The 57,671-nt window shown below is 39.1% G+C and carries 49 protein-coding genes, 1 rRNA gene and 2 pseudogenes (2 of these 52 only partly in view); 8 read left to right on the plus strand and 44 right to left on the minus strand.

Annotated features, from left to right (window positions below):
* The 6 genes from IGL70_RS08560 to IGL70_RS08585 all read right to left on the minus strand — a co-directional run.
* Positions 1-1,076 (minus strand): 16S ribosomal RNA (locus IGL70_RS08560); it reaches 485 nt to the left of the window's first position.
* Between the two features lie 686 nt (positions 1,077-1,762).
* The gene (locus IGL70_RS08565; protein ID WP_002298265.1) at positions 1,763-3,268 is read right to left on the minus strand and encodes a HAMP domain-containing sensor histidine kinase; all 1,506 of its coding nucleotides are present in this window, start codon (positions 3,266-3,268) and stop codon (positions 1,763-1,765) included.
* Positions 3,265-3,951, minus strand: coding sequence for a response regulator transcription factor (locus IGL70_RS08570; RefSeq protein ID WP_002290973.1), 687 nt, complete (start codon positions 3,949-3,951; stop codon positions 3,265-3,267). The genes IGL70_RS08565 and IGL70_RS08570 overlap by 4 nt, the downstream gene beginning before the upstream one ends.
* A 192-nt stretch (positions 3,952-4,143) precedes the next feature.
* Positions 4,144-5,565, minus strand: coding sequence for an NADP-dependent phosphogluconate dehydrogenase (gene gndA, locus IGL70_RS08575; protein WP_002295350.1), 1,422 nt, complete (start codon positions 5,563-5,565; stop codon positions 4,144-4,146).
* Positions 5,566-5,734: 169 nt separating this feature from the next.
* On the minus strand, positions 5,735-5,914 hold the full coding sequence (gene rpmF / locus IGL70_RS08580; RefSeq protein ID WP_002290970.1) for a 50S ribosomal protein L32: 180 nt from the start codon (positions 5,912-5,914) through the stop codon (positions 5,735-5,737).
* Positions 5,915-5,971: 57 nt separating this feature from the next.
* Positions 5,972-6,541 carry a YceD family protein gene (locus IGL70_RS08585; RefSeq protein ID WP_002295352.1) on the minus strand — a complete coding sequence of 190 codons (570 nt, stop codon included), beginning with the start codon at positions 6,539-6,541 and terminating at the stop codon, positions 5,972-5,974.
* Positions 6,542-6,726: 185 nt separating this feature from the next.
* Here IGL70_RS08585 and IGL70_RS08590 point away from each other — a divergent pair, with 185 nt between their 5' ends.
* Complete coding sequence (locus IGL70_RS08590) at positions 6,727-7,629, plus strand: LysR substrate-binding domain-containing protein (RefSeq protein WP_002295354.1); 903 nt, start codon at positions 6,727-6,729, stop codon at positions 7,627-7,629.
* Between the two features lie 34 nt (positions 7,630-7,663).
* Here IGL70_RS08590 and pyk read toward each other — a convergent pair whose 3' ends face one another.
* From pyk to dnaE, 3 genes are all read right to left on the minus strand, one after another.
* The gene (gene pyk / locus IGL70_RS08595; RefSeq protein ID WP_002295355.1) at positions 7,664-9,448 is read right to left on the minus strand and encodes a pyruvate kinase; all 1,785 of its coding nucleotides are present in this window, start codon (positions 9,446-9,448) and stop codon (positions 7,664-7,666) included.
* A 73-nt stretch (positions 9,449-9,521) separates the two neighbouring features.
* Positions 9,522-10,484, minus strand: a complete 963-nt coding sequence (gene pfkA, locus IGL70_RS08600) for a 6-phosphofructokinase (RefSeq protein ID WP_002304759.1) — start codon at positions 10,482-10,484, stop codon at positions 9,522-9,524.
* Between the two features lie 167 nt (positions 10,485-10,651).
* The gene (gene dnaE, locus IGL70_RS08605; RefSeq protein WP_002325491.1) at positions 10,652-13,966 is read right to left on the minus strand and encodes a DNA polymerase III subunit alpha; all 3,315 of its coding nucleotides are present in this window, start codon (positions 13,964-13,966) and stop codon (positions 10,652-10,654) included.
* Between the two features lie 230 nt (positions 13,967-14,196).
* Here dnaE and IGL70_RS08610 point away from each other — a divergent pair, with 230 nt between their 5' ends.
* Positions 14,197-14,382, plus strand: a complete 186-nt coding sequence (locus IGL70_RS08610) for a YjzD family protein (protein ID WP_002295359.1) — start codon at positions 14,197-14,199, stop codon at positions 14,380-14,382.
* 61 nt (positions 14,383-14,443) lie between these two features.
* On the opposite strand, the gene IGL70_RS08615 is transcribed toward IGL70_RS08610, so the two are convergent.
* Together IGL70_RS08615 and IGL70_RS08620 are read right to left on the minus strand one after the other, a co-directional pair.
* A complete protein-coding gene (locus IGL70_RS08615; protein ID WP_104873931.1) occupies positions 14,444-15,640 on the minus strand; it encodes a multidrug efflux MFS transporter in 1,197 nt (398 codons plus the stop codon).
* 169 nt (positions 15,641-15,809) lie between these two features.
* The gene (locus IGL70_RS08620; RefSeq protein WP_002295362.1) at positions 15,810-17,246 is read right to left on the minus strand and encodes an NCS2 family permease; all 1,437 of its coding nucleotides are present in this window, start codon (positions 17,244-17,246) and stop codon (positions 15,810-15,812) included.
* 292 nt (positions 17,247-17,538) lie between these two features.
* Between IGL70_RS08620 and IGL70_RS08625 the strand changes: the two genes are divergently transcribed.
* Positions 17,539-18,348, plus strand: a complete 810-nt coding sequence (locus IGL70_RS08625; protein ID WP_002296740.1) for a Cof-type HAD-IIB family hydrolase — start codon at positions 17,539-17,541, stop codon at positions 18,346-18,348.
* A 185-nt stretch (positions 18,349-18,533) separates the two neighbouring features.
* On the opposite strand, the gene IGL70_RS08630 is transcribed toward IGL70_RS08625, so the two are convergent.
* Together IGL70_RS08630 and IGL70_RS08635 are read right to left on the minus strand one after the other, a co-directional pair.
* The gene (locus tag IGL70_RS08630) at positions 18,534-20,687 is read right to left on the minus strand and encodes a peptidoglycan D,D-transpeptidase FtsI family protein (protein WP_002287654.1); all 2,154 of its coding nucleotides are present in this window, start codon (positions 20,685-20,687) and stop codon (positions 18,534-18,536) included.
* A gap of 293 nt (positions 20,688-20,980) precedes the next feature.
* On the minus strand, positions 20,981-21,829 hold the full coding sequence (locus IGL70_RS08635) for a MurR/RpiR family transcriptional regulator (RefSeq protein WP_002287653.1): 849 nt from the start codon (positions 21,827-21,829) through the stop codon (positions 20,981-20,983).
* 263 nt (positions 21,830-22,092) lie between these two features.
* On the opposite strand from IGL70_RS08635, the gene IGL70_RS08640 reads away from it, so the two are divergent.
* Positions 22,093-23,409, plus strand: coding sequence for an ISL3 family transposase (locus IGL70_RS08640; RefSeq protein WP_104770650.1), 1,317 nt, complete (start codon positions 22,093-22,095; stop codon positions 23,407-23,409).
* Between the two features lie 168 nt (positions 23,410-23,577).
* Here the strand turns inward: IGL70_RS08640 and thrS are convergent, their stop codons facing one another.
* From thrS to IGL70_RS08655, 3 genes are all read right to left on the minus strand, one after another.
* A complete protein-coding gene (thrS, locus tag IGL70_RS08645; protein ID WP_002287651.1) occupies positions 23,578-25,518 on the minus strand; it encodes a threonine--tRNA ligase in 1,941 nt (646 codons plus the stop codon).
* Between the two features lie 336 nt (positions 25,519-25,854).
* The gene (locus IGL70_RS08650) at positions 25,855-26,034 is read right to left on the minus strand and encodes a 2-hydroxymuconate tautomerase (protein WP_002287649.1); all 180 of its coding nucleotides are present in this window, start codon (positions 26,032-26,034) and stop codon (positions 25,855-25,857) included.
* 46 nt (positions 26,035-26,080) lie between these two features.
* On the minus strand, positions 26,081-27,904 hold the full coding sequence (locus IGL70_RS08655; RefSeq protein ID WP_104873930.1) for a heavy metal translocating P-type ATPase: 1,824 nt from the start codon (positions 27,902-27,904) through the stop codon (positions 26,081-26,083).
* 277 nt (positions 27,905-28,181) lie between these two features.
* Between IGL70_RS08655 and helD the strand changes: the two genes are divergently transcribed.
* On the plus strand, positions 28,182-30,461 hold the full coding sequence (gene helD / locus IGL70_RS08660; RefSeq protein ID WP_104873929.1) for an RNA polymerase recycling motor HelD: 2,280 nt from the start codon (positions 28,182-28,184) through the stop codon (positions 30,459-30,461).
* 92 nt (positions 30,462-30,553) lie between these two features.
* Here helD and IGL70_RS08665 read toward each other — a convergent pair whose 3' ends face one another.
* From IGL70_RS08665 to fabT, 21 genes are all read right to left on the minus strand, one after another.
* The gene (locus IGL70_RS08665; RefSeq protein ID WP_002319388.1) at positions 30,554-31,201 is read right to left on the minus strand and encodes a hypothetical protein; all 648 of its coding nucleotides are present in this window, start codon (positions 31,199-31,201) and stop codon (positions 30,554-30,556) included.
* A 178-nt stretch (positions 31,202-31,379) separates the two neighbouring features.
* The gene (locus tag IGL70_RS08670) at positions 31,380-32,099 is read right to left on the minus strand and encodes a YebC/PmpR family DNA-binding transcriptional regulator (protein ID WP_002287641.1); all 720 of its coding nucleotides are present in this window, start codon (positions 32,097-32,099) and stop codon (positions 31,380-31,382) included.
* A gap of 130 nt (positions 32,100-32,229) precedes the next feature.
* Positions 32,230-33,381 (minus strand): nucleotidyltransferase, encoded by a 1,152-nt coding sequence (locus tag IGL70_RS08675; RefSeq protein ID WP_002319387.1) that lies wholly within the window; start codon positions 33,379-33,381, stop codon positions 32,230-32,232.
* Positions 33,382-33,597: 216 nt separating this feature from the next.
* Positions 33,598-34,338: a class I SAM-dependent DNA methyltransferase gene (locus IGL70_RS08680; RefSeq protein WP_002287639.1), complete on the minus strand. Its 741-nt coding sequence runs from the start codon at positions 34,336-34,338 to the stop codon at positions 33,598-33,600.
* A gap of 3 nt (positions 34,339-34,341) precedes the next feature.
* Positions 34,342-34,701, minus strand: a complete 360-nt coding sequence (gene rsfS, locus IGL70_RS08685) for a ribosome silencing factor (protein WP_077940756.1) — start codon at positions 34,699-34,701, stop codon at positions 34,342-34,344.
* 20 nt (positions 34,702-34,721) lie between these two features.
* On the minus strand, positions 34,722-35,315 hold the full coding sequence (gene yqeK / locus IGL70_RS08690; protein ID WP_002287635.1) for a bis(5'-nucleosyl)-tetraphosphatase (symmetrical) YqeK: 594 nt from the start codon (positions 35,313-35,315) through the stop codon (positions 34,722-34,724).
* Entirely contained in the window at positions 35,299-35,949 is a 651-nt protein-coding gene (locus tag IGL70_RS08695; protein ID WP_002295375.1) for a nicotinate-nucleotide adenylyltransferase, read from the minus strand. Before IGL70_RS08695 ends, yqeK begins: the two co-directional genes overlap by 17 nt.
* A 9-nt stretch (positions 35,950-35,958) precedes the next feature.
* Complete coding sequence (gene yhbY, locus IGL70_RS08700) at positions 35,959-36,270, minus strand: ribosome assembly RNA-binding protein YhbY (RefSeq protein ID WP_002287630.1); 312 nt, start codon at positions 36,268-36,270, stop codon at positions 35,959-35,961.
* Positions 36,271-36,285: 15 nt separating this feature from the next.
* The gene (gene yqeH / locus IGL70_RS08705) at positions 36,286-37,395 is read right to left on the minus strand and encodes a ribosome biogenesis GTPase YqeH (protein ID WP_002295377.1); all 1,110 of its coding nucleotides are present in this window, start codon (positions 37,393-37,395) and stop codon (positions 36,286-36,288) included.
* Entirely contained in the window at positions 37,392-37,919 is a 528-nt protein-coding gene (locus tag IGL70_RS08710) for a YqeG family HAD IIIA-type phosphatase (RefSeq protein WP_002287626.1), read from the minus strand. Before IGL70_RS08710 ends, yqeH begins: the two co-directional genes overlap by 4 nt.
* Positions 37,920-38,146: 227 nt before the next feature.
* Positions 38,147-38,932, minus strand: coding sequence for an acetyl-CoA carboxylase carboxyl transferase subunit alpha (locus IGL70_RS08715; protein ID WP_002290847.1), 786 nt, complete (start codon positions 38,930-38,932; stop codon positions 38,147-38,149).
* A complete protein-coding gene (gene accD / locus IGL70_RS08720; protein WP_002287623.1) occupies positions 38,925-39,794 on the minus strand; it encodes an acetyl-CoA carboxylase, carboxyltransferase subunit beta in 870 nt (289 codons plus the stop codon). Before accD ends, IGL70_RS08715 begins: the two co-directional genes overlap by 8 nt.
* On the minus strand, positions 39,795-41,174 hold the full coding sequence (locus tag IGL70_RS08725) for an acetyl-CoA carboxylase biotin carboxylase subunit (protein ID WP_002287622.1): 1,380 nt from the start codon (positions 41,172-41,174) through the stop codon (positions 39,795-39,797).
* Between the two features lie 7 nt (positions 41,175-41,181).
* Positions 41,182-41,601 carry a 3-hydroxyacyl-ACP dehydratase FabZ gene (fabZ, locus tag IGL70_RS08730; RefSeq protein WP_002287621.1) on the minus strand — a complete coding sequence of 140 codons (420 nt, stop codon included), beginning with the start codon at positions 41,599-41,601 and terminating at the stop codon, positions 41,182-41,184.
* Between the two features lie 24 nt (positions 41,602-41,625).
* A complete protein-coding gene (accB, locus tag IGL70_RS08735) occupies positions 41,626-42,102 on the minus strand; it encodes an acetyl-CoA carboxylase biotin carboxyl carrier protein (protein ID WP_086300172.1) in 477 nt (158 codons plus the stop codon).
* Between the two features lie 2 nt (positions 42,103-42,104).
* The gene (gene fabF, locus IGL70_RS08740) at positions 42,105-43,340 is read right to left on the minus strand and encodes a beta-ketoacyl-ACP synthase II (protein WP_002287619.1); all 1,236 of its coding nucleotides are present in this window, start codon (positions 43,338-43,340) and stop codon (positions 42,105-42,107) included.
* An 18-nt stretch (positions 43,341-43,358) separates the two neighbouring features.
* Positions 43,359-44,096: a 3-oxoacyl-[acyl-carrier-protein] reductase gene (gene fabG, locus IGL70_RS08745; protein ID WP_002287617.1), complete on the minus strand. Its 738-nt coding sequence runs from the start codon at positions 44,094-44,096 to the stop codon at positions 43,359-43,361.
* A gap of 11 nt (positions 44,097-44,107) precedes the next feature.
* Positions 44,108-45,025, minus strand: a complete 918-nt coding sequence (gene fabD, locus IGL70_RS08750) for an ACP S-malonyltransferase (protein WP_002287616.1) — start codon at positions 45,023-45,025, stop codon at positions 44,108-44,110.
* A gap of 106 nt (positions 45,026-45,131) precedes the next feature.
* Positions 45,132-45,356: an acyl carrier protein gene (locus IGL70_RS08755; protein ID WP_002287614.1), complete on the minus strand. Its 225-nt coding sequence runs from the start codon at positions 45,354-45,356 to the stop codon at positions 45,132-45,134.
* 52 nt (positions 45,357-45,408) lie between these two features.
* Complete coding sequence (locus IGL70_RS08760) at positions 45,409-46,371, minus strand: beta-ketoacyl-ACP synthase III (protein WP_002287612.1); 963 nt, start codon at positions 46,369-46,371, stop codon at positions 45,409-45,411.
* 9 nt (positions 46,372-46,380) lie between these two features.
* Positions 46,381-46,821, minus strand: a complete 441-nt coding sequence (fabT, locus tag IGL70_RS08765; protein ID WP_002287610.1) for a fatty acid biosynthesis transcriptional regulator FabT — start codon at positions 46,819-46,821, stop codon at positions 46,381-46,383.
* A 305-nt stretch (positions 46,822-47,126) separates the two neighbouring features.
* Between fabT and IGL70_RS08770 the strand changes: the two genes are divergently transcribed.
* Positions 47,127-48,092 (plus strand): GIY-YIG nuclease family protein, encoded by a 966-nt coding sequence (locus IGL70_RS08770; RefSeq protein WP_104857818.1) that lies wholly within the window; start codon positions 47,127-47,129, stop codon positions 48,090-48,092.
* Between the two features lie 56 nt (positions 48,093-48,148).
* On the opposite strand, the gene IGL70_RS08775 is transcribed toward IGL70_RS08770, so the two are convergent.
* Positions 48,149-48,379, minus strand: a complete 231-nt coding sequence (locus tag IGL70_RS08775) for a YkuJ family protein (protein ID WP_002287607.1) — start codon at positions 48,377-48,379, stop codon at positions 48,149-48,151.
* A gap of 85 nt (positions 48,380-48,464) precedes the next feature.
* Positions 48,465-49,115: pseudogene (locus tag IGL70_RS08780) on the minus strand (NAD(P)-dependent oxidoreductase); the annotation flags it as partial.
* Positions 49,116-49,219: 104 nt separating this feature from the next.
* Here IGL70_RS08780 and IGL70_RS08785 point away from each other — a divergent pair.
* Positions 49,220-50,587 (plus strand): ISL3 family transposase, encoded by a 1,368-nt coding sequence (locus tag IGL70_RS08785; RefSeq protein ID WP_043921381.1) that lies wholly within the window; start codon positions 49,220-49,222, stop codon positions 50,585-50,587.
* Between the two features lie 39 nt (positions 50,588-50,626).
* Here IGL70_RS08785 and IGL70_RS08790 read toward each other — a convergent pair.
* The 5 genes and pseudogenes from IGL70_RS08790 to IGL70_RS08810 all read right to left on the minus strand — a co-directional run.
* Positions 50,627-50,869 (minus strand): annotated as a pseudogene (locus tag IGL70_RS08790) (NAD(P)-binding domain-containing protein); the annotation flags it as partial.
* An 88-nt stretch (positions 50,870-50,957) separates the two neighbouring features.
* Positions 50,958-52,181, minus strand: a complete 1,224-nt coding sequence (locus IGL70_RS08795; RefSeq protein ID WP_002287605.1) for a glycosyltransferase family 4 protein — start codon at positions 52,179-52,181, stop codon at positions 50,958-50,960.
* Between the two features lie 16 nt (positions 52,182-52,197).
* Positions 52,198-53,244: a glycosyltransferase family 4 protein gene (locus tag IGL70_RS08800; RefSeq protein WP_002323526.1), complete on the minus strand. Its 1,047-nt coding sequence runs from the start codon at positions 53,242-53,244 to the stop codon at positions 52,198-52,200.
* A gap of 163 nt (positions 53,245-53,407) precedes the next feature.
* Positions 53,408-55,135, minus strand: a complete 1,728-nt coding sequence (gene ptsP / locus IGL70_RS08805) for a phosphoenolpyruvate--protein phosphotransferase (protein WP_002295388.1) — start codon at positions 55,133-55,135, stop codon at positions 53,408-53,410.
* Positions 55,135-55,401 carry a phosphocarrier protein HPr gene (locus IGL70_RS08810; RefSeq protein WP_002287602.1) on the minus strand — a complete coding sequence of 89 codons (267 nt, stop codon included), beginning with the start codon at positions 55,399-55,401 and terminating at the stop codon, positions 55,135-55,137. The genes ptsP and IGL70_RS08810 overlap by 1 nt, the downstream gene beginning before the upstream one ends.
* A gap of 478 nt (positions 55,402-55,879) precedes the next feature.
* On the opposite strand from IGL70_RS08810, the gene IGL70_RS08815 reads away from it, so the two are divergent.
* Positions 55,880-57,671, plus strand: partial view of an ATP-dependent Clp protease ATP-binding subunit gene (locus tag IGL70_RS08815; RefSeq protein ID WP_104857815.1) — the 5' portion only. Its footprint extends 443 nt past the window's final position; 1,792 of the gene's 2,235 nt are visible here — the first part of the coding sequence; its start codon is at positions 55,880-55,882; its stop codon lies beyond the right edge, outside the window.

Below are 57,671 nucleotides of genomic sequence, written 5' to 3' on the forward strand. Positions count from 1 at the left end.
CATGCACCACCTGTCACTTTGCCCCCGAAGGGGAAGCTCTATCTCTAGAGTGGTCAAAGGATGTCAAGACCTGGTAAGGTTCTTCGCGTTGCTTCGAATTAAACCACATGCTCCACCGCTTGTGCGGGCCCCCGTCAATTCCTTTGAGTTTCAACCTTGCGGTCGTACTCCCCAGGCGGAGTGCTTAATGCGTTAGCTGCAGCACTGAAGGGCGGAAACCCTCCAACACTTAGCACTCATCGTTTACGGCGTGGACTACCAGGGTATCTAATCCTGTTTGCTCCCCACGCTTTCGAGCCTCAGCGTCAGTTACAGACCAGAGAGCCGCCTTCGCCACTGGTGTTCCTCCATATATCTACGCATTTCACCGCTACACATGGAATTCCACTCTCCTCTTCTGCACTCAAGTCTCCCAGTTTCCAATGACCCTCCCCGGTTGAGCCGGGGGCTTTCACATCAGACTTAAGAAACCGCCTGCGCTCGCTTTACGCCCAATAAATCCGGACAACGCTTGCCACCTACGTATTACCGCGGCTGCTGGCACGTAGTTAGCCGTGGCTTTCTGGTTAGATACCGTCAAGGGATGAACAGTTACTCTCATCCTTGTTCTTCTCTAACAACAGAGTTTTACGATCCGAAAACCTTCTTCACTCACGCGGCGTTGCTCGGTCAGACTTTCGTCCATTGCCGAAGATTCCCTACTGCTGCCTCCCGTAGGAGTTTGGGCCGTGTCTCAGTCCCAATGTGGCCGATCACCCTCTCAGGTCGGCTATGCATCGTGGCCTTGGTGAGCCGTTACCTCACCAACTAGCTAATGCACCGCGGGTCCATCCATCAGCGACACCCGAAAGCGCCTTTCAAATCAAAACCATGCGGTTTCGATTGTTATACGGTATTAGCACCTGTTTCCAAGTGTTATCCCCTTCTGATGGGCAGGTTACCCACGTGTTACTCACCCGTTCGCCACTCCTCTTTTTCCGGTGGAGCAAGCTCCGGTGGAAAAAGAAGCGTTCGACTTGCATGTATTAGGCACGCCGCCAGCGTTCGTCCTGAGCCAGGATCAAACTCTCATAAAAAGTTCGAACAATCTTGCGATTGTTAAGCTCAATTTGTTTGCTAGCATATTGCTTGCTTGTTAAAAATGTTTGTTGTCTTGAATTGAATCAAGACGCCCTACACATTTGGTTTGTCTTACTTTGTTCAGTTTTCAAAGGTCTAATCTTTTTGTTTCAACAACTCTTTAATCTTATCAGATTCAGAAGAGAATGTCAACAACTTCTTTGTTTATTTTTTCTAAACGTCTTTGTCACTCATTAGCAGCGACTTGATTATCATATCATCTTTATTGTTATTTGTCAATAACTTTTTCGAAGTTTTTTTCGATAAAATCAAGCTTTATTAGCTATCTCATCCAAACGACTTCGTTATTATAACATGACATCAAAAGTGCGTCAACACTATTTTTTATAATTTTTAGCGACACCTTAAAGGAATCATTTAGAACAAATAATAATATAGCAATCTCTTTATAAAATTGCAATAGAAAATTCCCTATTTTTATTTATTATTTTTAAACACGAATATTACAGCATTTTATTGTTTTTTCGTTCATCTAAAAGCTACTTACATTTAATTAACGGATGTTATTCTATTTAATTGTTCGCTAGTTTTTTTTATAATGACATCCCTGAATTTCTCACTTGCTTGTATTTTGTACCTTATTCTTTGTTGGATATATAAAAAAACAAGTAAAGCACATGCTTTACTTGTCTTCTGCCTTTGCGATAGGAATAAAGATTCTAAAAATTGTCCCTTGCCCTACTACACTTTCTGCTAAGATACGTCCTTTATAGTTTTCAACCAGTTGTTTAGCGATAGACAACCCCAGACCATTTCCACCCTTCGTTCTAGCTCTTGCTTTATCCACTCGATAAAAACGATTGAAGATCTTATTAAGGTCTTCTTTGGGTATTCCTTCGCCAAAGTCCTGAATCGCGATCTCAAATTCATTCAGAGTGGAAGAAATAGAGATATGGACTTCTTTTCGTGTAGTTGAATACTTTACTGCGTTATCCAATATGATAATGATTAATTGTTCAAAGTGATTACGATAAATTTGCAGGGTCACTTCTTTTGTCAAATCATCATCTAAAGTGATCACATAGTCTGGATATAATATCTTGAAATTATTATAAACTTGATAGGTGACTTCTTTTCCTTTAGTTGTTTCATTCGCATAATGAACATCTACTTGTTCTGCTCTTGATAAGTCTAGCATCTCTTGAACTAAGCTTTTCATACGGCTGATTTCTTGCATGCTGGCGCTTAATGATTCTTCTAATATCTCAGGATCATCTTTCCCCCAACGATTTAGCAGACTAAGATGCCCTTCAATAATTGCAACAGGTGTCCTTAACTCATGAGATACGTCTTCCACGAATTGCTCTTGTTGTTCAATATACAAACGCATACGGTCAAGCATCTCATTGAATATTTCAGCTAAATCTGCCAATTCATCATTTGTGTCGATTTCAGGCATGTGGATATCTGATTGCGGATCTTTACGTATAGTATCCATTGTATCTCTGAGTACCTTGAGTGGTTTTAAGAAATAAGAAGATAAAAAGAAACCTAAAATACTACTTAAGATCAAAGAAACAACTTCTAAAACAATAAGAGTCAATAATAGCTTATTTCGAATATCATAGAAAGAAGATAATTCATAGAAGCTTTGCGCATAGCCGATCTTTTCTCTTGTACCTTTAGAATATATAGGCTGGATAGATAAAAAGCCAGTTTTTCCTTCTAGTGTAACGATCGTTGGAACTTTACGTGTAGTCTGAATCAGGTTTCGACTGTTTTCATGGGTTTTAAAAATCAAGTTCTCGTCCAAATCATAAACATAAAGATCCATTGATGGCTGCCCTAGCTCAGCTATAAAGGAATCGATCTTCATTAAGTTTCCTTCGACCAGTGAAGTATGATCTACGACCTCATCTCCGTCATTTGTCGCTTTCGTCAGATTACGATACGTATTTACTAATGTCAGTTCTTCATCCGAGTTAGCCAAACGAGAAGCTACTTCTGAAATCGTACGCTCTACATTGTTTCTTTCTTTTGCCACAATCAGATTGATAGATGATTTATAGGTAATGACAGCGAAAATTGTAAACACAACGAATATGAAGAAAGAACTCGCAAAGGCCCACTTGATTGTCAAGGAGGGCCCTTTCAGTTCTCTTTTTTCCGATTTTTTCGGCTTTATCACGAGCGCATCACATAACCTGTTCCGCGTACAGTTTGGATATAGCTTTCCTCCCCGGGAACGTCAATTTTGTTGCGAAGATAACGAATATATACGTCCACTACGTTTGTTTCAACTTCTGTTTCGTATCCCCACACTTTATTTAGTAAAACGTCACGTGCTAATACCACGTTCACGTTTTCCATTAAAGTAAGCAGCAACTCGTATTCTCTTTTTGTTAGTTCAATTACTTCATTTCCGCGACGTACGACACGGTTTTCTTTTTCGATAGTCAAATCGCGATAAGTAATAGTAGTTTGTTTAGCCACATTTTTATCGCCTTCAATATCGATTCGACGCAACAATGCACGAAGACGTGCTAATAATTCTTCGATAGCAAATGGTTTGACGATGTAGTCATCTGCTCCGTGGTCAAGTCCAGATACACGATCGATCACAGAATCTCTTGCAGTCATCATAATGATTGGTGTATTTTTGACTTGGCGTACACGTCTGCAGACTTCTAAACCGTTCAATTCTGGGAGCATCAGATCCAACAATATGGCATCCCACTCATTATTTAATGCCGCATCTAAACCAGTTCGGCCGTTGTAGTGGACTTCTGCGTTATACCCTTCATGCTTCAACTCTAGCTCGACAAATCGTGCCAAGTTCTTTTCATCTTCAATGATTAGAATATTGCTCATTTATTATTTTATCCTTTCTATTCTACTGGCTTTTTAAAAACTCTATCATTATACCGATAATATGCTTAAAAATCTATAGTCATTTTATCATGGATAGCAATTTTAAAAAAGAGCTGAAGTCTACTCATAACAATCGACTTCAGCTCTTTCGTCCTCTTTTTATTTTCTCATTTCCTAACAGCCGAAAGACTATTATTCTTCATGGTACCATGAGTAATGGAAGATTCCTTCTTTGTCGACACGTTCATAGGTATGTGCGCCAAAGTAATCGCGTTGGGCTTGGATTATATTTGCAGGCAGACGTTCTGCTCTGTATGAATCGAAGTAAGCGATGGCTGATGAGAAAGTCGGTACAGGTACGCCAGCTTGGACAGCCAAGGCAACGACGTCTCTGACTGATTGCTGATATTTTTTCGTGATTTCAACGAAGTAATCATCTAGCAATAAATTTTCGATCTCAGGATTTTTGTCATAGGCATCCGTAATTTTTTGCAAGAATCGAGCTCGGATGATACATCCAGCGCGCCAGATTTTTGCGATTTCACCAAATGGCAAGTCCCAATCAAATTCTTTTGAAGCGACACGTAATTGAGCAAATCCTTGGGCATAACTCATGATTTTACTGAAATACAACGCTTCTCGGATTTTTTCGACCAATTCTTTTTTGTCTCCCGTGAACTCAAAATCGTTCGTACGAGACAAAATTTTACTTGCTTGTACGCGTTCTTCTTTATAAGCAGAAATATAGCGGGCAAATACAGATTCAGTGATCAATGGAAGTGGCACACCTAAGTCAAGCGCGCTTTGGCTTGTCCATTTACCTGTTCCTTTATTCCCAGCTGCATCAAGGATCACATCTACTACTGGTTTACCTGTTCCTTCATCGTCTTTACGTGTCAGAATGTCAGCAGTGATTTCTATCAAATAGCTGTCTAATTCGCCTTGATTCCATTCTTTAAAGATATCAGCCATTTCTTCTACTGAAAGGTTTAAAATATTCTTCATTAAGTCATAAGATTCAGCAATCAGTTGCATATCTCCATACTCAATACCGTTGTGTACCATTTTTACATAATGTCCGGCTCCATTTGGGCCAATATATGTGACACATGGTGCTCCGTCTTCTGCTTTTGCAGAAATTTGCTCTAAGATTGGTGCAACTAGCGCATAGGCTTCTTTTTGTCCACCAGGCATGATTGAAGGTCCTTTTAAAGCTCCTTCTTCACCACCAGAAACGCCTGTACCGATAAAGTTAATGCCAGAGTTGGCTAATTCTTCATTACGACGCATCGTATCTTTAAAGAATGTATTTCCTCCGTCAATCAAAATATCGCCTTTATCAAGGTGAGGAAGTAACTCTTGGATTGTTGCATCTGTTGCCGGTCCTGCTTTGACCATTAGCAAGATCCGACGTGGTTTCTCGATAGATTCTACAAATTCTTCGATTGTATATGTTGCTTTGAAATTTTTATCTGGGTGTTCTTCTACTACAGCGGTTGTTTTAGCCCCTGTACGATTGAATAAAGCCACTGAATAGCCGCGGCTTTCTATGTTCAAGGCTAGATTTTTACCCATAACGGCCATACCGACAACGCCGATTTGTTGTTTTGACATATGAACTCCTCCTACATACGGGATTTCTCCCTAATCTCTTACATTATAGCTTAACACGGCTACATTGCAAACTAAAGAACAACATATTTTTTATTTACCGACTACAAAAAAATAAACCTCAAGGCTCCATGGTTAGCCTTGAGGTTTTACATTTTCTAATTAAAATGTATTAAGCTTCTTTTGACATTACGTCCTTACCATCATAGTAACCACAATTTGCACATACGTGATGGCTTTTTTTCATTTCACCACAGTTTGGACATTCGTTTAACCCTTTGATTGTCAATTTGTAGTGTGTACGACGTTTTGCTTTTTTAGCTTTTGATGTTCTTCTAGCTGGTACTGCCATTTTGCTACACCTCCTTGTAAAGTCTTGTATCTAAATTAGACACAATATATTCCAATCTTACTTGTTATCGTCGTCTTTTGATTTAGAATCAAAAAGTTCAGATAGTTTTGCAAGACGAGGATCAATTTTATTCTCGGCTTCTTCCATTTTTCTGCGCTGGTATTCTTCTTCGGAAACAACTTCCCAATCATTGCCTTTTGGAAGTTCTGTTGCTGCTTCCTCTTCTTTTGTCAATACCCGCATTGGAATCGCCAATAAGATGTTGTCTTCAATCGACTCTGCTAAATTCAATAATGGACCTTCAATTAGCAAAATCTCATCCGCAGACATTTGTTCATCTCTACTTTGGAATTGTTCTTCTGTCATGAATACTTCGTCTACAGAAAAATCCATGGGCAGTTCAACAGGTTCTAGTGAACGTGTTGAAGGAACTGTCAAAGTCGTCTGCACAGTGTAATGAACGATATAGCCTTTCTTATCAACTGAGACCAAACCTTCGACTTCCACTGGCGCAACATCAAGTATTAAATTGTCTCGCTTCATGAGAGCGGCTTTCAAGTCGAGCGTCTCATGAAAAGTTAACGGTGTCTCCTGGTATTTTCTCAATTCCAATAAAGACCATTTCATTTTTCATCACTCCTAAGCAACAAAAGCAATTATACAGGGCAAAAAGCATGTTGTCAATGAAATTTTCTTGACACCTTGCAGTTCATAAAAAAACAGAAAAATCTTTATTAGAAAGCCTCTGTTTGCTATCATCCTCAGAATCATTTACAATAATCATTATTCCATTAAAGGAGCGGATGATCTTCATGAACACGAAAGATATCGAATACTATGTCCAAATCGTCAAACAAAAAAATTTTACGAAAGTGGCTAATTATTTCCGTGTGAGCCAACCTACTATTACATATGCATTACAACGTCTTGAAAAAGAGTTTGACACCGTACTTATTACAAGAGATCGATCGCATCACGAATTAATCGTCACGCCTTCTGGAAAGCAGCTGTTTCTCCATGCACAAACCATTCTCCAAGAGATTTCTACTGCAAGAGCTGAAATCACTCAGTTGCAAAAGAAAAAGCTTCGTTTTGGCATGCCTCCTATTATCGGCAATGAATACTTTCCTAAACTGTCAAGTTACTTTATCAAGCATGAATTGATGAATCAAATTGAGATTACCGATGGAGGCTCTCGGGACTTATACGGGATGATCCGACAAGGGAGGATCGATTTAGCTGTATTAGGCTCAACACAGCCAATCGTGGATCAATATTTAGAAACAGAGTTACTTTTGGACAAACGTTTCATGATCGTCGTGCCACCTACACATCCTCTTTCCAAGCAGGATACTGTCTCTTTCAAAGATATAGCAGATGAACAGTTTGTACTATTGAACGAACATTATGTCCACCCCGCAGCATTCACTAAGCTTTCTAAACAAACACATACTCATCCAAAAGTTGTTTATCAAAGCAATGACTTGACGATTTTAAAGAGTATGGTCCGAGAAAATGTGGGTATCGGTTTTTTGGCAGAGATTGCTGTCCATCCTGAAGATCATTTAGTTTGCCTCCCTCTTTCAGATGAAGTTCAGCCTCGCTTCTTGATTTCATTGGCAAAACGAACACAGCAGATCGTCACGCCTCTTCAAGAACAAGTAGTCCAAGTTATCCATGAATTCGTTACAGCACAAAAAAACAGCTCTTCGTAAAAGAAGAGCTGTTTTTATTTTTTATTAAGCTAAATTAGATAGCTGTTGTTTCGCCACGGTAAACGATGCCGCGACGTGAATCAACGGTAATCAATTCACCTTCTGTAATTGTTGTTGTTGCGCCTTTAGCACCAACGATTACAGGAATATCTTGTGCAATTCCTACAACTGCAGCGTGAGAAGTCAATCCGCCTTCTTCAACGATAACAGCAGCTGCTTTTTCGATTGCAGGCATATATTCTTTGTCAGTTGATGGTACAACTAGAACCATTCCGTCTTTTGCTTTTTTTACAGCTTCTTCAGCAGATGAAGCAATAACTGCATTTGCAACGACAGATTTTTGTCCAACGCCTTGAGCTTCTAATAATTTAGAACCAATCATTTGAATTTTCATCACGTTAGTTGTTCCGCGTTCACCAACTGGTACACCAGCAGTGATCAAGATTAAATCGCCTTCTGATGCGAAACCTAATTCAACAGCTTTTTTAGCTGCTAGTTCAAACATTTCATCAGTTGTTGATGGTTTTTCAGCAACTGTTGGGTAAACGCCCCAGTTTAACATCAAACCACGTTTTGTGCGTTCGTCAAAAGTAACAGCCAAGATATCTGCATCTGGACGATATTTTGAAATCATTTTTGCAGTGTATCCTGATTCAGTTGCAGCAACGATTGTTTTCACGCCTAGATTTTTTGCAGCACGAGCTACAGATAAACCGATTGTTTCAGTTACATCTGTTTTATCGAATTCGTTCAATTGGAATGTACCTAATTCTGATAATGCATTTTCAGCTTCTTGGTCGATACGTGCCATTGTTGAAACAGCTTCAACTGGGTAGTCCCCGTTTGCAGATTCACCAGATAGCATTGTTGCATCTGTGCCATCAAATACAGCATTAGCAACGTCAGAAGCTTCCGCACGTGTTGGACGTGGGTTTTCTTGCATTGATTCTAACATTTGTGTAGCAGTGATAACTGGGATACCAGCAGCATTACATTTTTTGATGATGCGTTTTTGAACCATTGGTACTAGTTCAGCTGGGATTTCAACACCCATATCTCCGCGGGCAATCATAACACCGTCAGAAACTTTGATGATTTCGTCAATGTTGTCGATACCTTCTTGAGATTCGATTTTAGGGAAGATTTGAACATGAGTCATGTCTTTTTCTTCTAAGATTTCGCGGATATCTAGAACGTCTTGTGCTTTACGTACAAAACTTGCAGCGATAAAGTCGATATCGTTGTCTAAACCAAAACGAATATCGTCAGCATCTTTTGGAGTAATACCTGGCAAACTAATAGAAACGCCTGGTGCATTTACCCCTTTACGTGATCCTAGCATACCTGCATTTTTAACTTCTACGACTAATTCACGGTTTGCTTCGTCTTTTTCAATGATTTGCATATCGATCAAACCATCATCAAATAAAATGTGTCCACCAACGTGAACATCGTCAAATAATCCTGGGTAAGTAACCGCGATTTTTTCTTTTGAACCTACATGTTCAGGATCCATAGAGATGCGTGTTTGATCTCCTACTTCAAATTTGATGTATCCTGCACGACCAAAATCAGCTTCTGTTGTGCCTTGAACAGTTGTACGGATTTCAGCTCCTTTTGTATCTAAAAGAATACCGACATCTTTTCCTGTCTTTTTAACTGCTTCACGGACCATAGTCATACGTGATAATTGTTCTTCATGGTCACCATGAGAAAAGTTAAAGCGGAAGACATTTGCCCCAGATTCAATCAATTGAGAAATAATTTCTACTGAGTTACTTGCTGGTCCTAATGTACTAACGATTTTGGTTTTTTTCATTTAAAAAACTCTCCCATTCAATTTTGTTTATTTAAAGCTGTACACAGCTTAAATAGCTTGGTTTCTTTCACTCTTAAAATGAAAGTGAATTATTTAGATCATATAGTGATAAGTCTGGTTTATGTTTGTTGTTTTCAAGTGTATCAATGATGTCAGACGCAACGATTTCGTTGTCATGGATACCGACACATAATCCACCTTTTCCTTCTTGAAGCAATTCGACAGCGTAAGCACCGAATTTACTTGCCAACACGCGGTCGCGTGCGCTTGGTGCTCCACCACGGACAACGTGTCCCAAGATAGATACACGTGTATGATAGTCACCAAATTCTGAAAGTTTCTCAGCGAATTCATTTCCGCCCATTACACCTTCAGCCAAGATGATCAAGCAATGTTTCTTCCCGCGATCGCGGCCTTCTTGGATTTTTTTAGCAACTGAAGCCATATCAAAATCATGTTCTGGGATGATGATTTCATCCGCTCCGCCAGCCACACCTGACCATAAAGCGATGTCTCCTGCATTGCGTCCCATTACTTCGATAACGAATGTACGAACATGAGAAGTCGCTGTGTCACGAATACGGTCAATTGATTCTAGTACTGTATTGATTGCTGTATCAAAACCGATTGTGAAATCAGTCCCAGGAATATCATTATCGATTGTTCCAGGAATACCTACTGCTGGGAAACCGCGTTTTGTCAAAGCCATTGCGCCATGATAAGAGCCGTCTCCTCCGATAACCACTAGACCTTCGATTCCGAATTTTTTCAATTGTTCGATTCCTTTTAATTGACCTTCTTCAGTTGCAAATTCTGGATAACGTGCAGAATACAAGAATGTACCACCACGTTGGATCTTGTCACCTACATCTGCCACATCAAGACGACGAATATCTCCAGCAACTAAACCGGCAAAACCATAATTGATCCCGTATACTTCCAGTCCTTCGTAAATACCTTTACGAACAACGGCACGAACAGCTGCATTCATTCCAGGTGCGTCTCCGCCACTGGTCAAAATTCCGATGCGTTTCATAATAAACATTCACCTCATTAAAATACTTTATCCTAAGTATGACTTAGGTTTACAACCATTTTTGCGTTAACCACGACTAACATTCTAACATTATTTTTCTCACTTGTCTTGATTTACGGATAAAAAAATGAAAAAAAATGAAAGCAAGTAGTATTTTTTACCGTAAGTTATTTGAAAACCACATTATCTTCGCCAAGCAGATAAATAAGTTGCCCCTTTATACTCTTGCTGTCATCCACCCAATAAGCATCTGACAGAACTACTTTTCGTTGCGTTTTTTCGTGATACATAACTACTGGTATATATCCTGGGTGTTTCTGAAAAATCACTTGTAATTGTTTCATTATCTCGGGATCTTCCCGTTCTTCTGTAATACGCAAATAGCAAGTTTGTGAAGGATACTGGGCTTCTAACTGGTTAGGATCAGCAAAGCTTTCTCCAATTAGTTGCAGTTCCTGATTATATTTGCTGATTTCGCTCCGCCCTTGAACAAAGATCACTCGATCAACGGCAAACAAATTACGATATTTACGATAAAGAGTTGGAAAAACTGTGACAGAAATTTCTCCACTACTGTCGGTTCCTTCAACAAAGGCCATCAGTTCTCCTTTTTTTGTCCGAATTTCTCTAACTTCCTTGATCATCACTAATAAATTGACTGGTTGATTAGGGACGATATCTGTAATCAGCTGAACTTGTTTAGCTAAACGAAGACGATCAAACCCTTCTGCAGGATGACCTGACAAATAAATACCTAAGTACTCCTCTTCCAGCTTCAAGCGTTCTTCTAGTGTATAGTCAGCGACTTCTTCTTCTTTTAATGCCATGATTCCCAGCAAGTCAAGACTTCCACCACTGTAAACGATATTTTGGATTTTTCCTTCGAGATCAAGCATCAATTGTTTCCTGTTAGGAGATAATTCATCAAAAACGCCTACTGCTGTCAGTGATTGCAGTAACTCTAATTTCAGCCAACGCTTATCGATCCGTATGAGGAATTGATCCACTGACTGGAACGGGCCATTTTGTTTTCTTTCGTTTAATATATCTTCTACAAAATCACGCCGAATACCTTTTATCGCTGTCAGTCCGAATCTGATTTCTTCCTTATTGACCAACTCAAAACTGGAATTACTTTGATTAATGGACGGCGAGGAAAGTTTGAGTTTATTTTTACGTGCTTCTGCAATATATTCTTTCAATTTTGATGTGTTATGCCGAACAGAATTCATCAGGCTGGTAAAGAAAGCACCTGGATGATGGGCTTTTAGATACGCCATTTGGAATCCCACGAATGAATAAGCAAATGCATGTGACCGATTGAATCCATAGTTTGCAAATTTTTCGATATATTCATATACGGTCGCTGCTGTTTTTTCCGAATATCCCTGTTGTAATGCTCCTGATACAAAATGCGACTTTTCTTCATCTAATACGTCTTTTTTCTTTTTACTCACTGCCCGTCGCAGAATATCTGACTGCCCTAATGTAAATCCAGCCATAGTCGAGGCGATCTGCATGATTTGTTCCTGATAGACGATCACTCCATATGTGTTTTTCAAAATCGGGATCAGTGAATCATCTGGGTAGCGAATGGCTTCTTTTCCTTTCTTCCTGGCAATGAAGGTATCTATATTTTGCATAGGGCCTGGTCGATACAATGCATTGACTGCGGCAATATCTTCGATGTTTTCTGGACCTAATCTTCGTAAAACGTTCCGGATACCAGCAGATTCAAATTGAAATACTCCTGAGGTTTCGCCTCGTTGAAACAAGAGCAGCGTTTTTGCATCATTTAGCGGGATCTCTTTTAATCGGATCTCATACCCTTCTACTCGCTTAACAGCTTTCAAAGTAAAATCAATAATCGATAAGTTGCGTAGTCCTAAAAAGTCCATTTTCAAAAGACCGATTGCTTCTACCTCATTCATCGTATACTGGGTCAGAAAAGCTTCATCAGAACCGCGTTGGAGCGGAACTAGTTCAAGTAGATTCTTATCGCTGATAACTACACCTGCTGCGTGAGTCGAAACATGTCTTGGCAATCCTTCTAAAATCACTGCAGTTTTGAATAAAAGTTGGTTTTTTTCGCTTGCCTGAACTAATTCTACTAATTGATGCGAAGTTTTATAAGCTTGGGTCAATGTGATTTTCAATTGATTGGGTATTGCTTTTGACCAGCGGTTTGCTTCACTTTGCGATAAACCAAACACTCTAGCTGCATCTCTAAGAACCATTTTTGCTGCCATTGTGCCAAATGTTGCGATTTGTGCCATATGATATTGTCCATACTTTTCTCGAACATAATTCAATACTTCTTCACGTCGATTGTCAGGAATATCCAAATCGATATCTGGCATCGTAAAGCGTTCGGGGTTTAAAAAGCGTTCGAACAGCAAATCATATTCTAATGGATCCACATCTGTGATTTCTAACACATAGGCTACTAATGAACCCGCAGCAGAACCACGACCTGCACCGGTAACGATTTTGTTTCTATGAGCAAAAGCCATTACATCCCATACGATCAAGAAATAATCATCGAATCCCATTTGATGGATGACAGATAACTCGTAGTCCAAACGTTCTTGGTATTCCTTTGTATAATCAGTGATTCGGCGTTCCACTTGCGAATAGCATAACTCTCTTAAATATTCTCCAGCTTGTTTTCCATTAGGAACTGGATAATGCGGAAGTAATTTCTGATGGAACTGGAATTCAAATGAAATCGATTCAGCTAAACGCTGGGCGCCTATTACAGCTTGGGAAAGACCCGCTTTTTCGAATCGTTTGATCATTTCTTGTTCTGAAAGAAGATAGCCATTTGCTGTTAGTGGTAAAGATGCAGATAAATTTTCTAAAGGTATTTGGCTTCCATCTTTGATATGTTTCATCACTTCAAGTGCAAAAAGTTCTTCTTGTTGTAAACTAGCGATGGGATGTAATGCACAAAGCGAATAATTTTCTTTTATCACATACTGATACCATTCAGGCAATTGATCAGGCGTGTTTTCTGTCAAGCCGATATAAAAATTTCTAGTAAAAACATTTTCAAGTAAAAACTGCCAATGACCGAAAAAGTTATCCTCTTTATTGAAAGCCTCAGAAACAGAATGATTTGCCGGAACAACAAACGCTAGATGGTCGGTTTCTGTCATTTCTGCAAGTTCCAATTTTTCTTGGATCATTTTTCGGCTGGAAAGTTTCATCAGCTGCTGATAACCTATTTCATCTTTTGCGTACGCAAGCAAGCCATAATTTTTTTCTTCATAAGTATAACTAAGATGTAATCCAATGATTGGCTGTACTCCTTCTTCTACACAAATACGATAGAATTCAGGTGCACCGTATAAGACATCTTTATCCGTTATGGCTAATGAAGTGTAGCCTTGTTTTTTTGCTTCTTGTACATATTCTCGAATACGTATCGTACTTTGTAAAAGAGAATAAGAAGTAATTGTATAAAGTTGTGGGAAAAACATCTTGCATTCCGCCTTTTTTTTCGTTAAAATTCACTAGCGTTAAAAGGTTTGATCCTTTTACTTTCATTAAGATAGCAGGCGCTGAAGTTGATTATTCCACTTCATTTGCTTGCTTGTAATCTGTAGGAATGAATTCTTTCGTAAGAACTCAAATTTTATTGAGATTTGGTCTCGTTTCTTTACATTCAAAGAAAATCTGGTAAAATTAAGATAGAAAAGAGGTGTTCTTTATGCGATATATCGTTACATTATTCTGGGCTGTCGTTCTAGGTCAAGTAGTCGGTTATATTGGTGCTGCATTAACAAGCGGAACATATGATTTTACTTTGACAACAATCATTTCATTCATTGCGGGTGTCATTATCCTTTTGATTGGTGCAGTTGCGCCAAGAAAAGAAACCTCTGCCCATTCGTAAAAAAACAGCCAAGAGCTTGAGATATCTCAAGCTCTTTTTTATTTTCTGCTCCTCACCACCATTATAATCTGCTGCGAAGAACTTTACGAAAGTTGAATAAAGAAAGAAGAATATTTGACAGAACAAACAAACTTGTCACAATAAAAACAGCACTGTAATTATAAGCATGCGCGACTGTCGATCCTAGCATGGGACCTAAAACTTGTCCAAAGTTGCTAAACATCTGATTGTAGCTATAGATTCGGCTGACTCCTTCTTGAGGCGTAATCTTACTGATCAGTGTATTGACAGAAGGCATCAAAGCGCCAGTTGAAAAGCCTAAAACAAAGCGAAGTATACCTAATTGGAGCGGTGTAGTGACGAATGCCATAGGTAAATAACAGCAAAATGATAAAATGAGTCCTCCAATTAGAACTTTTTGATTCCCAATCTTATCCCCTAGTTTTCCTAGTTTCGGTGAAGAAAAGACAGCGGAAACACCAGCTATCGAAACAATCAAGCCGCTGACAAAAAGGATATTTTCTGTACTTCCGCTCAATTCACGAATATATAAGGTCAAAATAGGGCTGATCGTAGTGATTCCTATCTGTAAAATCAAGGTCGTAATGAAGAGACCGATCAAAATAGAGAGATGATCCATTTTTGAAAAAATTTCTTTGGTGCTTATCAGATCTTTTTTCTCGATTGGATGGAAATCTTCTTTGACTAAGAAGATGGTCAGCACCGTTGTGATCATCAACAAAGCCCCTGTGATCAAGAATACATTTTCCATACCAAACCACTGAGCCAGTGCACCGCCCATTGAAGGTCCGATCAGATTTCCAGCAATCGCTCCGGTAGACAATGTTCCTAACGCCCATCCGCTCTTTTCTCTAGGTGCCTGTGAAGCAATCATCGCTGTGGCATTTGGAATATATCCAGACAAAATCCCATTCCAAAACCGCATGATCAAAAGCCAATACGCGTTCGGTACAAAAGCCAAAGATCCCATTGTTAATGTCATCCCTGCTGCTGCACGGATCATCATGAGTTTTCGTCCTTTTCGATCAGCTAGATTCCCCCAGATTGGTGCAACCACGGCAGACGCAAAAGCAGTCACAGAGATTGCTAGTCCTGAAAACAATTCGATTTGGTCTTTTGGTGTTCCTAGTTGCTCGACATAAACTGGTATGAATGGCATAACTAAACTAATACTTGCACCAGTGAAAAAACAGCCAATCCACGCAATCACTAAATTTTTTCTCCAATTAATCTCCATCTATCATCCCTCTTTCGTCTCTTTTATCATACCTATTTTCGAATAAACAAGCAACGATCTCGCCAGTAAAAAGAGAAAAATCCCGCAAAGATCATTTTATATGTAACGTTCTTTTTATGTAAAACAAAAAGAGATCGGAACAAATACTGTTCCAATCCCTTCTCTTTAGTTAAATTGTTGCTAGAATGATGAAGTTGATAATGAATAAAATATCAACGATCCACAAAGCAACAGAAACTTGATTGTATTTTCCTTTGATTACTTTCACAATTGTATAGAAAATAAATCCTGCTGCAATCCCATAGGAAATGCTATAGCACAATCCCATAAAGATCGATGCAAAGAAGGCCGGTAAAGCTTCTTCCATATCTAGCCATTTGATGTCTGCAAAAGAAGCCATCATCATTACTCCAACTAAAATCAATGCTGGCGCAGTTGCTTGATTTGGTACAATGGCGATCAGTGGAGAGAATAAACTACTTAATGCGAATAGCACTGCCACTACTACTGAAGTCAAACCAGTACGTCCACCGGCCCCGATCCCAGCTGCAGATTCGACATAAGTTGTTGTATTCGATGTACCAAAGATAGCCCCCACAGAAGTAGCGATCGCATCGGCAAATAGTGCTTTATCCATTTTTGTTTTGAACCCACGACCATCTTCCAACGCGATCTCGTCTTCTTTTGAGAAAATACCTGTGCGGCGTCCTGTACCGATAAATGTTCCGATCGTATCGAAAGTATCAGATAAACTGAATGCGATGATCGTCATCAATACTTGAGGAATCTTGGAAGAATCACTGAATAAAGATTGCATGCCTTCAGAACCAAATGCTGCACCGAAAGTTGTTCCTAATTCTTTAAATGAATTACCTAACGAATTCGTTTGCCAATCAATGGAACTTAAATCAACAACACCCATAAAAATACCAAGGACTGTGGTCGCTACGATACCGATAAGAATAGCCCCACGGACATTTTTTACAACTAAAATGGCTGTCAGTACCAAACCAATCACAGCCAATAAGATAGGAGCGTTGTCAAAGTTGGCTAACGCAGGGACGATTCCACCATTTATCGTAACATTTGTCGCTTTTCCGCCTTCAACGACAGAGCTCGAAATAGCTGACTGGTCTGCTGAAAAAGATAAGAATCCTGCATTTTTGATTCCGACATACGCAACGAAAATACCGATCCCGCCACCAATCGCATGTTGAAGACTTTCGGGAATCGCCCGAATAATCATTTTTCGAATATTTGTGACAGTAATAAAAATATTGATTAATCCGCAAATAAACACCATTGCCAAGGCTTGTTGCCAAGAATAACCAAGCCCAAAAACGACCGTAAAAGTGAAAAATGCGTTCAATCCCATACCAGGTGCCTGAGCATATGGTACATTTGCGAACAATCCCATTACCAGCGTACCAATAATCGATGCAATGATTGTCGCTAGAAATACTGCTTGGAAGGGCATACCTGATGCTGACAAAATCGTCGGATTTACGAATAAGATATAACTCATGGCAAAGAATGTCGTTACTCCCGCCATTATTTCAGTTGATACATTTGTATTGTTTTTCTTTAAACCGAAAAACTTTTCCATAAAAAGTTCCACTCCCTGAATTTTTTTCTGATGGAAAACTATAATAATAAAAAATAAGTAAAATAGGGCAAATCCATCGAACAATTTCAAATTATATAGACGTTTCATTCGCTTTTCAACGTTTTTTTAACAAAAAAAGCGAAAATAATACTTAACGTTCGTGTTTAGCTTATGTTTAGCTATTTATATAGCCATAACTGCAGTTTTTGTTAGGAATAGCTGATTGCTCTTGTTAATTACCTAAAATATGCTAGACTAAAACAAATGCTAGTTGAGGAAGGAAGGACCCTTATTGAATAAAAAATTAATTGCCATCGATCTGGACGGAACTACCCTCAATCAAGATTCGATGATTACATCTAAAACAAAAGAGACTCTGAAAAAAGCAATCAATGCCGGTCATCATGTCAGTATTGCTACAGGACGCCCATTCCGAATGAGCCATCAGTTTTACCAACAATTAGAATTAACAACACCGATGGTTAATTTTAACGGCGCATTAGTACACATCCCTAATCAGCACTGGGATGGTGAAAGAGAAACGTTGATCAATCGTGAAATCGCTTTTGAAATCTTATCGCAAAAAAAGCAGCTAAATTTAGATTTTATCGCTGCTGAAAATCGTGATACTTTTTTTATTGACAGTTTTGATTTCTTTGATGAAAAAATTTTTGCTTCTTCTCGTCCAGGAGAGAAGAATTTGCTTTCTCCTAAAAATTTGACGACAAATCCTACATCTTTGCTTGTCCGAACAGACAAACGTTTTGCAGGAGCTGTATCTGCTGAATTAACACGTCAATTTGGCAGTTATGTCGATGTTCGGACATGGGGTGGACCTACTGCCATCTTAGAGATTGTTTCAAAAGGAATCCAAAAAGCAAAAGGCGTGCAAGAGATTGCTAACTACCTGTCTATCGATCAAAAAGACGTCATTGCCTTTGGTGACGAGCATAATGATTTGGAATTGTTGGATTATGCAGGTTGGGGAGTAGCTATGGCTAACGGTACTGATCAACTCAAAGGCATTGCAAATGATGTCACTCCTTTGAGCAATCAAGAAGACGGTTTAGCTGTTTATCTGGAAAAACTACTTAAACTATAATAGAGAATTAGATTCCACAAAAAAGAGGTTGTGACAATTTTTGTCACAACCTTTTTTGCCGAGTAAACGGTGTTCAAAAGCCAGTTTCTCGGTATGAAGTCAAATTTAAGCAAAAATGTGAGAAGCTATTTTCACAAAATTTTTCTTCATACTCGAAACTAAGCGGCTTTTTCACGACCTCTTTTTTATTTTGCCATGAACATATCATAATACGCGTCCATTATTTCTTTAGCAATCGTCAAGTTCATGTGGTCTTGTTCGTCTAATAAGTTCGGCAAGACAACACTGATGGCAATTTCCGGATTGTCTGTTGGTCCGTATGCCACGATATTACTATTGACTGTCGTAATATCTGGATGACCTTCCGCAACCGTTTCTGCAGTCCCTGTTTTTGCGGAAAGGTCCATTTTCGCACTGGCTAATGGTTTGGCTGTTGTGTAAGGATCGGTACCATGGACAACTTGGTGGAATCCTTCACGGAGGATCGCCATATTTTCTGCAGAAATATTGACCGTATTTTCTACTGTTGTGCCAATTTCTTTCTTCACTTCACCCAAGTTTCCATTTTCGTCATTGCCATAGATCGCTTTGACTAGGTGCGGCTGTACTCGTTTCCCGCCATTAGCGACTGTTGAAGCATATTGAGCTAATTGGATTGGTGTATATGTGTCAAACTGTCCAAATGCCAAATCGGTAAAGTTACCTGGAGTATACCATTCTTTGCCATTATCCGCATTGAACTTCTTCATATAATCAACAGAACGTGAGATCCCAGGAGATTCATTCGGCAAATCGATCCCAGTCGTTGTACCAAGACCAAACTCTTTGAAAGAGTCTCTCAATTGCTGATAAGCTTTAGCTTCTTCATCTAAACTAGGTAGTCCCATTCCAGGTGTATAGTCTAGTCCTAACATCTTTAACGCCACTTTGATCATATACGTATTAGAAGACAATTCCAATGCTTTGACTGCATCAAGAGCAACTTGTCCGCTTCGATTAAAGACAGAGCTTTTTTCTGAAGCACCTTGCAGACGAATCGGCTCATCAATCAAAACTTGATTTCCGCTGATCGCGTTACTTGCCCAGCCTGCTGTTAAAGTACCAGCCTTGACTACAGACCCTGGAGCAAAGGCGCTAGTAATCGTGCCTAAAGCATTCTCGGTGATTTCTTTGGAACCTTGTTCATGACTGAAACCAGTCATTGCTAGCACTTCTCCTGTCTGAGGATTCATAGCCACTGCATAAGCACCAGGCGAATACTGTGCTTTGCCGTTGTTGATCAATGTTTGATAATTCCTTTTCAAAATTTCTTCTACTTTTGATTGGAATTCTGCATTCATAGATAACATTAAATTAGAACCTTTTTCCCCAGAGAAGATTTCTTTTTGATTCGAAACATTTCCTTCATTATCAAGGGAAACTTCATATTGGGTTTTGGTTCCTTGCAGGACATCTTCATATTGTTTTTCCAAATAACTTTGTCCTACACGGTCATTCCGAGAATAACCTTTTGCTAGGTATTTCTCTGCTTCATCTGCTGGAAGTCCTTGCTTTTCAGTCGTCACACTGCCAAGAATACTTTTCAGTGAACTTGCTGCATTATATTCTCGTGTCCAGTCTGTGCCAGTCGAAACTCCTGGAAGTTCAGAAGCGCGTTCTGCCACAACAGCTAACTCTTGATCAGTAACACCAGAGTTTTTGATATAGACAGTGTTTAATTCATATGCACTATTCATCCGTTTAAAGATGGTAGCAATTTTTAATTGCTCCTCGTTTAAATTAATCTCATCAGCTGTGACTTTATTGACCATCGCACTATATTGTTCGCTGTTCCCTAATTGCTTTTCTTTTGCCGAAAGTCTTTTTGTGGCTTCTTTCAAATGTTTGGGGTCAGCCAGCCAAAAATCTTTTTTATCTCTATCTGTCAGATTTTCATCTACCGGAACATCGATCAGCGAGTTCAGCTTCGTTGCGATTTCAAGCAAATCTTTAGCCGTAACTTGTGTTCCTCTCGTATATGTGATGGCCTGATTCGCTTTATTCGTAACTAAAGCTTTTCCTGTGGAGTCGTAGATCATTCCGCGAGGAGTACTTTCTTGGACCGTAATCGTAGAAGTAGACTTCACTCGCGCCTCCATCTCTTCGCCGTTCACGATCTGCAAATAACCCAATCTAGCAATCAACGCAACAAATAACGTAAATATAATGAAAAAAAGAAAATTTAAGCGAAAAGGAACATGGGACCGGCGAAACGTTTTGTTCTTAGGTTCTTGTGCACCTTTTCTTATTTTTTCTAACCAAGAAGTATTTAATATTTTTTTCATAAAATCTTTCATCATTTCCTATCCTTCCGCCTATTTACATTCATGCTTCATTGTACCCAAAAACTTCTTAATAAAAAAGAAAAAATGGGCGGAGCAAGAAATTCTTTACCTAATTTCAAGATAAAATCAACTTTTTGTTTCACAGCAATCACTTAAAGTTACATATCCAACTATTTTTTTCATTAAAAAATAAACTTATTTTTGAAAATTATGTTTTCTTAAGTCGTGAAACACTTTGATGGATCATTTATTTGTGGAAAACTACGTTTTGTTATTCTAAAAAACTTATATAAAAAATAGTAAGGTTTTTATTTCGAATCCATAAAATATTCTTGGATTGCTTCTCGTGTTTTTTTCACTTTTTCGCTAAGCTTTTCGTTTTTAGCCATATAGAAATAAAAAATGATATCGATCGTAGCAAATTGGGCCAAAAGTGAATTAGTTGCCGCACTTCGATTCGTGATTTCTTTTGGTCTAGATGTTTGTACGAGTACATCGGCTATCTTGCTAAGCGGGTTATTTCCAAATTGCGTCAACGCAATGATTTCGATATTCATGCTTTTCGCCAGCTCGGCTAATGCGACTACATCTGCACTTCTACCTGAGTTTGAAACAAGCCAAAGCACTTTCTTTTTCTCATTGCTGACAAGTTGCGGGAGCAAGACGTGGATATCTTTTTCAAAAATGATTGGCTTACCGACACGAGACCATTTTTGCAGAATATCTTCTACTACTAAAGAAGAGGCGCCAACCCCATATAAAAAAACAGTCTCTGCCGATTCCAAACACTCTACGACTTTTTGGATCGTTTCTTCTTCTAGAATATCTACTGTTTCTTTTATCGCTACTTGTGCATTGTTACCAAGTTTGTTTTTGATAGAGTAAAAGGACTCATTTGCTTCTATATCACTAAAACCTTCATCGATTCCAGTCTGTAGTTCTGTTGAAATCGTGATTTTGAAGTCCGTCAGACTTTGAAAACCGATTTTTTTGGAAAAACGTACAACTGTCGGCGCACTCAACCCGGAAGCTTCTGCTAATTCATTAGCTGTCATTGTAGGGACCTTCTCAATATTACCGATAATGTAGTTGGCCAACTTTTTTTCTGCTGAAGAATAATCTTCCATCATACTTTCAATACGACTAATTACGCTCATAAGTTCCTCCACCCTTTTAATGATAGTCTATGTAAGTATACCATATCAGACCCTTATTCACGGTCGTATACTGGATAAAAAACAAAAAAACAATCCGCCCAACAGAATATCTTATCCTATCAATCCCACAGATTCTATTGGTTCTATGATATTTGGTGTTGTTACTCAAATCGAGTAAGGACACCAAATATTTTTTTATAACAAAAAGACATTTGATTCCTCTATAATTAAGTCGCTGAACCACTTATAGAAGGAGAATCCAAATGTCTTTACCTAAGAATATCAAAATAAAAGATGAAAATACAGACCAAATGATCAAAGAATTGTTAAATATCAAAGATTCAAACATCGCTTTTCCCAAAGATGCGCTGACCAAAGAACGGGTCCATGGCCGAATGGCCAATGTCTTTACGGGAATATTGACTTATAAACCGCACCACTGCGAACTGTGCGGCTTTGAAACAGTGATTTATCATTCGTATAAAGAGAGCTTGATCCAGCTGATTCCTTATCAAGAAGTTCCTTCTTATCTTCGTTTATTCAAGCAGCGCTTTTATTGTAAACATTGTCGACACACATTTACAGCCAAAACTGATTATGTCGCTGAAAACTGCTATCTTTCGCAACCATTGAAATTTGCGATCGCTATTGATTTAAAGAAGAAGATCTCCATGAAAGATATTGCGGCTCGATACTTTGTATCGACCAAAACGGTCGAACGCGTACTAGACTCTTTCTTTGAAGAACCACAGTTAAAACCTGCTTACTTACCGAAACATTTGATGATTGATGAATTCAAAGGAACCAAAGATTGTGAAGGCGCGATGTGCTTTATTCTCAGTGATGCCGACACTGGAATGATTTTTGATATTTTAGATGATCGGAGAAACTTTAAATTAACCGCCTATTTCCAACGCTTCACCCTAAAAGCAAGGCAAAATGTGACTCATATCGTAATGGATATGAATGCTTCTTATCACGTAGTGACACGAGCTCTTTTTCCGAATGCCTGTGTATCGATCGACCGGTTCCACATAGTCCAACAATTGACTCGTGCCTTCAATAAGCAACGAATCCAAACCATGAACCAGTTAAAGAAAAACAATCCTAAAGCAATGAAAGATTATCGTAAATTAAAAAAATACTGGCGAACGATCTTGAAGAAAGAAACAAAAATCAACTATACTTCTCTTCGACAATTTCCGCTTTTCCAACGGAAATACGTGACCGAATCAGAGGTCCTAGACTATCTGCTCTCAATCGATAAGCACTTACGTGAAAGTTATGAAGTCTATCAGGAATTGTTGGCTGCTTTGGAAACAAAAGATTTTACTGCCTTCTTCGAGTTGATCGACACATTACCAGTATCATTGGATAAAGGATTTAAAAAAGCGATTCTTTCGTTAAACAAATATAAAAAAGGCATCATCAATGCTTTGAAATATCCCTATTCTAACGGCAAATTGGAAGGGAAAAACAATTTAATCAAGGTCATTAAACGCATCGCGTTTGGCTTTCGGACGTTTCGACATCTGCGTATGCGAGTCTTGATCCAACAAAATCTCTGTGAGATTATTTAATAACAAAAAAAAGAGGAAACGCCGAAACGTTTCCTCAAGGTGATTTAATTAAAACAACACCATTTGACAATGAGCCATTCTATTGAGCATCTGTGTCTTTGAGGAATATCTGTTATCTATTGTTCGGATTGTTTTCTATCTACTACTTTTTTACAGGAAATTTACCTATTAGTTTTCTCTGCTGTAATTTTTGACTTCTGCTTCCATAGCATCAATAAAGATATTCAAATCTTCTACAGCTGTTTCTTTACTTCCATAACGACGTACGTTCACTGTTGCATCTTCCAATTCCTTGTCTCCAACAACCAATTGGTAAGGGATCTTTTGTGTTTGAGAGGCACGTATCTTATAGCCCATTTTTTCATTACGATCATCAACTTCTACACGCAACCCCTTCATTTGCAAACGTTCTTTGATTTCATAAGCATAATCGCCATGTGCATCAACAGAAACAGGGATGATTGTTGCTTGTATAGGTGCCAACCATGTTGGAAAAGCGCCTTTGTATACTTCTGTTAAATAAGCAACAAAACGTTCCATTGTAGAAACGATTCCGCGGTGGATAACTACTGGACGATGCGTATTTTCCCCGTCTTCTCCAACATATGTCAAATCAAAGCGCTCTGGCAATAAGAAGTCTAATTGTATAGTTGATAATGTTTCTTCTGTACCAAGAGCTGTTTTGACTTGAACATCTAGTTTTGGTCCGTAAAAGGCTGCCTCGCCTTCTGCTTCAAAGTAATCTAGTTCTAATTCATCCATAGCGGCTTTCAGCATTGCTTGGGCTTTTTCCCACATTGCGTCATCATCAAAATATTTATCTGTATTGTTTGGATCGCGATAGCTCAAGCGGAAACGATAATCTGTAATATTGAAGTCAGCATATACTGCCACCATCAATTCAAGCGTACGTTTAAATTCATCTTTGATTTGATCAGGACGAACAAATGTATGACCATCATTCAACGTCATTTCTCGTACACGTTGTAAACCTGACAAAGCACCTGATTTTTCATAGCGATGCATCATTCCTAATTCAGCGATACGAATTGGTAATTCACGATAAGAATGGATCGTGTTTTTGTAGACCATCATGTGATGAGGGCAGTTCATTGGACGAAGAACAAGCATTTCGCCATCTCCCATATCCATTGGCGGGAACATGTCTTCTTGATAATGATCCCAGTGTCCAGATGTTTTGTACAACTCAACATCTCCCATTATTGGTGTATATACATGTTGGTAACCTAGACTAACTTCTTTGTCTACGATATAACGTTCGATCGTGCGTCGGATTGTTGCCCCTTTTGGAAGCCAGAATGGCAAACCAGAACCTACTTCTGGGGAAACCATGAACAAGTCAAGTTCTTTTCCTAGTTTACGATGGTCTCTTTCTTTTGCTTCTTCACGGAGACGGATATATTCTTTCAAAGCTTTCTTGTCAAAAAAGGCTGTCCCGTATACACGTTGCATCATTTGATTGTTTGAGTTTCCACGCCAATAAGCACCTGCCACTGATAATAATTTAAATACTTGTATACGGCCAGTGGATGGAACATGTGGTCCACGACACAAATCGATGAATTCGCCTTGTTGATAAGCAGTAATCACTTCTTCTTCTGGCAATTCACTAATCAGTTCTACTTTGTACGGATCACTTGCAAAAATTTCTAATGCTTCCTGTTTTGAAAGAACACGGCGTTCGATTGGCAGATTTTCTTTGACGATTTTCATCATTTCTGCTTCGATTGCCGGCAAATCTTCTGCAGTTACTTGGTTTTGTCCATTATCTGTATCGTAGTAAAACCCTGAATCGATAGCTGGTCCAACGCCAAAGTGGATATTTGGATAGAGGCGACGCATGGCTTGGGCCATCAAATGAGCTGCTGAATGACGGACTAAGCCAAGTGCATCTTCATGGTCTGGTGTGATGATCTCAATACTTGCATCTTCCTCGATTGGACGAGTCAAATCAACGAGTTTTCCGTTCACTTTACCAGCTAAAGCTTTTTTTGCTAAGCTTTTTGAAATGCTTTCAGCAATTGCCAATGTTGTTGTTCCAGACTCAAATTCTTTGACTGCACCATCTGGAAAAGTAATTTTTATCATAATAGTTTCCTCCTTGAAATGTTTTGATTGATCAGATCATCAAGCTGAAAAACAAAAAAATCCTAGCATCTCTTGAAAAGAGATACTAGGACGAAAAGTTCGTGGTTCCACCTAATGTTCAAACGCAAATGCGTTCCTCAAGCGTTGTAACGGTCCGACCGCCCTTGCTTCAACAAGGGTTTCGAAAGTGGTCATCCTTTGGTTTTCTCCTGGAAAAGTTTCAGCCTAGCTTTTCCTCTCTTATCGAAGACTCTCAAATTCAGTTGGCTTTCTCATCAATCAATTATGTGTTTATTTAACCACTAATAAATAGAAAAATCAAGTGGGAAACTAAACTTATTTTTTCCATTCCCCATTTACACCGTATGTTCCTTTTTTCATCTCATTGATGATGACATGGATGTGTTCTTTTGGTGCCTGCGTGTTTTTATGAACAGCTTCCGTGATATCTTTCATCATATTTTCTAATTGTTCCGGACTGCGACCTTCTACTAATTCGACATGTACGAATGGCATAATGCTCTCTCCTCTTTCTGATCGTTCTTTTTTCAACTCGATTCTATCATACTATGTTTGTCTTGGGTACTGAATCAGGAAAAATGGCTGGATCTTTTTTTGCTCTCAAGGCACTCAAAATAGAGACCGTATCCACGACTTCTTGCAAAACAGCTCCGAATAATGCGGGGATTAGTCCCGTACTTGCAATTAACATCAAAAAAATACAAATAAAGATGCCAATCAGTACAGATTGTTTCGCTATTCTCATCGTATCTTTTGAGATCACTACTGCTTTTGCTACACGTAAAAGTTCATCTTTCAAGATGACCGCATCTGCACTTTCACTAGCAGCTGTAGAACCATGAGCTCCCATTGCAATGCCGATATCTGCAGCAGCAAGTGCTGGTGCGTCATTCACGCCGTCTCCTACCATCGCAACAGGTCTTTGATCTTTAGGGATACTTTCTAAAATGGTCAGTTTATCTTGAGGCAAGCAACGGGCATGTACAGAATCTAATTGGACTTTTTCTGCAATCGTTTGAGCAATGGCAGATCCATCCCCGGTGATCATTATCAAATTTTTCACATCAAGTTTTCTTAGCTCCTTGATTGTCTTTGCTGCTTCTGGGCGAATCTGATCCGAAAATAGGATCGTTCCTGCAAAAGATCGATCAATTGTTACATAAATTGCTGTATTGGACGTTTCTATTTCTTCAGCTGAAACAAAAGAGGCACGTCCAATCTTTACTTCATGATTATTGACTACTGCTTGGATTCCTTGACCGGTCATTTCTTTCAGTTGACTAACAGGATACAGTTGGCTGTTTTTCACGTTGTTCACTAACGAACGAGCTAAGATATGGCTAGATTCCTGTTCTGCACTAGCTGCATACAGAAGTAGCTCTTCTTTTTTTATTCCATTGACTGGCTGAATCGCCTCTACTTCCAATATCCCTTTGGTAAGCGTTCCTGTTTTATCAAAAGCAATCGTTTTTGTACGTGCGAGCTTTTCAATCGTTGTTCCAGTTTTTACAACGATCCCGTTTTTACTTGAACGGCTCATTCCTGCAACTAAAGCAATGGGCGCAGCTAGAATCAGTGGACAAGGTGATGCCACTACCAGTACCTCAGCAAATCGTAAAGGGTCTTTTGAGAACCACCAAGAAATACCACCGATCAAATAAGCAATCAACGTGAAAGGGACTGCATAACGATCAGCTAAACGGACAAATCGGGCAGGCTTTTCTTTTGATTCTTCGACTAGTTTAATAATCATTTGATACTGGCTGTCTGCGGCACGTTTTTCAGCGATCATTTGGATCGATCCGTCTCCATTTAAAGACCCTGACATAATCTGATCTCCAGGTTTCTTGGTTTCCGGGCGGGACTCACCTGTCAAAGAAGATTCATCGACCGAAGATTCTCCTTTGGTCACTCGACCATCTGCGGGTACAAGTTCGCCAGGCTTGACTAGTAACTGGTCATCAATATTTATTTCATCGATTACTATATCCTGCAATTTTCCTTCTTTGAATCGATGGGCAATTCTTGGGGTGTTATCTAACAAAGACTGCAGTTCTTTACCCGCTCGTTTATTCGCGTAATCCTCTAGACTATCTCCGCCCGTAAGCATGATCAATATCATCAAACTAGCCCAGTATTCTTTGACGGCTAATGTTGCAAGGATTGCGGTAATCGCTAATACATCTACGCCATATCTTCCTGAACGTAACGTCTTGATCATTTCCAAAAACATCAAGAAGGCGAGAATCCCTCCAGTAAATGCGACAATCGCAAATGCAAGGGCCGGCTGGTGAAAAACAAATTCACTTAATAAAGCTATCCCACCAATAAGCAAAGTAAGTAAAAATTTTTTGAAATGTGTCATTGTTTTTTCTCCTCTTTTATGTGACTTAGAGAGGTTAGTAATAAATTTCCAGCTGCCTCTTTCATCTTAAGCATAGTCCTTGACTAGCACTTTTTAAAACAATAGGCCTTAATTGAAAACAACTATCACTATCAGCGTTTCCAAAATTCATCAGTTCTACAAACAAAAATATTCAGCAAGGATTACTTTTTCGATTCATCAGTTAAAAAGTACCTTTTTTCGAAAAACTATGCTATACTTTTAATTCGTTATTTACGGCGGAAGGAGCAAACATGCGATGAATGAGAAACAACTAGAACAAACGCACGTGGATGAAACGATCGAACTAATCCAGATCGAACAAAATATGCTGGATACAAAACAACAAGAATTGACTCAGGAAATGAATCATTCGACAAAAGACACAGCTAATCACAAGATTCGAGCTGGTTCCAATGAAGCTTTTTATGAATCTGCTGTTGAATATCGCCAACATGAGCAGGAATTGCTTTTGAAATACCATACTCTTGAAGCACAGCAAAAACGCCTGCAAACGTTGTCTGTCATGAAAGATAGTCCTTATTTTGCCCGTATCGACTTTAAAGAAGACCGTGAAACAGAAACATTATATCTAGGTATCGCTTCTTTAAGAGATCTGGCAGAAGAAACAATCGTTATTGACTGGCGCGCACCAATTGCCAATCTTTATTATGAAGGTGAGATTGGTCCCGCATTTTATGAAACTGAAACAGATAGAATAGATGTCGATCTGCAGTTGAAACGACAATTTAAAATCCAAGAAGGACGTATTTTATCTATGGTAGATACGTCGGAAGTAATCAATGATGACTTTTTGCTAGAGATATTGGATGAATCATCAAGCAACCATATGAAAAACATCGTCTCTACGATACAAAAAGCACAAAATGCAATCATTCGGGACACAACAAGTAAAGTAATGCTGATTGAAGGAATCGCCGGAAGTGGAAAGACATCCGCTTTGCTTCAACGTATTGCTTTTCTGTTGTATCATAATCGCAAGTGGCTCGAGGCTGAAAACGTTCTTCTATTTTCACCCAACCATTTGTTTTCTGATTACATCTCGACTGTATTGCCTTCATTAGGTGAAAGCGGCGTGCCTACACAGACATTCAAAAATTATTTGGTGCAGCTGCTGCCAGAGTTTTCTTTACTAGATGAACAGCAACAAGAAAGTGGGTTTTTGCTAGGGGAAAAAGATCCGATACAAGTGATGAAAAGCGGATTGACCTTAGTCGATCAGATTGATCGCTATATCCAAGGCATCACAAACTACGGTCCCTTGTTCCGTGATATGAAAATAAATGGCCGTACGATCCTATCAAAGGAATCGATTCGCCAATGGTATAAAGAAACAAATGAACAATTACCTTTACATCATAGACTCTCTCTATTACAAACGAAGCTCCTGAAAAAATTAGGCGGTCTGCAAAAAGACGAAACACGTCAGCAATGGGTCAAAGATCTGGCGGAAGAACAGCTCCAAGAACTATACGCAACAGATCCTAATCTTGAATATACAGAACAAAAGGAGCGTTCATTACGTAAAAAACTGGCCAACCAAATCGTACGTAAAAGATTTCGTCGAATCCATCGAGGGATCATGAATTATCAATTTGTCAATATAACGAAACAATATCTCCACTTTCTACAAACTGTGCCACTTTCTCTTCTAACACGACATAAAATCAGCGAGACCAGATGGCAGGAACATCTGACAACTGTTCGTACACACTTGCGTCAAAGAGAAGTGAGTCAAGAGGATGCTGTACTATTCTTTTTACTGATGCGCCGAACATATCCAGTGACGGTTACACACAAAGCTCGCTATATCTTTATTGATGAAATGCAGGATTTCGCACCATCACAAGTGGCATTGCTGCAAGCCTTGTTCCCAAAAGCAAATTTGACTTTCTGTGGAGATCTAAATCAAAATGTCTTTGGAAATGAAACGATCGTTGGATCATTGGAAGACCTTTTCGCGGACCGTGAAGTCACTCGTTTCCAATTAACGACAAGCTATCGCTCCACAAAAGAAATCACTGATTTTGCTAATCATTTTATTGTGAAAGAACATCAAGTAGAAACAACAGCAAGAAAAGGAGACCTTCCTTTGCTCATCCAAGGAACAACAGATGATATCAAATTGAATTGGTTAGCAGATACCATTCGAATGACTCAGGGAAAAGCCCGGTATTGGCGTACAGCAATCATAGCTAAAACACAAGAAGAATGCGAAGCTCTTTATGCTCAACTGCCAGACGAGTTGAAACAACAAGTCCAGCTGATTTTAAATGAGAGTGACTTTATGAAACGTTCCATTATTTTACTTCCAGCCTTTTTAGCAAAAGGTCTGGAGTTTGACCGAGTTTTCTTGTGGGATGTAGATGCAGAACATTTTTCTTCTCAGCAAGACAAATTGATCCTTTACACCATGTGTACACGTGCGATGCATGAATTGACCCTTTTTACCTCCAATAATGAAAGTCCTTTGTTAAACAATATGGATATTTCATCTTATGAGAAAAAAGTACTGTAAGTAAAAAGACAACTGCTATCATTAATGTTAGCAGTTGTCTTTTTATTTACAATAATAATTGCAGAAAAAGTAATTCAATCATTTAAGGTCATTTATTCTATATATAAATCCAAATCTGTTTCAGGATATTTTAATTTGACAAGCGAAATAATCATTTTCAGTTCTTCCATGTTTTCTGGATATTCTGGGTCAAATACCTTGCTATGACGGCCAATCCCGCCATTGTCGATCAATCGGTAAATTCGATTCCATTCAATGAACTGGTCAATTGATTGGAAATTGCTGATTGGATAGCCGCCACAATCCAAAATCTCTGATACACGAAATGCTAGGTATGCACTATCGATCACTTTATTTTTTTTCGTGTCTATCTTCTCATTTCTTTCGATAAGAATTTTTTCAGGACGATGTTTCAAGCTCCACTCTAATAGTAGAAAGAAAGCCTCCATCCGATACTCTTCTTCAAATAACCGAAAGGCTGAATCAGAACGACGAAAAAGCAGCGGAATCAAATATTTTTGTCTATAAATCAGCATTGGTGCGCGGTCCACCATACACTCTAAATAACGGTTCAGATACCCTGTACCGACATAGTTTCCTAATCGATAGCCTTCAACGCCGAATCTTGCGTATTTTTGCGCTAATTTTGAACAATCAGTTACGTTCACAGCTAACTCTTCTACTTTGCGGTAACCGCTTAAGATACGTTCAAAAGGTTCTAAAGTGATTTTTGCTTCCATATTCTTCCCCGTCCATCTTCCACATACTTCATATCATTTCACATGATACTTATGCTCTCATCATACCACAGGTTGAATTAGAAAAGAAAATAAATCACACAAAAAAGCAAGACAATCTGTTAGTGAGATTGTCTTGCTTTTCGAAAAAGACTGAATACTTTTCGTTAAAACTGGTTGCTTAGTCTTCTAATGCCACATTATGGAACACATGCTGTACATCTTCTAGATCTTCCAGTGCATCAATCATTTTTTCAAATGTTTCTTGATCTTCTGGAGATAGTGTTACCTCGTTTTGAGGGATCATTTGGATCTCAGCGATTGAAAAATCAGTGATTCCTTTTTCTTTTAATGCTTCTTGTATACTATGGAAATCCGCTACTTCACCGTAAACGATGATTTGTCCTTCTTCTTCCATTACATCGCGAACATCGATGTCTTTTTCCATTAGGTATTCAAGGATCTCGTCAGCGTCTTCTCCTGCAAAAGCAAAGATTGCTGTATTGTCAAACATGTAAGAAACCGCTCCGGAAACACCCATGTTCCCGCCATTTTTCCCAAATGCTGCCCGTACGTCTGCTGCTGTTCGATTCACATTGTTCGTCAATGTATCAACAATCACCATTGAGCCGCTTGGTCCAAATCCTTCATAGCGCAATTCAGAGTATGTTTCATCTCCTGCACCTTTTGCTTTTTCGATTGCTCGGTCAATAATATGTTTTGGTACATTATAAGTTTTAGCGCGATCAATGACGAAACGTAGTTTTTGGTTTGCATGCGGATCAGGATCACCTGATTTTGCTGCCGCGTAGATTTCAATCCCAAATTTTGCATAAATCCGGCTATTATTAGCATCTTTAGCAGTTTTCTTTGCTACGATATTTGCCCATTTACGTCCCATATTTTCACTTCGCTTTCTGATTTGATAGTTTCATAACGCAAAAACGTCCTGTTCCATTATACTTGTGAATCACGATTCTGTGAAGCTTTTTTTCTTTCTTCCTTCATTCTTCTCATTTTTAGTCAATTATCTATACTCGGATTGGGATTTGCCCGAAATTCTGTTCCGGAATATTGCCTCCCAATTGATAGATTTGATCACTTCTAACTAACAGTTCCGCTTCTTGTGCCTCTTTTTTTCCGATTCGGGAATAAATAGAAATCTCTTTTTTTTCTTTTAAGAATCTTCTTCCAACATCGGTAAATCCAAGTAGTCGAAGATAATTTTTATTTTGTTGGACAGGAATCTCTTGCTTTTTGATATTCAGCAAGACATAACAAGATAATCGTTGGATCCGTGTCCATGTATATCTTTTTGTTTTTACCTTTGACACAAAATCCTCAAAACTATCAGCAGTTGCAGCTGCTGTTTTCATACGCGATTCTATTCCTTCGGTCATCTGATAGATATCTGTCAGTTCCAGCAAAGTAGAAGATAACAACCGATAACGCAAATACGGCCAATAAGATTCCCAAGTCTGCAGCGAACAAGTTGAAAGATCTTCTTCTGTCTGAGGCGGCACAAGTCCAGCTATTCTTTTTCCCTCTTCTAACGCATGGCGAATGGCTGTTGCACTGGCTATCCTCTGATCTGTGATGATTTTTTCATGATAGCCTGCACTTTTACGTCGGATCGGATGTAATTCCATAGGGTGGACATACTTGGCATTTTCCTTTGCATAACTTAATCCCAAGATATGATTTGGCGAAGAAAAATCAAGCGTAATATCGGGATACAGACTGCGAAAAACCTCAGTCATTTTTTGCGGATAACTATACGTTTGATCAGACAGTTCTTGAAATGCCTCTTCTATCCTATCTTGATTCTCTTGGACAAAGCGTCCGAAACTGCTGTAATCAAACGAAGTCTCTTCTTCTGTTCCAAAACACAAACTGTCACAGTCCAGTGTTTGCAAGATTTTTACTGCACCTTTAGCAAAATAGTCAGCTGACTGAACCGCCCATTCGACGGGAAGCTCCACTACTAAATCCACACCATTTTGTAAAGCTTCATTCGCGCGATGCCATTTATCGATGATAGCCGGTTCGCCTCTTTGCAAAAAATTCCCGCTCATTACAGCAATGACGACCTCTGCTCCTGTTGTTTTTCGTGCCATTTCCACATGATAGCGATGTCCATTGTGAAAAGGATTGTACTCTACGATAATCCCGCAGCTTTTCATGCGCATCCTCCTTCATAGTTATCGATAAAAAAGAAATAGAGACAAGTAAAAAAAGGCAAAAATCGGAAAAAATACCCGAACTATATAAACTATTCTCGCAAACACAATACTTCTGCGACGAAAAGCTGCACTGCAAGAGCAATGCCTATATCGTTCGGATATATAATTTATGTTGAAGATTTATTCTTTTCTTGTTAACTCGAGCAGGCAAAACCGCTAGTCTTTGTATGCTACAAAGAACCAGCGCTTTGATTTCTCTGATGCTGCTTCGTCTGTAAAATCAGAAAATGCTTCGACTTTCGAAAAGCCGCTGTTTTCCAGCATTCTTAAATAACTTTCCAATGGATAGGTACGCTCTTGATGTAGTTCATCTTCACGAATAAATCGACCAGACCCTTCTTGTTCTTCAACGAAAAAGGTAAGAAAATGTTCGATGCTGTGTTTCTCGCTTCCTGGATAACTATCCCACAAAAAAGCAAAATTATCCCCTTGATAATGATAGCTATATTCTGGAAAAACCTCATCTACTTGATAGGTGGAGTGTACGTCAAATAAAAATCGGCCATTTTCTTCTAACGCTTGATAGACTTCATCAAACACTTGCTGTACCTCTTGTCTATTTTTCATATAGCACAGCGAATCAGAAAAACAGGTAATTGCCTGATATTGTCCGATTTCTGATAAATCGAGCATATTGCCTTCCACAAATTGGATCGATGCGTCTTCTTCATATGCTCGCTGGCTGGCAATCATCAACATCTCTTCTGAAAGGTCTAACCCTGTCACTTTATATCCATCTTTTGCAAAGGCAACCGCTAATGCTCCAGTACCGCATGCCAGTTCCAAAATATTTTTTGTGTCTTCTTGTAAATGACGTTTCGAAAAAGCTAGCCATTGCTGATAAAGTGTTTCGTCCATCACTTCATCGTAAATGAAAGCAAATGTTTCATAAGCCATATGTTAATCCAACCATTCACTAAGATCGACTAGCGGAGCATCTGACCATAGTTTTTCCAGATTATAGAAACTTCGTTCTGGTGCATGGAAAACATGTACGATCACATCTCCAAGATCGATCAATACCCATTTTCCGCCTTCTTTTCCTTCAATACGTTTTACTTCATATTTGTTTTCTTCTTCTTTATCAATGATTTCTTCTGTAATTGCGTTGATTTGACGTTCGCTATTTGCTGAACAGATCATGAAATAATCTGCCAACAAGGAAACATTTCGAACGTCTAAAGCGATAATGTCTTCTGCCCGTTTTGAATCTGCTGCTTCAACCGCAATTTTTAATTGTTCTTTACTATCTATGATGATTTCCTCCTAATATGAGCAGCTTATTTTTTTGCTACCCAGTAATTATATGTTTCGATTGTTTTTGGATAAATCTGTTGTTCTTGCGCAAGCAAATGGGCCAATGTATGTTTTGTTTCAAATGCTACAGCTTCGTCTAGATCAGCCCATGCAATGGCTCGTGCATCTTGTACCCCAGGAAAATCTCGACCTGGTTCAATATAGTCTGCTACATAAATGATTTTGTCAAGGAGACTCATCTTAGCAGCCCCAGTCGTATGCACCCGGATTGCATGAAGAATCTCTGCATCGGTGATTCCTAATTCCCGCTCTACAAACGAAGCGCCAACAAGACCATGCCAGATTGCATTATTATAATTCAATAACTCTGGATCAAAACCGTCTCTTACGATTACCATTTTGAACTCCTCATCTGGTCGTTCTTTTGCATAATCATGTGTCAATGCAGCAATACTAGCTTTTTCAGGAGAAGCACCGTATTTTTTGGCAAGAGCCACGGCTGTTTCTTCTACTCCAAGCACATGCTTGAAGCGTTGTTCGCTCATTCTCATCTGTATTTTTTGCATCAGGTTTTCTCTAGAATAAGCAGTATATTCATTACTATAGTCCATATTCATACAACCCTTCATTTTGAATATAATCAATTACTTTATCTGGAACAAGGTAGCGGATAGAACAGCCTTCTTTGATCTTTTGACGTATTTTCGTGGAACTGATGTCGATCTCAGGTACATCTACCCAAATTACAGGATATGGAGTATCCGCTGTGTATCCTGGTCGACGTATACCCACAAAGTTGACCATAGAAGTCAGCTCATCGATTTTATACCATTTTGGCAAATATTCTACCATATCCCCACCGATAATAAAGTAATAATCTGTATCCGGATTGTTTTGCGTCAATTCCTTCATAGTATCATAGGTGTAACTTTTCCCACCACGAGCTAATTCAATCGTTTCAATCTGCAAAAAAGGATTGTCTTCCACAGCTAATTCCAACATGTTGAGTCGATGTTTTGCATCAATCGTCTGTTTCTCATCAACATGAGGTGGCTGATAAGAAGGCATCAAAAATACGCGGTCAAGACCTAAATTCCGGCCAGCTTGTTCAGCCATCACTAAATGTGCAAGGTGAACGGGATTGAATGTTCCGCCCAAGATCCCTACTTGCTTTTTCTTCTCTAAGAATTGAGGCATTTCTTCAGGAAATAATTGTGAACGAACAAATGTCTTAGCTTGCGTATTCATCATGGTCACTCCTTATATTGCTTTTACTTCTTTTGATAGCCTTTGATACTTTTCTTTTGTGGAAGGTTTGTATAATACGATAACACGTCCAATGATTTGAACGATTTCACAGTCGATTTCTTTTTCTAATACTTGAGCTGCTTCTTCTGCAATCTCATCTGTATTTTGAAGTAACGATACTTTGATCAGTTCTCTTTTTTCTAAAGCTTCTTCAATTTGAACGATCATTGCTGAATTGATCCCACCTTTTCCGATTTGAAAAATCGGCTGAAGATGATGCGCTTTGCTACGTAAAAAACGCTTTTGTTTTCCTCTTAAACTCATAATTTTCCTTCTTCCTTAAATCAATGCTTTGCGTTTCAATACATCTACACCCTTTGGCGCCCAGCCCGCAATTACTGCTGGCGCTGTTACAGTGATCCAGCCTAGACCGGCAAAAACGATGTCTGTTTTTTCTTTCACAGAAAACTCAAAACGAACAAGCTCCGGAAATGCCTCGACTTCATCAGGACGAGGAGGCTGTAATAATCCACCTACATGTTTTTGATAAAATTCGTCTGCTTTTTCCAGTTTCGTTCGATGAATATTTACATCATTTGACACATAAGCAATAAATGAAGCACGATTGCCGCTGATAAAATCAAATCTTGCAAGTCCGCCCAAGAAAAGTGTTTGCCCTTCATTCAGCTGATAAACTTTAGGTTTGATTTCTTTTAACGGTGCAATGATCCGCAAATCTTTTTTACCTAAATAGTGCGCCATTTGATGGCGATGGATAATTCCCGGTGTATCAATCAAAAAATGCCCGTCATCTAAAGGAATCTCGATTTTATCCAAGGTCGTTCCTGGAAACTGCGAAGTTGTGATTACATCTTGTACTCCCGCTGTATTTTTGATGATTTGATTGATAAGCGTCGATTTTCCGACATTTGTTACTCCGACGATATAGACATCCCGTCCATCGCGGTATTCTTCGATTTTTTCTAATAGTTCCGTCATCTCATGAGATTTCTTAGCACTAGTTAATAATACATCTACTGGACGAATTCCTGCTTCGTAAGCACGTTCCTTCATCCATTGTGTTAATTTAGTTTTTTTCAATGATTTAGGTAATATATCCACTTTGTTCCCAACTAAAAGTACTGGATTGTCACCGACAAAACGGTGTAGTCCTGGGATTAGTGAACCATTGAAGTCAAAAATATCCACCACATTGACGATCAATGCATCTTTTTGCCCTAATTCATTCAGTAAGCGCAAAAAGTCGTCATCCGTCAATGAGACATCTTGGATCTCATTATAATGGCGTAATCTGAAACAACGCTGACAATAGACTTCCCCGGAAGCTAAACCTTTTTCCAAAGCCGTTTGCGGCGTGTATCCTAATTCACCGGGTTTGTTTGTTTGTATAACGGCACCACAGCCGATACATTGTAATTCTTCTGTCATTCGATTCCACCTCGCCAGCCCATATCAGGGTGTTTTGCTAATAGATAGGCCATAATTCTTTTTTCCCAAAAACGATTAAATTGTGTCTTCCAACTATCTGTTGCGATAATGGGTTTTACAAGGATGCTACGTATCCCTGCACGATTGGCTCCACGTATATCAGTCATAATCTGATCGCCTACCATTACTATCTCATCATCTGCTAAATCCAATTGTTTCTTTGCTATGTTGATCCCTCTTGCTAAAGGTTTCATTGCTCGTGCAACATACAAAAGATCAAATTTTTCAATCGCTCGCGCGACACGTTTTGAATTATTGTTTGAAACAACAACAACAGGGATTCCTGCATTTTTCATTTCTAAAATCCAAGTAAGCAACTCTTCTGTTCCATCTGGATTATTCCATGCAATCAACGTATTGTCTAAATCGGTCAATACTGCTTTGATGCCTAGATTCTTTAATTGGGCAGGTGTAATCTGATAGATGGCTTCTACCATCCATGTTGGTTTGTAATTTGAAAACATGCTGTCTCCTCATCTGCAAAAAATGAAGGAGCACATAAAGTACTCCTCAACCCCGTATTATACTGCATATCAGCAAAAAAAACTACCTCTATACTCGTTCGTCTTTCAGAAAAAGCATTTCTTTACAAAATGACCAAAAATAAAGATTGATCACAGAAAAATTTAGAAACAAAAAACAACTAAGCGAGCAAGAACCATTCTTTACTCTTTGCTTAGTTGTTAAACACCTAATATTGGCGGAACCTCTTGTATCGTTTTTCCAGTAATTCATGCTGGTCGAATCGAACAAGTTCCGTCAATCTTTCAATCAACGCTTTTTTCATAATGTGTGCGACTTTATATCGTGGCAACTGCTCGCCGTTGAACGTTTCAGGAATAACTCGATCAACGATTCCTAACTCGCGTAGTTCTGGCGCAGTAATTTTCATCAACTCAGCTGCTTCTGCGGCGCGACTACCGTCTTTCCACAAAATCGACGCAAATCCTTCTGGAGAAAGCACAGCATAAATCGTTTCTTCCAGCATCCAGACTTCATCCGCTAAACCTAGAGCAAGGGCACCGCCACTTCCACCTTCACCAATGATGATGGCGATGATCGGTACCTTTAAATCAGACATTTCGAGCAGATTTCTGGCAATAGCCTCTCCTTCGCCGCGCTCTTCTGCTCCTACACCGCAATATGCACCTGCTGTATTGATCAAGGTAATCACCGGTCTATTGAACTTTTCCGCTTGTTTCATCAGTCGTAAAGCTTTTCGATAGCCTTCAGGATGGGGAGAACCAAAATTTCTGCGGATATTTTCCTGCAGATCCCGTCCTTTTTGAATACCGATCACTGTTACCGGTTTGCCATCTAATCGAGCGATTCCACCAACAATCGCTTCGTCATCTGCAAATAAACGATCACCATGGCATTCCTCGAAAGAATCGAAGATCTCTTCAAAAAAATCCAAGCTTGTCCATCGTTCTTTAGCTCTTGCTAACTGAACGACATCATGTGCTGTCTTATCCACGATCTATCCATCCTTTCTGTGTATGCAATTCAAGAAGCGTATGGATTTTCTGCTTCAATTCCATGCGGGGAACAATCTGATCGACAAAACCATGAGATAATAAGAATTCAGCCTTTTGGAAATCTTCTGGAAGTTCCTGCTTGATCGTCTGTTCGATGACGCGTCTTCCAGCAAAACCGATCAAGCTTTGGGGTTCTGCTAGAATGATATCGCCTTCCATTGCAAAACTGGCAGTTACTCCTCCGGTCGTCGGGTCCGTTAAAACAGTTAGATAAAAAAGACCTTCATTGCTATGCCGTTTGACAGCAGCAGAGATTTTTGCCATCTGCATTAGAGAAAAGATTCCTTCTTGCATCCGTGCGCCACCTGAAGCTGTGAACAAGACGACTGGAAGACTTTCCTTTGTTGCTCGTTCGAATAATCTGGTGATCTTTTCTCCGACAATCGTTCCCATACTTCCCATGATAAAATTAGGATCCATCACTCCAATAATGAAGGGAATCCCCTGAATGGTTGCTTTACCAGTGAGGACTGCTTCATGAAGTCCTGTTTTATCTTGCATTTTTTTAATTTTTTCCGTATATTCGGGAAATGCTAGCGGATCTTTGGTTACAAGATCCGTATCCCATTCTTCAAAACTTTTTTCATCAATAATCAAAGCTAGACGCTGCCATGCACCGATTCGAAAAGCGTATCCGCAATGAGGGCATACTTTTTCTTCACCGATGTCTTTCGTATAAAGGATATGTTTGCAATTTGGACACTTTGCCCACATGTTATCAGGAACAGATGGCGAGTTAGCAGGTTTGCTCTCTCTATTAGGATTGATCCGAATATATTTCTTTTTCTTAAACAGAGCCATCTATGCGCCTCCTATCTCCGTTTCTGGTGTCCAATTCGGTAAAAATTCTTCTTGTAAAAATGCTGTGCTGTAATCACCTGCTATGACTGCAGGATGACTAATCAAATCCATCTGAAATTCTGCGTTCGTGATGATTCCTTCTGTGATAAATTCACTTAAGGCTCGCTGCATCTTCATTAATGCTTCAAAACGCGTATTTCCATGGACGATTATTTTTGCAATCATTGAATCATAATATGGCGGGATCGTATATCCCGGGTAAACTGCACTGTCTACTCGCAGTCCCATCCCACCTGCTGGAAGCAGTAAGTTTTGGATCTTCCCTGGAGAAGGAGCAAAATGGAAAGCAGGATTTTCTGCATTAATCCGGCATTCGATTGCGTGTCCTTGGAATACTACTTCTTCTTGACACACATTCAAAGGCTCACCGGCTGCTATCTCCACCTGTTTTTTTACTAAATCGATTCCTGTGACCATTTCTGTTACTGGATGTTCCACTTGGATTCGAGTATTCATTTCCATGAAATAAAAATCGCCTTCTTCATCCATCAGAAACTCGATCGTTCCGGCATTTTCATAATTGACTGCTTTAGCTGCTCGAACAGCAGCGTCTCCTAGTGCTTCTCTTTTTGTTTGTGAGATCACTACAGAAGGAGATTCTTCCAGTACTTTTTGATTGTTGCGTTGCAAAGAACAATCTCGCTCACCTAAATGAATGACATGACCAAATCGATCACCTAAGATCTGAACTTCTATATGGCGAGCAGGATAAATGATTTTTTCCAAATACATATCATCATTTCCAAATGCCGCTGCTGCTTCTTGCTGAGCTGAAGAAAAATGCTGTGGGAGCTCTTCTTTTGATTGAACTTTCCGAATGCCTTTCCCGCCACCGCCTGCAGCTGCTTTCAGCATCACTGGATAACCAATTCTGTCTGCTATTTCCAATGCTTCTTCTACTGTAGATAATACACCAGTACTTCCTGGAATGACTGGGACATTTGCTTCTTGCATCAATTGACGCGCATTGATCTTATTTCCCATTGCATCGATCGTTGCACTTTTAGGACCAATAAATGTGATATTGCACTCTTCACACATGGAGGCAAATCGACTATTTTCAGATAAAAAACCAAATCCTGGATGAATTGCTTCGGCTTTTGTCACGATTGCAGCGCTCAGTACTTCCTGAACATTCAGATATGAATCAACGGCTTTTGCCGGGCCAATGCAGATTGCTTCATCTGCTAACTGTGTATGAAGTGCTTCGGCATCTGCTTCTGAATATATCGCTACGGTTTGGATCCCTAGTTCGCGGCATGCACGAATGATACGTACAGCGATTTCACCGCGGTTAGCTATCAATACTTTAGAAAACATATTTCACCTATCCAATCATAAAGGTTAATTCCGCTTCGGCTACTTTTTTACCGTCTACTTTAGCGATTCCTTTGCCTATTCCGGCTGAAGCTTTCACTTTCAATATCTCAACTTCAAGGTATAAGGTATCTCCCGGTGTAACTTTCTTACGGAATTTTGCTTTGTCCAATCCGCCGAAATAAGCCGTCTTTCCCTTGAATTGTTCAAGAGAAAGTAATGCAACTGCTCCTGCTTGAGCCATCGCTTCAACAATTAATACCCCTGGCATAACAGGTTCTTCTGGAAAATGTCCTTGAAAAAAGGGCTCATTGATCGTTACATTTTTCTTAGCAACGATCCGTTCTCCTTCAACCATTTCTTCCACTCGATCAATCAAAAGCATTGGATAACGATGCGGAATGATTTCTTTTATTTCTTGTATGTTCATTGATTTCCCTCTTTCCTGCTTTGCTTATTTTTGCTTAATCCTAAAGAGTGGCTGTCCATATTCGACAACTGACTCGTTTTCTACAAGGATTTCTGTGATCACTCCGTCGGCCTCACTAGTTATCTCATTCATCAGTTTCATCGCTTCAATAATGCAGATAACTTCTCCTTTGACAACTTGATCACCTACTTTTTTGAAAGCTGGTTTGTCGGGCGCTGGTTGCAGATAAACGATTCCCACGATTGGCGAAACAACCTCGATTCCATCAAATACTGCCGATTCTTTTTCTTTCATTATTTCTGGAGCAGTTGTTGCTTGTTCAGGTATGACATTGACTGGCTCCGAAACTGGCAACGTTTCGTTTGTTTGAACCATATTCATGCCTCGACTTGTTTTATTTTTATTCATATACAATTCAAATTGACCTTCACGCAAATCGAATTCCGTTAGCGAGGATTGATCAAATTGACTGACTAATTCTCTGATTTCATTGATATCCAAAATTATTCCTCCCAGCGTTTCATGCACAGAACCGCATTATGTCCGCCAAACCCTAATGAATTACTCATTGCATAAGTAAAACTTGCAGGTTTGCTTTCGTTTTTGACAACTGTCAAGTCAATCTCAGGATCTTGTTTTTCTACATTGATCGTAGGTGGGATAAATTGATGTTCTAATGCCAACAAAGTTGCCAAGGCTTCGATCCCGCCGGCTGCTCCCAATAAATGTCCAGTCATCGATTTCGTGCTGCTGACGTAAGTATCTCTGAAATTTTCACCTAATGCGATTTGGATTGCTTTTGCTTCTGCCTGGTCATTGGCTGGTGTACTTGTTCCGTGAGCATTGATATATCCGACTTGTTCCGGCTGTACACCAGCTTCTTCCATCGCAAGCTTCATTGCTTTAGATGCACCAGAACCATCTGGAGTAGGAGCTGTCATATGGTAAGCGTCACAGTTTGCACCGTATCCAACGATTTCTCCATAGATTTTGGCACCGCGAGCTTGTGCATGTTCTAAAGATTCAAGAACTAGAACGCCTGCTCCTTCACCCATCACAAAACCATTCCGATTTTCGTCAAACGGAATCGAACCACGATTAGGATCAGTTGATTCTGAGAGTGCTGTTAAAGCTGCAAATCCAGCAATCCCCATCTCACAAATCGTTGCCTCTGTTCCTCCAGCAAGAATGACATCAGAATAGCCATGTTTGATGTTACGGAATGCTTCCCCAATTGAATTCGTTCCGCTAGCACAAGCTGTTACGATAGCTGTACAAATACCTTTTGCACCTACGCGCAAAGCAATATTTCCAGCTGCCATGTTGGCAATCGCCATTGGTACGAACATTGGAGAAACTCGTTTTGCACCTTTTTCATGTAGACGAATAACTTGGTTTTCGATTGTTGGAAGACCACCGATCCCAGATCCGATGATGACGCCAAACCGGTCTTGATTCATTTTTTCTTTATCTAAACCGCTCATCTCCATTGCTTCTAAAGCAGCGTAGATTCCATAGATCGAAAACATATCCATTCGTTTGCTATCTTTTTTAATAAAATATTTATCGTAAGGGAAATCTTTGACTTCACCCGCTAAGGTAATCCCTGTTTCTGAAGCATCAAATTTAGTGATCGGTGCGATGCCATTCGTCCCCTCTTTTAAGCTATTCAAAAAGCTGTCTGCGTCATTTCCAATAGGTGAAGTGACTCCATAGCCAGTAATTACCACTCGATTCATTTGTTTGCTCTCCTTTTCTTATCCGTGCATGACCAATCCGCCATCGACATTGATGACTTGTCCGGTGATATATGGATTTTGTGCTAAGAAAACTGCTGTTTGTGCAATATCTTCTACTTGTCCGAAACGCTGCATCGGAATTTGCTTTTCCGCTTGTTCCTTGACTTTGTCTGCTAAAACTTCCGTCATATCAGTTGTGATGAATCCTGGCGCAATGGCATTACATGTAATGCCTCTAGTTGCAGCTTCTCGTGCCACAGATTTTGTTAATCCTACTACGCCAGCTTTACTAGCTGCATAATTTGCTTGACCAATATTTCCAATCAACCCAGATACACTAGAGAGATTAATGATGGCCCCTTCTCGCTGCTTCATCATTTTTTTCAATACGTGCTGCGTCATATTGAAGGTTCCAATCAAATTGATATCAAGACATTTTTTGAAATCTTCTGCATCCATTCGCATCACAAGTTTGTCATTTGTGATTCCGGCATTGTTTACTAACACATGGATCGATCCAAGCTTTTCTTCTGCTTCTTTGATCATTTGTCCCGCTTTCTCATAATCAGAGATGTCACCGGAAACTCCTACGCATTTTACACCGAATGCTTCGATTTCTTCTATCTTTTCTTTTGGAATCTCTCCGCGACCATTCAAAATAATATTTGCTCCAGCTTTTGCAAAAGCTAAGGCCATCGCTTTGCCGATTCCTCTTGTACTACCTGTGATAAATACATTTTTTCCTTTTACATCCATAACGTTCCTCCTTATAGTATTGCTATTGTTTCATCAAATGTCTGCTTATTCTCAACACGCAGAACTGGTATTGTTTTATCAATTTTTTTCATAAATCCGCTTAATACTTTTCCGGGGCCGACTTCGATGACTTGTTCGATGCCGATTGTTTTTAACTTATGGATACTCTCATAGAAACGAACAGGTTGCATGACTTGCTGTTCAAGTAGTCCCGCGATCGTTTCTTTCTTCATTATTTCCGTTGTTGTGTTGCTTATGATAGGAAAAGAAGGTTCAGAGAATTGAATCTGACTTAGGTCCTTCGCCAGTTTTTTTGCTGCCGGTTCTAAAATAGCTGTATGAAAAGGCCCGCTGACATTTAGAGGGATCATTCTTTTGAACCCTTTTTCTTTTAATAGTAAAACAGCTTCGTCTACTGCTTTTTCTTCGCCACCAATCACGATCTGCTGAGGTGTATTATAATTTGCAGGAGATACGATGCCGTACTTGCTAGCTTCATGACAGCTTTCCTCGATCGTTTCAATCGGCGCATTCATCACTGCAACCATTTTCCCGCTTCCAGCTGGGGCAGCTTCTGTCATATAAGCGCCTCTTTTTGCTACTAACGCAACTGCTTCAGTGAAGGATAGCGCATTACTAGCTACTAATGCCGAATATTCTCCTAAACTCAGTCCTAAAGCTGCATCTGGGATGATTCCATGCTCCTTCAATAAGCGATAATACGCGATGCTGACTGTTAGAATAGCTGGCTGTGTATATTGCGTCTGATCCAAACGTTCATTTTCTGTAAAGCAAAGTTCAGCCATATCGTAGCCGAGAATCTCACTTGCTTCATCAAATGTCTGCTTTACAACGGCTTCTTCATATAAATCTTTTCCCATACCTTGATATTGTGCACCTTGGCCACTAAATAAGAATGCTGTTTTCATGTTTTTCTCCAATATATCCAGAATATATGTTTGATTCTTCCTATTCAAAAAGGCCGAGACATTCCTATTTCAGGAAATGTCCCAGCCCCCAACCTAATTTTAATGATTATGCAGTTTGTTTTTCTACGTAAGTCACTAAATCTTGAACCGTTTTGATTCCGTCTTCTGTTTCGATTTTCACGTCAAATTCATCTTCAATTTCATTGATGATTTGGAATAAATCCAAGCTGTCAGCTTCTAAGTCTTCTTGGATGTCAGTAGTCAATTTGATTTCTTCAGTTTCTTTTCCTAATTCTTCTGCGATGATTTCTTGAATTTTTTCGAATACCATAATAATATATTCCTCCGATATTGTTTGCTTTTTATTTTTATAATTTAACAGTCTACAACTCCATGAGAATACTTCCCCATGTTAAACCTCCGCCATAGCCTGTAAATATTACTTTCTGCTGTTTTCCCAAGGTGATCTTTCCACTAGAAACTGCTTCATCCAATAAGATAGGGATGCTTGCAGCAGATGTATTCCCATATTTATCCATATTGGTCAGGAACTTTTCTTGCGGCATCTTTACTTTTCGGGCAATTTTCTCAATAATTCTGAGGTTTGCCTGATGCAAAAGCAGATAATCAACTGGTTTGTCTTTCATGACTTCTTGGATATTGTTTGCAACGTCTCGTACGGCAAAATCAAAAATATCTCTGCCAGTCATTTGCAAATAATACGAACCTTCTGAATCTTCTGAATAGAACGGATTTTTATTTTGCTGGTAGCCAGCGGTCAATGAGCTACTTCTGGTACCGTCAGCTGCTAATTTTTCTTTCAGCAATTTTTTCTGTGGATTCGCTTCTAAGAGAATCCCACCTGCTCCATCGCCAAACAACACAGCAGTCGTACGATCAGACCAATCGATTAGCTTAGATAGTGTTTCACCACCAATCACCAGTCCCTTAGTTGAGCCGCAGCGGATCATTTTTTCAGCCATGCTTAACGCATAAACAAATCCTGAGCACGCAGCACTGATATCAAAAGCGATAGCATGAGTTGCTCCCAATTTCCCTTGTACTTGTGCTGCTACAGATGGTGTCGTGTAATCGGGCGACATTGTTGCTACTAAAATAAAATCCAAATCTTTAGGGTTTAGATTTTTCTGTTTTATCAATTTTTCCGCCACTAAAATGCATAAATCAGAAGTCTCCTGATTTGTTACACATCTTCGTTCACGAATACCCGTCCTTGACGAAATCCATTCATCAGAGGTATCCATCATCTTGGAAAGATCATTATTAGTAATAATCTTTTCAGGAAGGACGCTGGCTGTTGCAGTAATCATTCCAAATTGTTCCATTAAATATCCTCACTTATAGTCTTGCAAGAAGTCGTGCAAGTTTTTCAGTGCATCCAGCAAGGCATGCTGTTCCTCCGTAGCCATTCCGTCTAAGATGTTCTTGACCATTTCACGATGAAAATGCTGATGGACCCGAAATAGTAACTTTCCTTTTTTCGTTAGTCCCAACTTTACAACGCGGCGGTCATCTTCACTGCGGATACGTTCGACATAGCCTTTTTTTACTAACTTGTTAATAGCAGTGGTCAAGGTCCCAACAGTAATTGATAGTTCTTTGGCTACTTCTGAAGTTGTTTTTTTCTTGTACATCCCGATTGCCTCGATCGTGTGCATCTCTGTGATTGACAGATCTTTGAATTGAGATTTTTTCAGCTCAGACTCTTCGATTGTCAAAATATCATTGAAGACACTAACAAGATAATCATTTACTGTTTTTAAATCTGGTTCCATGTTCCACCGTCCACTAATTAGTTTGATTATCAAATCTTTTGATGTTCAAACTATATCTTAACTTTTTTCAAAATGCAACCTTAAAAGATCATTTTTTTACTATATGAGCTTTTTTTAAGATTTTACTCATTTAAAACAACTGATAAATCAGCATTTATAATTTCTTTTATTAGAAAAATCATCTATCTTACATATTTTGATTATCAAAGTATTTTCTGTGAACAGAACTATAGAATTCCCTAAAACTTGTCCATTATTTCAAAATTTGTTATAGTCTTTTTATTCAAAGCGTAAAAGGAGATCCTATGTTAAAAGAAAAAATGAAAACTCTCCCCATGCTGCCGGGTGTCTATCTTATGAAAGACCGAGATGGTAAGGTCATCTATGTTGGTAAAGCAAAACGGCTCAAAAATAGAGTAAGCAGCTATTTTCATCAGAATAAACAGCATTCAAAAAAAGTATTACGTATGATTCATCATATAACAGATTTTGATTTCGTCGTAGTAGACACGGAATTAGATGCTTTATTGCTCGAGTGTCAATTGATCCAACATTACCGTCCTTTTTATAACCGACAAATGAATTATTTCAGTAATTATAATTATGTACATATTACCAATAAGGGATTTGTATTAACAGATACTCCTACGGCTCGAACATACGGGCCTTTTCGTCTCTATAAAAAAATGCCGTCTATTTTGCGTATAATGGAAGAAACTTATCAAATGCCTTGGTTGTCTGAAATTAGTTTGTTAGCTTTGCGAGCCCAGCTTCCTGACCTACAGGAAATGACTTTTGAACAGAAAAAAAAGGAACTCCAAGGGCTGTTTCAAGGCCGAAATAAAAAGCTACTGACTTACTTGAAAAAAAGACAACAACATTTCATCTATCAGTTGAATTTCGAAAAAGCCGGTATGCTTCAAAAAGATATCGAATTAGTTACTTATTTTATTAGACGGATCCAGGAACAAAAGCAGTTTTTAAGAACACCATCCCTCACATTCAGTATGCCACTGGCAGCGGATGAGAGTCAGAAAAAGCACTACCTCGTTTGTTATGGTCAACTTGCAGAAACAATGATTGCCTCTGCTGACGTTTCTCCTGACTTCTATTATGAAAAGAAAGAAGCTCATTTATCTTTGAAACGTCAATTGTCAAAAGAAGAAATCGATCCTGTACAAATCTTGATCAGTTACCGCAAAAAATTAGAAAAAGAACAGTCTGAAATTGAACTGTTAAACAAAAAAGAAGCTGAAAAGCAACTAAATTAGTTGCTTCTCGGCTTCTTTTAGGCATCTTCAACTTCAAATGTCAATTATCCTAAAATTTATTGGATTAAGTCATAGATTTCCATCGCTACGATATCGATATTATCAAATTCGTATTGCTGATGAGTATCTGTTTCAGTTAATTCAAATGTATCGGTCGCTTTATCATAAGTTACTGTACACTTCTCTACGCCTTCTTTTTCAAAACGGCGAACTTGCAGTTCATTATCTGCTGACTCGACCATAGCCTCCAGTCGTTTTATGATTGCGACTAATTGTGAATGTGTCATCGGAGGTCCTCCTTTTCTTATTTCTGTTATATTGTATCAAAAGCATAGCCTACTTGCATTGATTTTCTCTAAAAAAACTCGTTTTTTATGATTTTTTTTCTGGTATTTTTCCTTCAGGCCACCAAAGTTTGATCAAAGCTTGGGTTCCGTCATTCTCAAAACCTTTATCTGCCAACTCTTCATATAGTTTCAATGCTTGGGTAGTTGCTGGCAATACAAGGTCCATTTTTTCTGCTTCTTCTAATGCAATCTTTAAATCTTTGATAAAATGTTTGACAAAAAAACCAGGTGTGTAATCTTCTTTTAAAATACGAGGAGAATAATTGCTTAAAGACCAGTTAGCTGCACTTCCACCTGAAAGCGTCTCAATCACTTTCTTTAAATCAAGTCCGTTTTTTTGTGCATAGACAAGCATTTCCGTCATTCCTGTCATCGTACCTGCAATCATGATCTGATTAGCCATTTTTGTATGCTGACCTTTCCCAGCAGAACCATGCAATGTAAATGTCGTACCAAATTCTTTGAATAAAGGCAGTACTTGATCATAAACGGCTTCTTCTCCACCGACCATGATCGTCAGTGTACCATTCTTTGCTCCTAAGTCACCACCGGATACCGGTGCATCTAACGCATCTGCGCCTTTTTCTTTTGCTGTTTTTGCAATTTTTTCTGCCAGGCTTGGTGTACTTGTAGTCAAGTCAACTAAAATATGTCCTGAGATATCTGCAGAAAAAATGGTTCAGTATAAATTCTTGTGTAAATAGAAATTAGATAACAAAAAAAGAAGGGTTGTCCCTTACAATGTTAATAACGACAAAAACATGGGGAGCCCTTCTTACTATGAATTATACAGAACTGTCAGTTACTACTCAAGATGTTATGCCTAACAAAGGTGTCTTATCCTTTAATTCTGGTCTTACCGACTTTATTCAAGTTGGCGAGCCAATTCAAAATGAAGGTGGATTAACCTTTGTAGGAAAGCTAGATGAGCGTGGTGATACCTTCTGTCCTAATTGCTCAAGAAAACTAGTTAAAAATGGGTCTTTAGAATCTACCCTTAAGCACGTCGCTATTGGTGGAGTACACACCAATATCAGAGTGTCCTATGCACGTTTTCGTTGTCTTAACATTGATTGCCAATTCAACACTAGAAGCCAGTCTATCCCTTTTAAAGCTGATGGTTATCGCATCACCAAACCTTTAAAAGAATACACTGAGAAACTGTTAAGCTATGGCCTTACTCTAAAGGCAGTGGCTTGGCTTACTGGCTTGGACAAGATGACTGTAAAGTCAATTCACAAGTCTCTTCTACTGTCTAAATTTACAACTGATGGCAAGACACTCATAAAACCTGAAAGGCAGGCAAAATACTTAGCCATTGATGAGTTTAAGCTCCACGATGGCCATAAGTACGCCACCGCAATCATAGACTGGGAAACAGGGTATATTCTCTACTTAGCCCATGGCAAGAAGAAAGCCGTTGTTTTCGAGTTTATGGATCATGTTGGCGATGAGTGGATGTCAAAAGTTGAGGCGGTGGCTTGCGACATGAATTCAGACTTCGAAGAAGCTTTTAAAGGGCGCTATCCCAAGCTAGACATCGTCTATGATCGCTTCCACATTATCAAGAATTTCAACGATAAAGTGGTTTCAGAGATCAGAAAGGATGAACAAAGACGGCTGGCTGAAGAAGGCTCTCCAGAGGCTGCTAAGTTGCTTAAGAACTCACGTTACATCTTGATGTCTAAGAGGTCCACATTAGTTCAGAAGGACGAGGATGCCCGTCAAGGCAAGCTAGTGTCTACTGCTGGTGAAATATTCAATACACCAGAAATAAAGGCTTATGGCGGTAATGAAGCATGGTATGACGAGCTGTTGGAAGAAAACAAGCTCTTCTTCACAATAGACCTCGTCAAAGACTTGCTAGACCAGGCATACAACTCACATGACGAGGTGGAAATGTGCGTTAGACTTGAAGGGATCATAGACATCTGCAAGGCAACTGAGAATAGCCACTTTATTTGGTTTGCGCGTCTCTTAAATAACCATTTGAGAGGGATCTACACGTTCGCCAAATACGGGATATCAACTGGCAAACTTGAGGGTATCAACAATAAGATCAAGACTGAGAGACGTAAGGGTTATGGGTATCCAGATGATGAATACTTCTTTCTGCGATTAATGGAAATATCCCGAAAGGCATCCTAAATCTCACAGCCGTTTACACAAGAATTTATACTGAACCAAAAAAATCCCCGACTGTCCATAGTAGATTTCTTCTACATCTTTGGGGTAACCTACCATTGTAAAGAGAATATTACTTTGTTCTGCTACCGCTTTTGGTGTATCTGCCCAGATAGCTCCTTCTGTTACTAAAGGATCAGCTTTTGCTTTTGTCCGATTATAGACAGCTACTTCGTGTCCTGCTTCTAGTAGATGGCGTGCGACAGCACTTCCCATGACGCCTGTTCCGATAAAACCAAGTTTCATTTTTTCGACCTCCTAAAAATCAAAAATCCTTGCTTCTATGCTAGTATACGCTAGAAACAAGGATTTTTTCATAAAAAATGTTTGAATTTTATCTTTTAAATGAATTTAATTTTATTTTGATTCGTTCAATCGAGTCTTCTTCTTCTTTTCTTCGCATCTCTTCTTCATGATAAACAACCATGTCTTGATAAAATTCGATCATAGCTTCGCCGAAATGTGTAGATGAAATATCATAAAGTTTAGCTTCTAAAACTTTTGGATCTTTAGGAACTTCACTGGAAATATAATCAATAAGTGCTGGTGCAAAGTCTTCGTCGGTTTCAAAAGTTTTCCCTAATGAAGGATGATCGAACAATCGGTTCAAATAAGCATTTCCTTCCACGACACAAGGTGTTCCGGCTGCCATCGCTTCTGTATAAGTAAGCCCTTGTGTTTCTGAAGTAGAAGCACTGACAAAATAATCTGCCGCTTTATAATAAAGTGCTACATCATTGTTGTCCACTTCTCCTGTGAACTGCACAAATTCTTCTAACTGCAGTTCTGAGATCAATTCCTCTAACTCTTCTACATAAGGTCCTTTTCCTACGATAACTAATCTGGCGTTAGGATAAGCGGAGATGACCTGAGGAAACCCATTAATCAAGGCTTGGATATTTTTCTCATAAGAAATCCTGCTTAAAGAAAGAATCATCAAATGGTTTTCCTGAAGACCTAGTGACTCCCTTAATTTGCTGATATCCTGCTGAGTGATATCAGAACGTTTGAATTTTTCAATGTCGATACCAGTAGGAATCACGCGAAGCGGTGCTATTACACCATAGCTGCGTAATGTATCAATAACACGTTCACTTGGACAAACTACACCTGTCGTATGATTTGCAAATAATCTAGACAAGTATTTTACATGGGATTGCCTGATCACTTTTCCTTTACCGATATAATGAAGGTAGTCTTCATACATCGTATGGTAAGTATGGATCAGAGGTATTTTCAACTTCTTAGCCACCATCTTCCCAAGTATCCCTGCTCCGAATTCTGTATGGGTATGAATAAGATCTAGTTCTAGTTCTTTGGCAACCAAATAAGCATACCACATGCCTCTAACAACAACTCTTCGATCCTTGAAAGAAATAAATGGTACACTTGGCATTCGAATCACATCTTTTTCCAACTTATCCGCATTAGGATCGGTCGTTGTAAAAATATAGACTTCATGCCCATGTCTTTCTAATTCTTGTTTTAATGTTTTGATCGATGTAGCAACTCCGCTGACTTGCGGAAAGTAGGTATCGGTAAAAAAGCCGATTTTCATGTTTTTCGCCTCCAAACTAGTCCTTGACCTGATTTACTTTTTTTAATTTGCTAGAGACTTTTTCATTCAGTACACTTTCGTATACATTTTTAAGTTCTTCACCGATTTTATTGATACTTCGCTCTTTTGCTGTTTGATAACCGGCTTGTGTCGTACTCGGTAGTTCTTGATTGGTAATCTGTTGGATCAGTCGGATAAATTCTTCGTTTGTCTTCCCCATATAGCAGTTCTTGCTATCTTCTAACCAGCCATTATACACTGGAATATCTCGAACAAGTACGTTTTGTTTGCTTGCTAAAGCTTCTAAAACAACGATCCCTTCTGTCTCTTCATAAGAAGGGAAAAAGAATAGATCTGCACCTGAATACGCACCTTCTATGATCTCTCCACGAATGTAACCAGGAAACAGGACATTTTCAGGATGATCTTCTTTTACAATTTTCCGGATGTTCCGAGGAATCGAGTACATGGGAACATGACCAAACCAAATAAATGTGTATTCGGGCATCTTCTTAGCAATTTCTACGAAATCAATGATTCCTTTACGTTCGAAAAACAAACCGACACAAATGATTACTTTTTGATCCGGAGACAGTTTGAAATATTCTCTGAACTTTTGTTCTTTCATTGGATCAGGGCGATATTTCTCTAAGTCGATCCCATTGGAAATAGCTTGAATCGGCACACGGATACCATAGCTTTCCAACAACTGTTTTGAATAAGGTGTTGGCGTGATCAGATAGTCCGCTTTTTGGTACAATCCTACCAGATATTTTTTTACGATAGGAGAAAGCTGGTTCGATCCGATAAAGGAATTTCGGAAATCTTCCTCTGTAGAATGCGCATGATAGACAACTTTTTTTCCTTCTCTTCTGGCTTTATTGACCATATTATGACTATTGATTCCGTATGTATTGATGTGCAGGATGTCATAATCTTCTTTTTCATCTAGTGTATAAGAGATACCGACTTCCGTCAGAGCACGTTTTTGATGATCAAGCGCACGCCCGATTCCAGATTTTGCAAGCATCTTTTCACTTTCAAAATATAATAATACCTTCACCTTACGTCCCCCTTCACTTATATAGTATAACATAGCCTACAAACTGTCACTCAAACTTAAGCCCTATTTTTATCTATTCTTACTGACAAAAACGTTTTCTTAAAAAAGAACAAAAAAACTGGCGTAGCTCTTTTACAAGCCACACCAGCTTTTGATACGTTGTTTATTTTACATATTCATGAACAAGTTCAACGACTTCTTCCATCGTATCGCATTCTTTCAATGCACGATCAGCAAGTTCAGCCATTTTCGCTGTGTCCAAGCGTTTCATTAAACTACGCGTTTTAAGAATAGATGTCGCACTCATTGAGAACTCATCTAGACCCATACCTACTAGCAATGGAACAGCTGTTTGATCTCCAGCCATTTCTCCACACATACCTGCCCATTTTCCTTCAGCGTGTGCTGCATCAATTACATTTTTGATCAAACGTAAAATTGATGGGTTATATGGTTGGTACAAGTAAGAAACGCGTTCGTTCATACGGTCTGCTGCCATTGTGTATTGAATCAAATCGTTCGTACCTACAGAGAAGAAATCTACTTCTTTTGCAAACTTGTCTGCTAAGACTGCTGCTGCTGGAATCTCGATCATGATGCCGACTTGGATCGTATCAGATACTTCCTTGCCTTCACTGATCAATTTTTGTTTTTCTTCTTCAAAGATCGCTTTTGCTGCGCGGAATTCTTTGAGTGTAGCTACCATAGGGAACATGATACGTAAATTACCATGAACAGATGCACGAAGCAATGCACGCATTTGTGTACGGAACATTTCGTCGCCTTGTTCAGATAAACTGATACGCAATGCACGATATCCTAAGAATGGATTCATTTCATGAGGTAATTGCAGATATGGTAGTTCTTTATCTCCACCGATGTCCATTGTACGAACAACTACAGGTTTTCCTTCCATACCTTCTAATACAGCTTTGTAAGCTTCATATTGGTCATCTTCTGTTGGGAAGTCTGGAGAATCCATATACAGGAATTCAGTACGGTACAGACCAACTGCTTCTCCACCATTATTATGGACACCAACTAGATCTTTTGGTGTTCCGATGTTTGCAGCTAATTCAAAATGCTTGCCGTCAGCTGTGACAGTTTCTGCATTTTTTAATTTTTCCCATTCTGCTTTTTGTGCTGCGTAATCTGCACCTGCTTTTTCAAATTCAGCTTTTTGTTCATCTGTAGGATCGATGATTACATCGCCTTCGATCCCGTTGACAGCCAAAATATCGCCTTCTTTGACTTTAGCAGTAATTTCTTTTGTACCAACGATTGCTGGAATTTCTAAAGAACGTGCCATGATAGCAGAATGTGAAGTACGTCCACCAATGTCTGTTACAAACGCTTTTACAAAATTGCGATCTAATTGTGCTGTATCACTTGGAGTCAAGTCATGTGCAACAACGACCACTTCTTCGTTGATCATTGATGGATTTGGTAAAGTAACGCCTAATAAGTGTGCTAAAATACGTTTAGCAACGTCACGAATATCTGCAGCACGCTCTTGCATATAAGCATTATCTTCCATTGCTTCGAACATACCGATATACATATCCGTTACTTCTTTTAGCGCTGATTCAGCATTTACGCTGTTGTCTTTAATATTTTGCTTGATTTGACCTACCATTTCTGGATCTGAAAGAACCATCAAATGGGCATCAAATACTTGCGCTTCTGCTTCACCTAAGCTTTGCGCTGCTTTTTCACGAATTTGCTGCAATTCTTCAGTAGATTTAGCTAATGCAGCATCCAAACGAGCTTCTTCAGCCGCAGTATCTTCTACTGTTGCCTTACTGAATGTTAAATCCGGTTGAACTAGCAGGTAAGCTTTTGCAACGGCTACACCGTCACTAGCGGCAATCCCTTTTAGCATTTCAACCATTATTCAGATAAGCCTTCTTTCTTCATTGTTTCAACGATTGCTGCCATTGCATCAGCTTCGTCAGCACCTTCTGCAGTAATAGTAACATCAGAACCTTGACCTACACCTAAAGACATAACGCCCATGATTGATTTCAAGTTTACTGATTTACCTTTATACTCTAAGTTTACATCAGAGTTAAATTTGCTTGCTGTTTGTACTAATAGTGTAGCTGGACGAGCGTGGATCCCAGTTTCTGCTACTACGTGAAATTCTTTCTTTTCCATATTAATCGGTCTCCTTTAAGTGAGTGTTGTTTTTATGTGAGGGTTTTCTTTTTTAGTAATTCAGAGAATCCTAACAAATGCCACCCTTTCATCTGTAAAGATTAACATTTTTTTTCGTTAGATACAACAGTTTTCATTCAATTTCAGATAAAAGTATTCAAATTATTCTGGATTCTTTTTCATCCTTTTCTTCACATTTTATAACAAACGTGTTTATTTTCTTTTTCTTGTCGCTTTCTCTTCTCCTGACGTTTATCATTCTTTCCTTTGACCCTCTTTGTTTTCATATGAAACGAATTACTTGCTTCCCTTTTTATTTTTAGTATAATAAGAGTCAAAGGTCAGGAATGGTCAATAGAGATTTCACCTTTTCTACCTCATAAATCTCTTAAAAAACTAGGGGTTATTCTTTTACCTCATGAAAAACGAGATGTAAAATATGGATGTACCCATTTTTGTGAAAGGACGTGAATGATTCATGCTTTGTCAAAACTGCGGCAAGAATGAGGCAACGATTCACTTGTATGCCACTGTCAATGGTCAGCGGACACAACTCGATTACTGTCAGAGCTGTTATCAAAAAATCAAAAATCAACAAAATGGAGGTCTGACTAATATGGCCCAAAATGATCCATTTGGATTTGGCAGTTTGGACGATCTTTTCCGTTCCATGTCTCGCCAAATGCAACAGCAAGGAAATTATGAGCAAACACCACCAACACAATTTGGCGGAAACAACAACTTCAATGGTGGTCAGCCACCTCAAGGCAATTCAGAAGGTTTATTGGGAGAATACGGAATCAATATCACAGAACAAGCACGACAAGGTGATATCGATCCTGTGATCGGACGCGATGACGAAATCAAACGAGTCATTGAAATTTTAAATCGCCGAACCAAGAACAATCCTGTCTTGATTGGAGAACCAGGTGTTGGTAAAACAGCAGTTGTTGAAGGTTTAGCACAAAAAATCGTAGATGGTGATGTACCGCAAAAATTAATGGACAAAGAAGTCATTCGTTTAGATGTCGTATCTTTAGTCCAAGGTACTGGTATACGAGGACAATTTGAAGAACGTATGCAAAAATTGATTGAAGAGATCCGTCAAGCAGAAAATGTGATCCTATTCATAGATGAAGTTCACGAAATCGTCGGTGCTGGTTCTGCTGGTGATGGAAATATGGATGCTGGTAATATTTTAAAACCAGCTTTAGCTCGAGGAGAATTGCAAATGGTTGGTGCTACTACCTTAAATGAGTACCGCATCATCGAAAAAGACGCTGCTTTAGAACGTCGTATGCAACCTGTACGGGTAGATGAACCAACTGTCGAAGAAACGATCAGTATTTTGAAAGGTTTGCAAAAACGTTATGAAGACTATCATCATGTAAAATATACTGATGAGGCCATCGAAGCAGCCGCAACTTTATCCAATCGTTACGTCCAAGATCGCTTCTTGCCGGATAAAGCCATCGATTTGCTAGATGAAACAGGTTCTAAGAAAAACTTGACGATCCAAATCGTTGATCCTAAAACAATCGAGAAAAAACTGCAAGAAGCAGAAGAACAAAAAGTTTTAGCTTCTCGAGAAGAAGATTTCGAAAAAGCAGCTTATTATCGCGATCAGATCAATAAACTTCAAAAAATGAAAGAACGTCAGCTCACTGAAGAGGAAACACCTGTGATTACCGAAAAAGATATGGAAAAAATCGTTGAACAACGGACAGGTATTCCAGTGGGTGAATTAAAAGAAAAAGAACAGACACAACTGAAAAACTTAGCAGATGACTTGAAAGCTCATGTCATCGGACAAGATAACGCTGTAGATCGAGTAGCGAAAGCGATTCGCCGAAACCGTGTTGGATTAAACAAACAGAATCGTCCAATCGGCTCCTTCTTATTTGTTGGACCAACTGGTGTAGGTAAAACAGAGCTTGCGAAACAACTTGCCTACGAACTATTCGGTTCACAAGATTCAATGATTCGTTTCGATATGTCTGAATATATGGAAAAACATAGTGTCTCTAAATTGATTGGTTCTCCTCCAGGTTATGTCGGATACGAAGAAGCTGGTCAATTAACAGAAAAAGTACGGAGAAATCCTTACAGTCTTGTCTTGTTAGATGAAGTAGAAAAAGCTCATCCAGATGTTTTGCATATGTTCTTGCAAATCTTAGATGATGGTCGATTGACAGATGCACAAGGAAGAACGGTCAGCTTTAAAGATACGATCATCATTATGACAAGTAATGCCGGAACTGGTAAAGTAG

It is taken from the genome of Enterococcus sp. DIV0901a, from assembly GCF_051711525.1.
GTDB classification, from domain to species: Bacteria; Bacillota; Bacilli; order Lactobacillales; family Enterococcaceae; genus Enterococcus_B; species Enterococcus_B faecium.

What these genes read in the sequence shown, in the direction of transcription:
- IGL70_RS08570 (WP_002290973.1), bottom strand. Translation starts at nt 3,951, where the DNA reads ATGAGCAATATTCTAATCATTGAAGATGAAAAGAACTTGGCACGATTT.
- gndA (WP_002295350.1), bottom strand. Translation starts at nt 5,565, where the DNA reads ATGTCAAAACAACAAATCGGCGTTGTCGGTATGGCCGTTATGGGTAAA.
- rpmF (WP_002290970.1), bottom strand. Translation starts at nt 5,914, where the DNA reads ATGGCAGTACCAGCTAGAAGAACATCAAAAGCTAAAAAAGCAAAACGT.
- IGL70_RS08585 (WP_002295352.1), bottom strand. Translation starts at nt 6,541, where the DNA reads ATGAAATGGTCTTTATTGGAATTGAGAAAATACCAGGAGACACCGTTA.
- IGL70_RS08590 (WP_002295354.1), top strand. Translation starts at nt 6,727, where the DNA reads ATGAACACGAAAGATATCGAATACTATGTCCAAATCGTCAAACAAAAA.
- pyk (WP_002295355.1), bottom strand. Translation starts at nt 9,448, where the DNA reads ATGAAAAAAACCAAAATCGTTAGTACATTAGGACCAGCAAGTAACTCA.
- pfkA (WP_002304759.1), bottom strand. Translation starts at nt 10,484, where the DNA reads ATGAAACGCATCGGAATTTTGACCAGTGGCGGAGACGCACCTGGAATG.
- dnaE (WP_002325491.1), bottom strand. Translation starts at nt 13,966, where the DNA reads ATGTTTTTCCCACAACTTTATACAATTACTTCTTATTCTCTTTTACAA.
- IGL70_RS08610 (WP_002295359.1), top strand. Translation starts at nt 14,197, where the DNA reads ATGCGATATATCGTTACATTATTCTGGGCTGTCGTTCTAGGTCAAGTA.
- IGL70_RS08615 (WP_104873931.1), bottom strand. Translation starts at nt 15,640, where the DNA reads ATGGAGATTAATTGGAGAAAAAATTTAGTGATTGCGTGGATTGGCTGT.
- IGL70_RS08620 (WP_002295362.1), bottom strand. Translation starts at nt 17,246, where the DNA reads ATGGAAAAGTTTTTCGGTTTAAAGAAAAACAATACAAATGTATCAACT.
- IGL70_RS08630 (WP_002287654.1), bottom strand. Translation starts at nt 20,687, where the DNA reads ATGATGAAAGATTTTATGAAAAAAATATTAAATACTTCTTGGTTAGAA.
- IGL70_RS08635 (WP_002287653.1), bottom strand. Translation starts at nt 21,829, where the DNA reads ATGAGCGTAATTAGTCGTATTGAAAGTATGATGGAAGATTATTCTTCA.
- IGL70_RS08640 (WP_104770650.1), top strand. Translation starts at nt 22,093, where the DNA reads ATGTCTTTACCTAAGAATATCAAAATAAAAGATGAAAATACAGACCAA.
- thrS (WP_002287651.1), bottom strand. Translation starts at nt 25,518, where the DNA reads ATGATAAAAATTACTTTTCCAGATGGTGCAGTCAAAGAATTTGAGTCT.
- IGL70_RS08650 (WP_002287649.1), bottom strand. Translation starts at nt 26,034, where the DNA reads ATGCCATTCGTACATGTCGAATTAGTAGAAGGTCGCAGTCCGGAACAA.
- IGL70_RS08655 (WP_104873930.1), bottom strand. Translation starts at nt 27,904, where the DNA reads ATGACACATTTCAAAAAATTTTTACTTACTTTGCTTATTGGTGGGATA.
- helD (WP_104873929.1), top strand. Translation starts at nt 28,182, where the DNA reads ATGAATGAGAAACAACTAGAACAAACGCACGTGGATGAAACGATCGAA.
- IGL70_RS08665 (WP_002319388.1), bottom strand. Translation starts at nt 31,201, where the DNA reads ATGGAAGCAAAAATCACTTTAGAACCTTTTGAACGTATCTTAAGCGGT.
- IGL70_RS08670 (WP_002287641.1), bottom strand. Translation starts at nt 32,099, where the DNA reads ATGGGACGTAAATGGGCAAATATCGTAGCAAAGAAAACTGCTAAAGAT.
- IGL70_RS08675 (WP_002319387.1), bottom strand. Translation starts at nt 33,381, where the DNA reads ATGAAAAGCTGCGGGATTATCGTAGAGTACAATCCTTTTCACAATGGA.
- IGL70_RS08680 (WP_002287639.1), bottom strand. Translation starts at nt 34,338, where the DNA reads ATGGCTTATGAAACATTTGCTTTCATTTACGATGAAGTGATGGACGAA.
- yqeK (WP_002287635.1), bottom strand. Translation starts at nt 35,315, where the DNA reads ATGAATATGGACTATAGTAATGAATATACTGCTTATTCTAGAGAAAAC.
- IGL70_RS08695 (WP_002295375.1), bottom strand. Translation starts at nt 35,949, where the DNA reads ATGATGAATACGCAAGCTAAGACATTTGTTCGTTCACAATTATTTCCT.
- yhbY (WP_002287630.1), bottom strand. Translation starts at nt 36,270, where the DNA reads ATGAGTTTAAGAGGAAAACAAAAGCGTTTTTTACGTAGCAAAGCGCAT.
- yqeH (WP_002295377.1), bottom strand. Translation starts at nt 37,395, where the DNA reads ATGACAGAAGAATTACAATGTATCGGCTGTGGTGCCGTTATACAAACA.
- IGL70_RS08710 (WP_002287626.1), bottom strand. Translation starts at nt 37,919, where the DNA reads ATGTTTTCAAATTACAAACCAACATGGATGGTAGAAGCCATCTATCAG.
- accD (WP_002287623.1), bottom strand. Translation starts at nt 39,794, where the DNA reads ATGGCTCTGTTTAAGAAAAAGAAATATATTCGGATCAATCCTAATAGA.
- IGL70_RS08725 (WP_002287622.1), bottom strand. Translation starts at nt 41,174, where the DNA reads ATGTTTTCTAAAGTATTGATAGCTAACCGCGGTGAAATCGCTGTACGT.
- fabZ (WP_002287621.1), bottom strand. Translation starts at nt 41,601, where the DNA reads ATGAACATACAAGAAATAAAAGAAATCATTCCGCATCGTTATCCAATG.
- fabF (WP_002287619.1), bottom strand. Translation starts at nt 43,340, where the DNA reads ATGAATCGAGTGGTAATTACTGGCTATGGAGTCACTTCACCTATTGGA.
- fabG (WP_002287617.1), bottom strand. Translation starts at nt 44,096, where the DNA reads ATGGATGTAAAAGGAAAAAATGTATTTATCACAGGTAGTACAAGAGGA.
- fabD (WP_002287616.1), bottom strand. Translation starts at nt 45,025, where the DNA reads ATGAAAACAGCATTCTTATTTAGTGGCCAAGGTGCACAATATCAAGGT.
- IGL70_RS08755 (WP_002287614.1), bottom strand. Translation starts at nt 45,356, where the DNA reads ATGGTATTCGAAAAAATTCAAGAAATCATCGCAGAAGAATTAGGAAAA.
- IGL70_RS08760 (WP_002287612.1), bottom strand. Translation starts at nt 46,371, where the DNA reads ATGGAACAATTTGGAATGATTACTGCAACAGCCAGCGTCCTTCCTGAA.
- fabT (WP_002287610.1), bottom strand. Translation starts at nt 46,821, where the DNA reads ATGGAACCAGATTTAAAAACAGTAAATGATTATCTTGTTAGTGTCTTC.
- IGL70_RS08770 (WP_104857818.1), top strand. Translation starts at nt 47,127, where the DNA reads ATGTTAAAAGAAAAAATGAAAACTCTCCCCATGCTGCCGGGTGTCTAT.
- IGL70_RS08775 (WP_002287607.1), bottom strand. Translation starts at nt 48,379, where the DNA reads ATGACACATTCACAATTAGTCGCAATCATAAAACGACTGGAGGCTATG.
- IGL70_RS08785 (WP_043921381.1), top strand. Translation starts at nt 49,220, where the DNA reads ATGAATTATACAGAACTGTCAGTTACTACTCAAGATGTTATGCCTAAC.
- IGL70_RS08795 (WP_002287605.1), bottom strand. Translation starts at nt 52,181, where the DNA reads ATGAAAATCGGCTTTTTTACCGATACCTACTTTCCGCAAGTCAGCGGA.
- ptsP (WP_002295388.1), bottom strand. Translation starts at nt 55,135, where the DNA reads ATGGTTGAAATGCTAAAAGGGATTGCCGCTAGTGACGGTGTAGCCGTT.
- IGL70_RS08810 (WP_002287602.1), bottom strand. Translation starts at nt 55,401, where the DNA reads ATGGAAAAGAAAGAATTTCACGTAGTAGCAGAAACTGGGATCCACGCT.